Source organism: Marivita sp., assembly GCF_965656765.1.
GTDB lineage: Bacteria > Pseudomonadota > Alphaproteobacteria > Rhodobacterales > Rhodobacteraceae > Marivita.
Genome location: NZ_CBFHLV010000002.1, coordinates 1 through 55833, shown reverse-complemented (window position 1 = coordinate 55833; position 55833 = coordinate 1). Strand labels below are relative to the sequence as shown.

Annotated in this window: 58 protein-coding genes, 1 tRNA gene and 1 pseudogene (1 of these 60 only partly in view); 32 read left to right on the top strand and 28 right to left on the bottom strand. The window is 56.7% G+C overall.

Annotated features, from left to right (window positions below; translation table 11 throughout):
* From ACTG4M_RS01230 to ACTG4M_RS01210, 5 genes are all read left to right on the top strand, one after another.
* A protein-coding gene (locus tag ACTG4M_RS01230) for a YcjF family protein (RefSeq protein WP_439121810.1) crosses the window boundary here: on the top strand, window positions 1-435 show its final stretch. 573 nt of this gene lie to the left of the window's left edge; 435 of the gene's 1008 nt are visible here — the last part of the coding sequence; the start codon falls outside the window, past its left edge; its stop codon occupies window positions 433-435.
* A 57-nt stretch (window positions 436-492) separates the two neighbouring features.
* Window positions 493-1215 (top strand): VIT1/CCC1 transporter family protein, encoded by a 723-nt coding sequence (locus tag ACTG4M_RS01225; protein WP_439121809.1) that lies wholly within the window; start codon window positions 493-495, stop codon window positions 1213-1215.
* A gap of 178 nt (window positions 1216-1393) precedes the next feature.
* Complete coding sequence (gene ileS / locus ACTG4M_RS01220) at window positions 1394-4348, top strand: isoleucine--tRNA ligase (RefSeq protein ID WP_439121808.1); 2955 nt, start codon at window positions 1394-1396, stop codon at window positions 4346-4348.
* On the top strand, window positions 4318-4596 hold the full coding sequence (locus ACTG4M_RS01215; protein WP_439121807.1) for a DUF3253 domain-containing protein: 279 nt from the start codon (window positions 4318-4320) through the stop codon (window positions 4594-4596). Before ileS ends, ACTG4M_RS01215 begins: the two co-directional genes overlap by 31 nt.
* On the top strand, window positions 4593-5051 hold the full coding sequence (locus ACTG4M_RS01210) for a methylated-DNA--[protein]-cysteine S-methyltransferase (protein ID WP_439121806.1): 459 nt from the start codon (window positions 4593-4595) through the stop codon (window positions 5049-5051). The genes ACTG4M_RS01215 and ACTG4M_RS01210 overlap by 4 nt, the downstream gene beginning before the upstream one ends.
* A 957-nt stretch (window positions 5052-6008) precedes the next feature.
* On the opposite strand, the gene ACTG4M_RS01205 is transcribed toward ACTG4M_RS01210, so the two are convergent.
* Entirely contained in the window at window positions 6009-6842 is an 834-nt protein-coding gene (locus ACTG4M_RS01205; protein ID WP_439121805.1) for a prephenate dehydratase, read from the bottom strand.
* Window positions 6843-6966: 124 nt separating this feature from the next.
* Here ACTG4M_RS01205 and ACTG4M_RS01200 point away from each other — a divergent pair, with 124 nt between their 5' ends.
* The 5 genes from ACTG4M_RS01200 (at window position 6967) to ACTG4M_RS01180 (ending at window position 13524) form a co-directional block, all read left to right on the top strand.
* Window positions 6967-7482, top strand: coding sequence for a c-type cytochrome (locus ACTG4M_RS01200; protein ID WP_439121804.1), 516 nt, complete (start codon window positions 6967-6969; stop codon window positions 7480-7482).
* A 186-nt stretch (window positions 7483-7668) separates the two neighbouring features.
* Window positions 7669-9588 (top strand): extracellular solute-binding protein, encoded by a 1920-nt coding sequence (locus ACTG4M_RS01195; protein ID WP_439121803.1) that lies wholly within the window; start codon window positions 7669-7671, stop codon window positions 9586-9588.
* A 1-nt stretch (window position 9589) separates the two neighbouring features.
* Window positions 9590-10741: a microcin C ABC transporter permease YejB gene (locus ACTG4M_RS01190; RefSeq protein WP_439121802.1), complete on the top strand. Its 1152-nt coding sequence runs from the start codon at window positions 9590-9592 to the stop codon at window positions 10739-10741.
* Between the two features lie 60 nt (window positions 10742-10801).
* Window positions 10802-11935, top strand: a complete 1134-nt coding sequence (locus tag ACTG4M_RS01185) for an ABC transporter permease (protein ID WP_439121894.1) — start codon at window positions 10802-10804, stop codon at window positions 11933-11935.
* Window positions 11932-13524 (top strand): ABC transporter ATP-binding protein, encoded by a 1593-nt coding sequence (locus ACTG4M_RS01180; protein ID WP_439121801.1) that lies wholly within the window; start codon window positions 11932-11934, stop codon window positions 13522-13524. The genes ACTG4M_RS01185 and ACTG4M_RS01180 overlap by 4 nt, the downstream gene beginning before the upstream one ends.
* Here the strand turns inward: ACTG4M_RS01180 and hemN are convergent.
* The gene (hemN, locus tag ACTG4M_RS01175; RefSeq protein ID WP_439121800.1) at window positions 13521-14876 is read right to left on the bottom strand and encodes an oxygen-independent coproporphyrinogen III oxidase; all 1356 of its coding nucleotides are present in this window, start codon (window positions 14874-14876) and stop codon (window positions 13521-13523) included. The genes ACTG4M_RS01180 and hemN overlap by 4 nt on opposite strands.
* A gap of 59 nt (window positions 14877-14935) precedes the next feature.
* On the opposite strand from hemN, the gene fnrL reads away from it, so the two are divergent.
* Complete coding sequence (fnrL, locus tag ACTG4M_RS01170) at window positions 14936-15682, top strand: transcriptional regulator FnrL (protein WP_439121799.1); 747 nt, start codon at window positions 14936-14938, stop codon at window positions 15680-15682.
* Window positions 15683-15685: 3 nt separating this feature from the next.
* Here fnrL and ACTG4M_RS01165 read toward each other — a convergent pair whose 3' ends face one another.
* Window positions 15686-16777, bottom strand: coding sequence for a primosomal protein N' (replication factor Y) - superfamily II helicase (locus tag ACTG4M_RS01165; protein WP_439121798.1), 1092 nt, complete (start codon window positions 16775-16777; stop codon window positions 15686-15688).
* A 77-nt stretch (window positions 16778-16854) separates the two neighbouring features.
* Here ACTG4M_RS01165 and ACTG4M_RS01160 point away from each other — a divergent pair, with 77 nt between their 5' ends.
* A complete protein-coding gene (locus ACTG4M_RS01160; protein ID WP_439121797.1) occupies window positions 16855-17223 on the top strand; it encodes a CZB domain-containing protein in 369 nt (122 codons plus the stop codon).
* Window positions 17224-17358: 135 nt separating this feature from the next.
* On the opposite strand, the gene ACTG4M_RS01155 is transcribed toward ACTG4M_RS01160, so the two are convergent.
* The 7 genes from ACTG4M_RS01155 to ACTG4M_RS01125 all read right to left on the bottom strand — a co-directional run bounded on the left by ACTG4M_RS01155 (window position 17359) and on the right by ACTG4M_RS01125 (window position 23775).
* Window positions 17359-18483, bottom strand: a complete 1125-nt coding sequence (locus ACTG4M_RS01155; RefSeq protein WP_439121796.1) for an SPFH domain-containing protein — start codon at window positions 18481-18483, stop codon at window positions 17359-17361.
* A gap of 17 nt (window positions 18484-18500) precedes the next feature.
* Window positions 18501-19469, bottom strand: a complete 969-nt coding sequence (locus ACTG4M_RS01150; protein ID WP_439121795.1) for a DUF2927 domain-containing protein — start codon at window positions 19467-19469, stop codon at window positions 18501-18503.
* Between the two features lie 7 nt (window positions 19470-19476).
* Window positions 19477-20676 carry a toxic anion resistance protein gene (locus ACTG4M_RS01145; RefSeq protein WP_439121794.1) on the bottom strand — a complete coding sequence of 400 codons (1200 nt, stop codon included), beginning with the start codon at window positions 20674-20676 and terminating at the stop codon, window positions 19477-19479.
* Between the two features lie 29 nt (window positions 20677-20705).
* A complete protein-coding gene (locus tag ACTG4M_RS01140; RefSeq protein WP_439121793.1) occupies window positions 20706-21608 on the bottom strand; it encodes a 5-bromo-4-chloroindolyl phosphate hydrolysis family protein in 903 nt (300 codons plus the stop codon).
* A 174-nt stretch (window positions 21609-21782) separates the two neighbouring features.
* The gene (locus ACTG4M_RS01135; RefSeq protein ID WP_439121792.1) at window positions 21783-22637 is read right to left on the bottom strand and encodes a hypothetical protein; all 855 of its coding nucleotides are present in this window, start codon (window positions 22635-22637) and stop codon (window positions 21783-21785) included.
* Window positions 22637-22834, bottom strand: a complete 198-nt coding sequence (locus tag ACTG4M_RS01130) for a hypothetical protein (RefSeq protein ID WP_439121791.1) — start codon at window positions 22832-22834, stop codon at window positions 22637-22639. Before ACTG4M_RS01130 ends, ACTG4M_RS01135 begins: the two co-directional genes overlap by 1 nt.
* A 53-nt stretch (window positions 22835-22887) precedes the next feature.
* Window positions 22888-23775, bottom strand: coding sequence for a pseudouridine synthase (locus ACTG4M_RS01125; protein WP_439121790.1), 888 nt, complete (start codon window positions 23773-23775; stop codon window positions 22888-22890).
* Between ACTG4M_RS01125 and ACTG4M_RS01120 the strand changes: the two genes are divergently transcribed.
* Together ACTG4M_RS01120 and ACTG4M_RS01115 are read left to right on the top strand one after the other, a co-directional pair.
* Window positions 23776-24237 (top strand): nucleoside deaminase, encoded by a 462-nt coding sequence (locus ACTG4M_RS01120; protein WP_439121789.1) that lies wholly within the window; start codon window positions 23776-23778, stop codon window positions 24235-24237.
* Window positions 24234-24779, top strand: a complete 546-nt coding sequence (locus ACTG4M_RS01115) for a pseudouridine synthase (protein WP_439121788.1) — start codon at window positions 24234-24236, stop codon at window positions 24777-24779. The genes ACTG4M_RS01120 and ACTG4M_RS01115 overlap by 4 nt, the downstream gene beginning before the upstream one ends.
* A 27-nt stretch (window positions 24780-24806) precedes the next feature.
* Here the strand turns inward: ACTG4M_RS01115 and hemF are convergent, their stop codons facing one another.
* The 4 genes from hemF to clpS form a co-directional block, all read right to left on the bottom strand.
* The gene (gene hemF, locus ACTG4M_RS01110; protein ID WP_439121787.1) at window positions 24807-25700 is read right to left on the bottom strand and encodes an oxygen-dependent coproporphyrinogen oxidase; all 894 of its coding nucleotides are present in this window, start codon (window positions 25698-25700) and stop codon (window positions 24807-24809) included.
* Window positions 25701-25789: 89 nt separating this feature from the next.
* Window positions 25790-26593, bottom strand: coding sequence for an SDR family NAD(P)-dependent oxidoreductase (locus tag ACTG4M_RS01105; RefSeq protein WP_439121786.1), 804 nt, complete (start codon window positions 26591-26593; stop codon window positions 25790-25792).
* Between the two features lie 12 nt (window positions 26594-26605).
* On the bottom strand, window positions 26606-27619 hold the full coding sequence (locus ACTG4M_RS01100; protein ID WP_439121785.1) for a class I SAM-dependent methyltransferase: 1014 nt from the start codon (window positions 27617-27619) through the stop codon (window positions 26606-26608).
* A 22-nt stretch (window positions 27620-27641) separates the two neighbouring features.
* Window positions 27642-27980 carry an ATP-dependent Clp protease adapter ClpS gene (clpS, locus tag ACTG4M_RS01095; protein ID WP_439121893.1) on the bottom strand — a complete coding sequence of 113 codons (339 nt, stop codon included), beginning with the start codon at window positions 27978-27980 and terminating at the stop codon, window positions 27642-27644.
* A 105-nt stretch (window positions 27981-28085) separates the two neighbouring features.
* On the opposite strand from clpS, the gene ACTG4M_RS01090 reads away from it, so the two are divergent.
* Entirely contained in the window at window positions 28086-28784 is a 699-nt protein-coding gene (locus ACTG4M_RS01090; RefSeq protein ID WP_439121784.1) for an HAD family hydrolase, read from the top strand.
* Window positions 28785-28941: 157 nt separating this feature from the next.
* Entirely contained in the window at window positions 28942-30540 is a 1599-nt protein-coding gene (locus ACTG4M_RS01085; RefSeq protein ID WP_439121783.1) for a D-alanyl-D-alanine carboxypeptidase family protein, read from the top strand.
* A gap of 9 nt (window positions 30541-30549) precedes the next feature.
* Here ACTG4M_RS01085 and ccoS read toward each other — a convergent pair whose 3' ends face one another.
* The 5 genes from ccoS to ACTG4M_RS01060 form a co-directional block, all read right to left on the bottom strand.
* Window positions 30550-30708 carry a cbb3-type cytochrome oxidase assembly protein CcoS gene (ccoS, locus tag ACTG4M_RS01080; protein ID WP_439121782.1) on the bottom strand — a complete coding sequence of 53 codons (159 nt, stop codon included), beginning with the start codon at window positions 30706-30708 and terminating at the stop codon, window positions 30550-30552.
* A 13-nt stretch (window positions 30709-30721) separates the two neighbouring features.
* Entirely contained in the window at window positions 30722-32908 is a 2187-nt protein-coding gene (locus tag ACTG4M_RS01075; protein WP_439121781.1) for a heavy metal translocating P-type ATPase, read from the bottom strand.
* A gap of 3 nt (window positions 32909-32911) precedes the next feature.
* Window positions 32912-33373, bottom strand: coding sequence for a FixH family protein (locus tag ACTG4M_RS01070; protein ID WP_439121780.1), 462 nt, complete (start codon window positions 33371-33373; stop codon window positions 32912-32914).
* Complete coding sequence (gene ccoG / locus ACTG4M_RS01065; RefSeq protein WP_439121779.1) at window positions 33373-34809, bottom strand: cytochrome c oxidase accessory protein CcoG; 1437 nt, start codon at window positions 34807-34809, stop codon at window positions 33373-33375. Before ccoG ends, ACTG4M_RS01070 begins: the two co-directional genes overlap by 1 nt.
* A 96-nt stretch (window positions 34810-34905) precedes the next feature.
* Window positions 34906-35784: a LysR family transcriptional regulator gene (locus tag ACTG4M_RS01060; protein ID WP_439121778.1), complete on the bottom strand. Its 879-nt coding sequence runs from the start codon at window positions 35782-35784 to the stop codon at window positions 34906-34908.
* A 98-nt stretch (window positions 35785-35882) separates the two neighbouring features.
* On the opposite strand from ACTG4M_RS01060, the gene ACTG4M_RS01055 reads away from it, so the two are divergent.
* Complete coding sequence (locus ACTG4M_RS01055; protein WP_439121777.1) at window positions 35883-36023, top strand: hypothetical protein; 141 nt, start codon at window positions 35883-35885, stop codon at window positions 36021-36023.
* 195 nt (window positions 36024-36218) lie between these two features.
* Here ACTG4M_RS01055 and ccoP read toward each other — a convergent pair whose 3' ends face one another.
* Genes ccoP through ccoN form a run of 4 tightly spaced genes read right to left on the bottom strand, consistent with a single transcriptional unit; the run spans window position 36219 to window position 39633 of the window.
* Complete coding sequence (ccoP, locus tag ACTG4M_RS01050) at window positions 36219-37088, bottom strand: cytochrome-c oxidase, cbb3-type subunit III (RefSeq protein WP_439121776.1); 870 nt, start codon at window positions 37086-37088, stop codon at window positions 36219-36221.
* Complete coding sequence (locus ACTG4M_RS01045) at window positions 37085-37270, bottom strand: cbb3-type cytochrome c oxidase subunit 3 (protein ID WP_292264233.1); 186 nt, start codon at window positions 37268-37270, stop codon at window positions 37085-37087. The genes ccoP and ACTG4M_RS01045 overlap by 4 nt, the downstream gene beginning before the upstream one ends.
* A gap of 10 nt (window positions 37271-37280) precedes the next feature.
* Complete coding sequence (ccoO, locus tag ACTG4M_RS01040; protein WP_439121775.1) at window positions 37281-38009, bottom strand: cytochrome-c oxidase, cbb3-type subunit II; 729 nt, start codon at window positions 38007-38009, stop codon at window positions 37281-37283.
* Window positions 38010-38022: 13 nt separating this feature from the next.
* Window positions 38023-39633 carry a cytochrome-c oxidase, cbb3-type subunit I gene (ccoN, locus tag ACTG4M_RS01035; RefSeq protein WP_439121774.1) on the bottom strand — a complete coding sequence of 537 codons (1611 nt, stop codon included), beginning with the start codon at window positions 39631-39633 and terminating at the stop codon, window positions 38023-38025.
* Between the two features lie 200 nt (window positions 39634-39833).
* On the opposite strand from ccoN, the gene ACTG4M_RS01030 reads away from it, so the two are divergent.
* Complete coding sequence (locus ACTG4M_RS01030) at window positions 39834-40673, top strand: universal stress protein (RefSeq protein WP_439121773.1); 840 nt, start codon at window positions 39834-39836, stop codon at window positions 40671-40673.
* A gap of 16 nt (window positions 40674-40689) precedes the next feature.
* On the opposite strand, the gene ACTG4M_RS01025 is transcribed toward ACTG4M_RS01030, so the two are convergent.
* Both ACTG4M_RS01025 and ACTG4M_RS01020 read right to left on the bottom strand, forming a co-directional pair.
* The gene (locus ACTG4M_RS01025; protein ID WP_439121772.1) at window positions 40690-41340 is read right to left on the bottom strand and encodes a GntR family transcriptional regulator; all 651 of its coding nucleotides are present in this window, start codon (window positions 41338-41340) and stop codon (window positions 40690-40692) included.
* A gap of 30 nt (window positions 41341-41370) precedes the next feature.
* A complete protein-coding gene (locus tag ACTG4M_RS01020) occupies window positions 41371-42063 on the bottom strand; it encodes a M48 family metallopeptidase (RefSeq protein ID WP_439121771.1) in 693 nt (230 codons plus the stop codon).
* A 105-nt stretch (window positions 42064-42168) separates the two neighbouring features.
* On the opposite strand from ACTG4M_RS01020, the gene ACTG4M_RS01015 reads away from it, so the two are divergent.
* The 3 genes from ACTG4M_RS01015 (at window position 42169) to ACTG4M_RS01005 (ending at window position 44537) form a co-directional block, all read left to right on the top strand.
* Window positions 42169-42486, top strand: coding sequence for a TIGR02300 family protein (locus tag ACTG4M_RS01015; protein ID WP_439121770.1), 318 nt, complete (start codon window positions 42169-42171; stop codon window positions 42484-42486).
* A gap of 68 nt (window positions 42487-42554) precedes the next feature.
* Window positions 42555-42630 (top strand) — tRNA-Ala (locus ACTG4M_RS01010).
* Between the two features lie 365 nt (window positions 42631-42995).
* Window positions 42996-44537, top strand: coding sequence for a hypothetical protein (locus ACTG4M_RS01005; protein WP_439121769.1), 1542 nt, complete (start codon window positions 42996-42998; stop codon window positions 44535-44537).
* 7 nt (window positions 44538-44544) lie between these two features.
* On the opposite strand, the gene ACTG4M_RS01000 is transcribed toward ACTG4M_RS01005, so the two are convergent.
* Complete coding sequence (locus ACTG4M_RS01000) at window positions 44545-45480, bottom strand: hydrogen peroxide-inducible genes activator (RefSeq protein ID WP_439121768.1); 936 nt, start codon at window positions 45478-45480, stop codon at window positions 44545-44547.
* A 105-nt stretch (window positions 45481-45585) separates the two neighbouring features.
* On the opposite strand from ACTG4M_RS01000, the gene ACTG4M_RS00995 reads away from it, so the two are divergent.
* From ACTG4M_RS00995 to mnhG, 8 genes are read left to right on the top strand one after another with little or no spacing between them, the layout of a single operon-like run.
* Window positions 45586-46557, top strand: coding sequence for a universal stress protein (locus ACTG4M_RS00995; protein ID WP_439121767.1), 972 nt, complete (start codon window positions 45586-45588; stop codon window positions 46555-46557).
* Window positions 46557-48815: a putative monovalent cation/H+ antiporter subunit A gene (locus ACTG4M_RS00990; RefSeq protein ID WP_439121766.1), complete on the top strand. Its 2259-nt coding sequence runs from the start codon at window positions 46557-46559 to the stop codon at window positions 48813-48815. Before ACTG4M_RS00995 ends, ACTG4M_RS00990 begins: the two co-directional genes overlap by 1 nt.
* Window positions 48812-49231 carry a Na+/H+ antiporter subunit B gene (locus ACTG4M_RS00985; protein WP_439121765.1) on the top strand — a complete coding sequence of 140 codons (420 nt, stop codon included), beginning with the start codon at window positions 48812-48814 and terminating at the stop codon, window positions 49229-49231. The genes ACTG4M_RS00990 and ACTG4M_RS00985 overlap by 4 nt, the downstream gene beginning before the upstream one ends.
* Window positions 49231-49593, top strand: a complete 363-nt coding sequence (locus ACTG4M_RS00980; protein ID WP_439121764.1) for a Na+/H+ antiporter subunit C — start codon at window positions 49231-49233, stop codon at window positions 49591-49593. The genes ACTG4M_RS00985 and ACTG4M_RS00980 overlap by 1 nt, the downstream gene beginning before the upstream one ends.
* Complete coding sequence (locus ACTG4M_RS00975) at window positions 49590-51086, top strand: Na+/H+ antiporter subunit D (protein WP_439121763.1); 1497 nt, start codon at window positions 49590-49592, stop codon at window positions 51084-51086. The genes ACTG4M_RS00980 and ACTG4M_RS00975 overlap by 4 nt, the downstream gene beginning before the upstream one ends.
* Window positions 51083-51562 (top strand): Na+/H+ antiporter subunit E, encoded by a 480-nt coding sequence (locus ACTG4M_RS00970; protein ID WP_439121762.1) that lies wholly within the window; start codon window positions 51083-51085, stop codon window positions 51560-51562. Before ACTG4M_RS00975 ends, ACTG4M_RS00970 begins: the two co-directional genes overlap by 4 nt.
* Window positions 51562-51861, top strand: coding sequence for a monovalent cation/H+ antiporter complex subunit F (locus ACTG4M_RS00965; protein ID WP_439121761.1), 300 nt, complete (start codon window positions 51562-51564; stop codon window positions 51859-51861). Before ACTG4M_RS00970 ends, ACTG4M_RS00965 begins: the two co-directional genes overlap by 1 nt.
* On the top strand, window positions 51854-52213 hold the full coding sequence (mnhG, locus tag ACTG4M_RS00960; protein ID WP_439121760.1) for a monovalent cation/H(+) antiporter subunit G: 360 nt from the start codon (window positions 51854-51856) through the stop codon (window positions 52211-52213). The genes ACTG4M_RS00965 and mnhG overlap by 8 nt, the downstream gene beginning before the upstream one ends.
* A gap of 54 nt (window positions 52214-52267) precedes the next feature.
* Here the strand turns inward: mnhG and ACTG4M_RS00955 are convergent, their stop codons facing one another.
* Together ACTG4M_RS00955 and ACTG4M_RS00950 are read right to left on the bottom strand one after the other, a co-directional pair.
* On the bottom strand, window positions 52268-52555 hold the full coding sequence (locus ACTG4M_RS00955) for an HU family DNA-binding protein (RefSeq protein ID WP_439121759.1): 288 nt from the start codon (window positions 52553-52555) through the stop codon (window positions 52268-52270).
* A 185-nt stretch (window positions 52556-52740) separates the two neighbouring features.
* Window positions 52741-54225 carry an AMP nucleosidase gene (locus tag ACTG4M_RS00950; RefSeq protein WP_439121758.1) on the bottom strand — a complete coding sequence of 495 codons (1485 nt, stop codon included), beginning with the start codon at window positions 54223-54225 and terminating at the stop codon, window positions 52741-52743.
* Between the two features lie 101 nt (window positions 54226-54326).
* Between ACTG4M_RS00950 and ACTG4M_RS00945 the strand changes: the two genes are divergently transcribed.
* The 3 genes and pseudogenes from ACTG4M_RS00945 to ACTG4M_RS00935 all read left to right on the top strand — a co-directional run.
* Entirely contained in the window at window positions 54327-54746 is a 420-nt protein-coding gene (locus ACTG4M_RS00945) for a glyoxalase (protein ID WP_439121757.1), read from the top strand.
* Between the two features lie 62 nt (window positions 54747-54808).
* Window positions 54809-55564, top strand: coding sequence for a class II aldolase and adducin N-terminal domain-containing protein (locus ACTG4M_RS00940; RefSeq protein ID WP_439121756.1), 756 nt, complete (start codon window positions 54809-54811; stop codon window positions 55562-55564).
* Window positions 55565-55633: 69 nt separating this feature from the next.
* Window positions 55634-55833, top strand: a pseudogene (locus tag ACTG4M_RS00935) (SDR family NAD(P)-dependent oxidoreductase); the annotation flags it as partial.

The window sequence follows — 55833 nt, the reverse complement described above, 5'->3', positions numbered from 1 at the left end:
GCTCGGCGCGAGGTCGAAGCCGCCGCACGCCAGGTCGCTACTGTCACGGCCCTCGTCCCTCTGGCGCTTGCCGACGTGGTCGCCGCGTTAGGCTCCAACATTCGCATGATCCGCCGCATTGCCGAAATCTATGGCGGGCGTTCCGGAACTCTAGGAAGCTGGCGACTGACCCGCGCGGTGCTCTCGCACCTTGTCGCGACAGGTGCAGTCGCCGTGGGCGACGACATGCTCGAACCCATCCTTGGTGGAAGCATCCTTGGCAAACTCTCGCGGCGCTTTGGCGAAGGTCTGGTCAATGGCGCGCTTACAGCCCGCGTCGGTGTTGCCGCAATCGAGGTCTGCCGCCCCCTGCCCTTTGCCAGCGGCAAACGTCCCTCTGTCAGGTCAATCGTCAAAACCGCGCTCAGCGGATTGATCAGCACCAAAGGACGTTAAACCAGCACTTGATCCAGCGCATTGTCGGCTTTTTGGTTTCGCCGCATACTTCTGAGAATGGATCAGAGCCCCGGCGACCACGGCCACAGCCAAGCTGAAATCGAAGCCCGCATCGACGCGCCTGCCGGGCGTGGCTATCTGCGCGATATCGTCTACGGGGCCATTGACGGCTCCGTAACCACATTTGCGATCGTGGCAGGCGTGGCAGGGGCTGGTCTGTCACCCTGGGTCATCATCGCACTTGGCATCGCTAACGTGCTGGCCGACGGATTCTCGATAGCTGCTGGCAATTATTCGGGCACTAAGGCCGAACTCGACGATGCCCGGCGACTACGCGAGGTCGAAGAGCGGCACATTCGCAAATACCCAGAAGGCGAACGAAGTGAACTGCGCGAAATCCTTCGCCGCAAAGGGCTTTCCGGTGATGCGCTCGAAGGCGCGGTAGAACAAATCTCGCAGAACCATGAACAATGGGTGCAGCTCATGCTCGAAGGCGAATACGGATTGGCCTCGGTCGATCCACACCCGCTCAATGCGGCATGGGCCACGTTTCTGGCGTTCCTCGCGGCTGGGATGATCCCGCTCTTGCCGTTTCTGGTTGGAATAACCGACGCATTCCGCATTTCGACCATTCTGACGCTCGCCACGTTCTTTGGAATTGGCGCTTACAAATCCAAGTGGTCACTGTCCCCGTGGTGGCGCTCTGGACTTGAGACCCTGCTAATTGGCGGAATCGCCGCCTCTATCGCCTATTTTGTCGGAACCCTGTTCAATATCTGATCCGTCTGGACGTCTGCCCTCGTCACTCCTATAACGCCCGCCATGACGCAAATATTCGCGATCATTATTCGAATTATATGCCCGGCGCTCTGACACCACGAGCCGCCGGGACAAGGCGTATGGACACCCGCGCCGATCCTCTCACATATCCCTGATCCGAATACCGAGGACGCCCCAAATGTGCGCCGAAACACCTGACTACAAAGACACGTTGAACCTGCCGAAAACCGATTTCCCAATGCGCGCTGGCCTGCCCAAGCGCGAGCCAGAATGGCTTGAGAAGTGGGCCAAGATCGGCGTCTACGACCGCCTGCGCGAGAAAGCCAACGGTCGCCAGCCCTTCACCCTGCATGATGGCCCTCCCTATGCCAACGGGCATCTGCATATCGGCCACGCGCTGAACAAGATCCTCAAGGATATGGTGGTGCGTTCCCAGCAGATGATGGGCCGCGACGCGCGCTATATCCCCGGCTGGGATTGCCACGGCCTGCCCATTGAATGGAAGATCGAGGAAAAGTACCGTTCCAAAGGCAAGAACAAAGACGATGTCGATGTCGTCGAGTTCCGCCAGGAATGCCGCGAATTTGCTGAAGGCTGGATCGACATCCAGCGCGATGAATTCAAACGTCTGGGTATCACCGGGACGTGGGACAATCCGTACCTGACGATGAATTTCCGCGCCGAACGGATCATCGCCGAGGAATTCCAGAAGTTCCTGATGAATGGCACGCTCTATCAAGGGTCCAAGCCCGTGATGTGGTCACCGGTTGAAAAGACCGCGCTGGCCGAGGCCGAGATCGAATACCACGATCACAAGTCCCATACGATCTGGGTGCCGTTTAAAGTGGTCGAACCGCTTATCGACGATGGCGGGGATTTCCCGCATGCGGACCAAAGGCTTGTCACCGCCGATTTGGCCAGCGCCAAGGTGGTGATCTGGACGACGACCCCGTGGACGATCCCGTCCAACAAGGCGGTCGCCTACGGTAAAGACATCGCCTACGGTTTGTACGAAGTGACGGGCCGACCCGAAGAATGCTGGGCGCTCATCGGAGACCGCTACTTACTGGCTGATACTTTGGCCGAAGAGGTGTTGTCCAAAGCCCGACTTGAGCCTTCAATGTATCGTCGTCTTCGTGACGTGTCTGCCGATGAACTGGGTGCGCTGACCCTCGCCCACCCGCTGCGCGGCCTCGACGGTGCGGACGGGTTCTGGGATTACGACGTCCCAATGATCGACGGTGATCATGTCACCGACGACGCAGGTACTGGCTTTGTGCACACCGCCCCCAGCCATGGTCAGGAAGATTACGACGCTTTCGTTGCGCGCAACTGGATGGACCGGATGACACACAATGTGGGGGAAGAATCCGAATTTCTACCACATGTGCCATTTTTTGCGGGCCTTAAAGTGCTCGACCACAAAGGCAAAGAAGGCAAGGGCAACACCGCCGTGATCGACAAACTGGTCGAAGCTGGTGGTCTGCTGGCACGCGGTCGCATGACCCACAGCTATCCGCACTCGTGGCGCTCCAAGGCTCCGGTGATCTACCGCAACACGCCGCAGTGGTTTGCCGCCATCGACAAGGAAGTTGGCGACGGGCAAGACACCTATGGCAAGACAATCCGCGACCGCGCCCTGACCTCCATCGACCAGCTGGTCAAATGGACGCCACAGACCGGGCGCAACCGCTTGTATTCCATGATCGAAGCGCGGCCTGACTGGGTGCTGTCGCGCCAACGCGCTTGGGGCGTTCCGCTAACCTGTTTCGTCAAGAAAGGCGCGTTGCCGACGGATGACGACTTCCTGTTGCGCGACGAAACGGTCAACAAGCGGGTCTTGGAAGCGTTCGAAGCCGAAGGCGCGGATGCGTGGTACAAGCCCGGCGCGAAAGAGCGGTTCCTGGGCAACGACTACAACCCAGAAGAATGGGAACAGGTGTTCGATATTCTGGATGTGTGGTTCGACTCAGGTTCCACCCACGCCTTCGTCCTGCGCGACCGCGAGGACGGATCCGAGGATGGCTTGGCTGATCTCTACCTCGAAGGGACCGACCAGCACCGCGGCTGGTTCCATTCCTCAATGCTGCAGTCCTGCGGCACGCAGGGCCGTGCGCCGTACAGAGGCGTGCTGACCCACGGGTTCACGCTGGATGAGAAGGGCAACAAGATGTCCAAGTCCTTGGGCAACACGGTGGCCCCCGAGGACGTGACCAAACAGTACGGTGCCGATATCCTGCGCCTGTGGGTGGCTCAGGCGGATTACACCGCCGACCTGCGGATCGGGCCGGAAATCCTGAAAGGTGTGGCCGACAGCTACCGCCGTTTGCGCAACACGATGCGCTATATGCTGGGGGCGTTGTCCCATTTCGAGGAGTCGGACCGCGTTGAGCCTGCGGACATGCCCGAGTTGGAGCGCTATGTTCTGCACCGTCTGGCGGAACTGGATGAGGTCGTGCGCAACGGCTACGATTCCTACGATTTCCAAGGCGTGTTCCAGCAGTTGTTCAACTTCTGCACGGTGGAGCTTTCGGCCTTCTACTTCGACATCCGCAAGGACGCTTTGTATTGCGACGGCGACACCGAACGCCGCCGGGCGGCGCGGACGGTGATGGATATCCTGTTCCACCGCCTGACGACTTGGCTGGCTCCGGTGCTGGTGTTCACAATGGAAGACGTCTGGCTTGACCGGTTCCCGGGAGAGGAAAGCTCAATCCACCTTCAGGACATCCCCGAAACCCCAGCCGACTGGCGCAACGATGCGCTCGCTGCGAAATGGGCACAGGTGCGTCGCGCCCGTCGTGCTGTGACGGCTGCTTTGGAAGTTCAACGAACCGACAAGGTGATCGGCGCATCGCTTGAAGCGGCACCGGTTGTGCATATCGAAGACGCTGAAATGCTGGCCGCTTTGAAGTCGGTGAATTTCGACGACCTATGCATCACTTCAGCGATCAGCCTTTCCGGCGATCCGGCACCGGCCGAGGCGTTCCGTTTGCCTGAAGTCGACGGCGTGGGCGTGGTGTTCGAAAAGGCCGATGGCGAGAAATGTCAGCGGTGCTGGAAGATCCTGCCGGACGTCGGCACACACACCCATCCCGGTACATGCGGGCGCTGCAACAAGGCGTTGGGCTGAGCGACAGCAAACATACCCCCGGCGATGACGCGATCGCCGGGGTGCTGATGGCTCTTGCTCACGCACGAGGGCCAGACAAAACCTTCTGCCCGTCTGAGGCTGCGCGACGTCTTTCGGACGATTGGCGTCCTTTGATGCCTGACGTTCGGAGGGTTGCCTCAACGCTGCCCTTGCAGGCCACGCAAAAAGGCGCACCGGTCGATCCCACCACGGCCAAAGGCCCGATCCGTTTGGGATTAAAGCCATGAGCCGCTTTGAACAGAGTCTGGCATCACCCATTGGTCCATTGACCCTTTTGGCAGATCAAATCGGGATAACGGGTTTGGAATGGCGCGACGGAAGGAAGGACGGAACACCAATTTTGCTCCAAGCCGCCGGTCAGCTTACAGAGTATTTCGCAGGGAAACGGCAGGATTTCACGGTGCCAATCCGGCTAACCTGTTCCGACTTCCAACGCACGGTCTGCGCCGCAATGAGCGCTATTCCGTTTGGGGACACCCGCACCTATGGCGATCTGGCCACACAGCTTGGAGCGCCCGCGCAGGCGATTGGGCAAGCGTGCGGAGGCAATCCGGTGGCCATCTTGATCCCCTGCCACCGGGTTCTTGGCGCAACCGGTTTGGGTGGCTATTCCGGGGATGGTGGGATTGAAACCAAGGTTTGGTTGTTGCGGCACGAAGGGGCGGCGGGGTTATTGATTTAAAGGCAGTGCGTGCAAGCACGGCCCCTACGAAATGTTTCGCACGCGAAACAATACGTCCGAACCGGACCTAACTTTGCAAACTCGGTTAACGGCGCGTTAAAGTTTGCAAACCAATAAAGTCGCGTTAACGCGCAAAACCGAATGGCTGGTTTGAGCCCACTTTGACCGATGTTGCGGTGCGCACGAAGGTCCGGACTTACGGCAGGGTCGCCAAGCTTCGTTCAGTTTTTAGACAGGCATTGCAGCATTGCGTCAAGGCTAGGATAATTTTCAACAAATATCCGCCCCGATACAGCGCCTGTATCTGGACTGCTGCATGTCGCTGCCCCAACCAAGCCCAAGTTTTCGTCAGGGAGCAATTCGAGGAATACTCCAAAATTCTCCGGCGTAGCAGCAAAACCCATACGGCTTATTTCTCCGATCCCATAGCTTTCGAGCTCTGTCTTTAAGTCGCGAAATATGTCAGAATGCGTTGTGACTACGTCATCAGTCAGCATCGCTTCTGGGCCGCTCCACTCGAAAGTTAAAGACGCGGAATGGCCGTCTATAGTGCGGATCGAGCGGCCTTCGATCAGGTAGACGCCCTTATACAATTCCTGTTTCCGCTGCTTAGAGTAAAACCGCCGCAACTCGAAATGCTCTAACCAAGCACAAACCTCGTTGCCCTCTTGTCTGCGACATGTCTGCACTGATTGCCCTCTAGTTTCCAAGGTGTAGAAACCGGATCGGTCTTCTAGAGGGATACACTCCCGGAGGAGCGATCCCAAAACAAAGCAAATGACGGACAAACTGCAACCCTTGGTAGGCGGTAATTTCTAAGGTCGGATCGTACATGGAATCTGATGCTTGTGCCAATGCACATCGGTGGTCTTGGACAATCGAAGTCTACGAGAGCTTCTATTCGCGCAGATGCAGCGAAAGCTCACTTTGTCCGCATTGCTGACCTTCACAGAGCCACTAATCCCGTCTTGGATCGCGCGGATAGGTGCCAAGGATGTTGAGCATGTCTGTGAAGTAGTCGAGTTCTTCAAGCGCAAGTGCGACGGACGGATCGTCGGGGTGCCCTTCGATGTCGGCATAGAACTGCGTGGCGGTGAACGAGCCGTCGACCATGTAGCTTTCCAGTTTGGTCATGTTGACGCCATTGGTCGCAAAGCCGCCCATCGCTTTGTAGAGCGCCGCGGGAATGTTGCGGACCTGGAAGACGAAGGTGGTCATCATACCGTGATCGCCTCGACGGGTTTGGTCGCCGTCACGGCTCATCAGCAGAAAGCGTGTCGTGTTGCTGTCGGTGTCTTCGATATGGCGCGCCAGAACGTCGAGCCCATAGATCTCACCTGCCAATTCGCTGGCCAGAGCGGCGGCGTGTTTGTCACCGCGTTCAGAGATTTCGCGGGCCGCACGGGCATTGTCGGCGTTCACGCGCCCCCGGATGCCGTGTTGCGACAGGAAGGTCGCGCATTGTGGCAGAAGTACGAGATGGGAATGCGCTTCGGTCACTTCTTCCAGGCGGGTGCCCGGCACCGCGAGCAAGTTGATGTGAACCCGCACGAAGGCTTCGTCGATGATCTTGAGCCCGCTTTTGGGCAAGAGGCGGTGGATGTCGGCCACGCGACCGTAGATCGTGTTTTCTACAGGCAGCATCGCAAGGTCAGCTTTTCCGATTTGCACCGCCTCGATCACGTCTTCAAAGGTGCGGCAGGGCAGCGCGTCCATATCGGGACGGGCATCGCGGCACGCCTCATGGGAATAAGCGCCCAGTTCCCCCTGAAATGCGATGGCGTTGGTCATGCGGACTCCGGATTTCTGGCCCGACGGGCGTTTGGTCGCGGCTTCTACACCTTGCCTTGGTCAAGGGGAAGCAATAGATACCCGCGCGACACGCAAGAAACACTAGCGGACGGGTACGCACACAATGTTGGATACAATGACCTTTACTAAGATCGTCGGCAGCTTTTGTGGCGCGCTCTTGATCTTTCTTCTGGGCAAATGGGCCGCAGAGACACTTTACCATGTGGGTGGCAGCCATGGTGAAGAGGTTGCGGTTTACGTGATCGACACAGGTGAAGGCGACGAGACGGCTGAAGCCGCAGAGGAAGTTGATTTTGAAACGCTTCTGGCATCAGCGGATGTGGGCAAAGGCGAGCGCGTCTTTGGCAAGTGCCGCGCCTGTCACAAGCTTGAAGCTGGCGAAAACGCGGCTGGTCCGTACCTCTATAACGTCGTCGGCCGGGAAATTGGCGTCGCAGAAGGGTTCGGATACTCCGGCGCACTGTCCGAAGTCGCCGAAGTTTGGACACCCGAGAACCTAAACGGGTTCCTTGAAAATCCGCGCGGCTGGGCGCCTGGCACGTCGATGGGCTTTGCCGGTCTCAACAAGCCGGAAGACCGCGCCAACCTGATCGCCTATCTGGATACGATCGGCGACTGATCGGCCCAAACATCAAGTTTTGACAGCCGCTGCCCCCATGGGTGGCGGCTTTTTCTTTTTCACAATTGCGTTTTTGACCCGCTCTTTGGGGACCGTCGGTGCAATAGAACCTTGAATGTGGGCGAAATCGTTCTTTAGCTTACATACAGAGTATGATGCAAAGGCGGAGGCAAAGGGGTTTTAGGCATGATGCACCAACAGATCGCCACTAGGGCGTTGCACCGGACGACGTTTCGCAAGCTGACGATCAGCGGATTAATGGCTTTGACGATGGCTTTTGCGGCCAGTCAAACCCGCGCAGAGAGCCATGAAGAGGTGATCGAGTCGCATGGGTATTCGTACTTCGGCAATCTTGATTACCCCGCAGATTACGAGCATCTGAACTATGTGAACCCCGATGCGCCCAAAGGTGGCGAGATCGCGTTAGGTGCATCTGGTACGTTCGACAGTCTCAACCCCTATTCGCGCAAAGGGCGCGCTGGGGCGTTGACGTCAATTCAATATGACCAACTGATTGAAACCACCGCGGATGGCGTTGGCCAATACTATGGCGTGGTTGCGCACACGATCGAATATCCCGAAAGCCGCGACTGGGTGATTTTCCACATGCGTCCCGAAGCGACGTTTTGGGATGGCACACCTGTGACGGCCGAAGATGTGGTCTACAGCCATCGCCTGTTTATCGAGCAAGGATTGCCGTCCTATGCGCAGGCCGTGGGTCGCATGGTCACCGGCGCGGAGGCGTTGGATGATCACAGGGTCAAGTTCACCTTCAATCCGGAGCTGACCAAACGCAGCCGGATCGAAACCGTGGGCAACACACCGATTTTTTCAAAAGCGTGGTTTGAAGCCGACGAAAGCCGACGGCTGGATGAGCCGCGTTTGGAAGTGGCTGTTGGGTCCGGGCCGTACAAGCTTGAGAGCTACGACATCAACCGGCAGATCGTATACAAGCTGCGAGATGACTATTGGGGCAAGGATCTGCCATTCAACAAGGGACGGCACAATCACGGAAGCATCCGGATCGAATACTTCTCGGACCAGACTGCATCCTTTGAGGCATTCAAGGCGGGTGAATACACCATTCGAATCGAAAGCGATCCGAAACTTTGGGCGAGTTCCTATAATTTCCCCAAAATCGACAGCGGTGCGGTCGCGAAATACGAGTTGCCGGATGGATCCCCCCCGAACCCGACAGGGTTTGTTTTCAACCTCGCCAAGCCGCAATTCCAGGATCGGCGCGTACGGGAGGCGGTTGCTCTGGCATTTAACTTTGAATGGACCAACGAGTCGTTGCTGTTCGGGCTTTATTCGCCGCGCAGTTCTTTTGTCCAAGGCACACCGATTGAGGCCAAGGATATCCCAACCGGAGCAGAGCTTGAGTTTCTGCAATCGCTGGGTGACGTCGTCCCTGCAGAAGTGCTTTCGGAACCGGTGCGGATGTTCCACGAATCCAACGGCAGTCGCCTGAACGACCGTGGTAATATGCGTCGTGCATCTGGCTTGCTCGAAGATGCGGGTTGGGCGGTTGGTGATGATGGCATCAGGCGCAATGCCGAAGGCCAGACTTTGTCGATCACCATGCTCTATCCGACCAACATTCAGGATTCTGTAGATGCGATGCACGAAACCTATGCTCAGAATCTCGAGCAGCTTGGCATCGCGGTGAACCTCGAAAAGGTGGACCCATCGCAATACACAAATCGCCGTCGCGACCGCGACTATGACATGCTGTATTCGACCCGCTATGGCGCGTTCCTGTCTACGGGCGGTGGCCTGACACAGATGTATGGGTCGCAAGAAGCTGAGTTCAGCCTGTTCAACCCGGCCGGTCTTGCCAGCCCCTTGGTGGACGCGATCCTAGAGGCATCTTTCACGACCGAAACGCAGGAAGATACCGACACTGCGCTGATGGCACTCGACCGGGCACTTCGGCATGAGTTCTTTGTGATCCCGACCGGGTACATCGCGGATCACTGGGTCGCAGCCTATGACATGTACGAGTTCCCGGAAAACCTGCCGCCCTACGATTTGGGCTACCTGGACCTGTGGTGGGTGAACGAGGACAAGGCCGAGGCACTGAGAGCAAGCGGCGCGCTCAACTGATATGGGCGCCTATATCCTCAGACGACTGCTGCTGATCATTCCCACGTTGCTTGGGATCATGATCGTCAACTTCTCGCTTACCCAGTTTGTTCCGGGTGGGCCGATTGAGCAGTATATTGCCCAGTTCGAGGGCGAAGGTGATGTCTTTGAAGGCTTTGCCGGGTCCGGGGATGCAGGCGTCGCCGCTGCTGACGAGAGCGAGCAATACGCCGGGAGCCGTGGTTTGCCGCCCGAGTTTCTTGAGCAGCTTGAGGTCGATTTCGGATTTGCGCGGATCGTCTGTGAAGACGGGTTTACCGGCACACCGAGCATCGAAGAACCGGCTTGCGAGAAAGAAATGATCGGCGTCGTTGAGCGGTTCGGCATGATGATGTGGAACTATCTACGACTTGATTTCGGAGAGAGCTATTTCCGGTCAATAGGCGTGATGGAGTTGGTGTTGGAAAAGATGCCGGTGTCGATCTCACTTGGCCTGTGGTCAACAATCATCGCCTATATCGTATCGATCCCGTTGGGCATTCGTAAAGCAGTCAAGGATGGCACAGCTTTCGACACATACACATCGGCAGCGATTATCGTGGCCTATGCGATCCCGGGCTTCTTGTTTGCGATCCTTCTGCTCGTGCTGTTTGCGGGCGGATCATATTATCAGATCTTCCCGCTGCGGGGACTGACGTCAGACAATTGGGACCAGCTTTCGTTTTTTGCCAAGATTGCCGATTACTTCTGGCACATCTTCCTGCCGGTTCTGGCCTCGACCATTTCGGCGTTTGCAACGCTGACGTTACTGACCAAGAACAGCTTTCTGGACGAAATCAAAAAGCAGTACGTCATAACCGCGCGTGCTAAGGGGCTGGCCGAAAACAAGGTGCTGTATGGCCATGTGTTCCGCAATGCGATGCTGATCGTGATCGCTGGATTTCCAGCGGTGTTCATCGGCGTGTTCTTCTCGGGATCGCTGATCATCGAAACGATCTTTTCGCTGGATGGATTGGGACGTCTTGGGTTTGAGGCTGCTGTCGCACGCGACTATCCGGTGATTTTTGGTACGCTGTTCGTGTTCGGTTTGATCGGTCTTTTGGTGGGTATTCTGTCAGACCTCATGTACGTGCTGGTCGATCCACGTATCGACTTTGAAAAGCGGGAGGGCTGAACGATGGCCGCAAATCCCGAACCCAACGAACGCGAGATCGTGACTGAACCCAGCCCCGCTATGTCCGTTGCTCCGGTACGCAGCCGGTTCACATTGTCGCCGCTGAACCAGCGACGGTGGAACAACTTTAAGCGTAACCGACGTGCTTTCTGGTCGCTTATCATTTTCTGCGTGCTCTTCGGGATGTCGCTGATGGCCGAGTTCATCGCCAACGACAAACCCATCCTCGTGCAGTATCGCGGGGACTATTATACGCCGATCTTCAACTTCTATGCCGAGACCGATTTCGGCGGCGATTTCCGAACTGAGGCCGCCTATCGCGATCCCGAGGTGCAGTGCTTGATCCGCACTGGAGGTCTTGAGGAATGCTTTGACGACCCGGATGGATTGATGCAGCAGGTCGATGAGGGTTTTGTGCCCGATGGTGATTTCGAAAAGGGGTGGGCGCTTTGGCCGCCGATCCCGTACGACTACCAAACCCCGGTAGATCGTCCCGGTGCGGCCCCCCTGCCCCCGAACGAGCAAAACTGGCTTGGCACAGATGACACCAAGCGAGATGTCATGGCGCGGGTGATTTATGGGTTCCGCCTGTCCATTGTCTTCACGCTGATCGTCACGGCTTTGGCCAGTGTTGTGGGCATCGTTGCGGGTGCGTTGCAGGGGTATTTCGGTGGATGGCTCGACCTAATCTTTCAAAGGATCATCGAGATTTGGTCATCAACCCCGTCGCTGTACATCATCATTATTTTGTTCGCGATATTGGGGCGAAGTTTCTGGCTCCTTGTGTTCCTTACGGTGTTGTTCGGATGGACCGCGCTTGTGGGCGTGGTCAGGGCTGAATTCTTGCGCGCGCGGAACCTTGAATATGTGCGCGCGGCCAAGGCGCTTGGCGTATCGAATGCAACGATCATGTTCCGTCATATGCTGCCCAACGCGATGGTGGCTACGCTGACCATGCTGCCATTTATCGTGACCGGCACAATCAGTACTTTGGCTGGATTGGATTTTCTTGGCTTCGGTCTGCCGTCATCGTCACCATCGTTGGGCGAACTGACACTTCAAGCCAAACAAAACCTGCAGGCCCCATGGCTTGGGTTTACAGCGTTCTTTGTGTTTGCCCTGATGCTGTCGCTACTGGTGTTTATCTTTGAAGGCGTGCGCGACGCGTTTGACCCGAGAAAGACCTTTTCATGAAGCATATCCTTGAGGTCACAAACCTGAGCGTTGGGTTTCAGCAGGACGGCCAGACCGTCCCTGCGGTGCGTGGTGTGTCGTTTGCCATTGAACGGGGTGAAACCGTTGCACTGGTGGGCGAATCCGGATCAGGCAAGTCGGTCACAGCCTTGTCCACCGTGTCATTGTTAGGGGATTCTGCACGTGTTGCGGGATCGGTTCTGTACAACGGCGAAGAAATGGTGGGCGCGGATGATGCCCAGTTGCGGCGCATCCGCGGTAACGACATCAGCTTTATCTTCCAAGAGCCGATGACATCACTCAATCCGCTGCACACACTGGAAAAGCAGCTGGCGGAATCGCTGGCTCTGCACCAAGGGTTGGCCGGTGATTCAGCGCGCGCGCGGATCATCGAATTGTTGAACAAGGTCGGGATACGCGACCCTGAAAGCCGGTTGGGCGCTTATCCACACCAGCTGTCTGGGGGGCAAAGACAGCGTGTGATGATCGCGATGGCGCTTGCGAACGGGCCCGAGCTGCTGATCGCGGATGAGCCGACAACGGCACTGGATGTGACCATACAGGCGCAAATCCTGCAATTGCTGGCCGACCTCAAGGAAGCAGAGGATATGAGCCTGCTGTTCATCACCCATGACCTTGGGATCGTGCGCAAGATCGCCGATCGGGTCTGTGTGATGAAGGATGGCGAGATCGTCGAGACTGGACCTACGGGCGAGATTTTCAGCAACCCGCAACACCCCTATACGCAGATGCTGCTAAGCGCGGAATCGACCGGGTCGCCGAATCCCGTCAAAGACGGCGCAGAAGAGATTGCCCGGACCGATGGCCTGAAGATCTGGTTCCCGATCCAACAGGGATTTATGAAACGCACCGTCGGCTATGTGAAAGCCGTCAATGATGCCACCATTGCAGTGCGCGCGGGTGAAACCGTCGGCATCGTTGGCGAATCTGGATCCGGCAAGACGACACTGGCCTTGGCAATCATGCGTTTGATCCAGTCCGAAGGCGGGATCACCTATCGCGGACAAAACGTACGTGATTGGTCCACACGGGAATTGCGACGGCTGCGCAGCGAAATGCAAATCGTGTTTCAAGACCCGTTCGGCAGCCTGAGCCCGCGCATGACCTGTGAACAGATTATTGCCGAGGGTCTGGGCGTGCATGGGTCACCGGACGGCCGGACACAGCGAGAACTGGTGACCGAAGTAATGACCGAGGTGGGCTTGAACCCGGCCACGATGCACCGCTATCCGCACGAATTTTCTGGTGGTCAACGTCAGCGCATTGCGATTGCGCGCGCTATGGTGCTGCGCCCCAAGCTCGTTGTGCTGGATGAACCGACGTCAGCGCTCGACATGACGGTTCAGGTGCAGATCGTGAACCTCTTGCGTGACCTGCAGCAGAAATACGATCTGGCGTATCTGTTCATCAGTCACGACCTGAAAGTTGTGCGTGCAATGTCACATAAGGTGATCGTGATGCGCACCGGCGACGTAGTGGAATACGGGTCGGCAGAAGATGTCTTTACCAACCCGCAGACGGACTACACCAAGACCTTGATGGCAGCCGCGTTCGATCTGGCGAGTTAAATCGCCGAGCTATGCCCTGCTGACGACAGATCATACGCGTCAAAGCTACGCGCGATGATCCGGGTCAGCGGCCGCGCTTTGGACGGCACGAACAAGCCGGACTCGTCAACCTCTAGAAGATGTTCGAATTCGGAGTTCGTCCGGTCGAACAATCTGCGCAGTTCGGCGCGCGTGGTTTTGTAGTCACGAACCAATTCTTCGGTATCGACCCGGAAATCGCACATCAGCATTTCGATCATCCGCGCGCGGAGCTTGTCATCGTCGGTAAAGCTGTGGCCACGCACGGTCGAGAATTCATGTGCTCGGATTGCCTTGGTGTAGGCCGACGTGCCAGGTGCATTTTGGGCATAGCCCTGCGGAAATTTGGAAATCGACGAAGCGCCAAGTCCGACAAGCACATCTGACGTGTCATCCGTGTAACCTTGGAAATTGCGGCGAAGCGTGCCGTTGCGGGCGGCAACAGACAGGCCGTCTTCTTTTGTGGCGAAATGGTCGATGCCGATCTCGTCGTAATTATCCCAAACAAAGAGTTTGCGCGCCGTTTCGAACAGTTCCAACCGGTCATCAGGGCGCGGCAGGGCGTCTGAGGGAATCATCTGTTGGCGTTTGGCCATCCAAGGAACATGCGCATAGCCGTAAAGTGCGACGCGATCCGGCGAGAGCGACAAGAGCTTTTGAACCGAATCAACGATCTTGCTGCGTGTTTGGTCTGGCAGACCATACAGGATGTCGGCGTTCAGACTTTGAATCCCGCGTTCGCGGATCATATCCACAGCCCGTTTCGTGGTTTCAAAGCTTTGCTCACGACCGATCGTCTTTTGAATATCGGGATCGAAATCCTGCACACCAATGGACGCGCGATTCATGCCGCTTTTGAACAGGACATCCAGACGTGCAGCATCAATCTCGTTCGGATCAATTTCGACCGAGAATTCATAATTTTCGGCAAAATCAGCAGTTTCACGTACCGTTTCCGACAAGTCGCGCATGTGATCAGGCGACAAAAGCGTCGGCGTCCCGCCGCCCCAATGCAGTCGCGACAAGCGCACGCCACGCGGCAAGTGCCGTTTGAGAAGTGACAGCTCATCTTTGAGGGTCTCTACATAGGCTGTGACGGGTTCCCCGCTGGCCGTACCTTGTGTCCTACAGGCGCAGAACCAACACAAACGGCGACAAAACGGCACATGAAGATACAGCGAAATCTCAGAATTTTCGGGGATCGCTTCGATCCAATCCGAGAAATCCCCCGGTTTCACGTCATTCTTGAAATGCGGAGACGTAGGGTAACTCGTATATCGAGGTACCTTCGCGTCGAATAGTCCCAACCGGGAAAGTTGTGTTCTCGCTACCATGCGCTTAGCATTAAATTGGGAACGAAGACTTAGCATTGATACAGATCAAGACCGGAACCATGTTGAAAGAAGACAGCCTCTCCGTCACACAAGACTGCAATGACTGCCCGATCCGCCACAGAGCCGTGTGCGCGCGGTGCGAATCCGATGAATTGGACAGGCTTGAAGACATCAAGTATTACCGCCGCTTCGAAGCTGGTCAGACAGTGATCTGGTCGGGAGACCGGATGGATTTTGTCGGCTCGGTTGTGTCCGGTATCGCCACCCTTACGCAAACCATGGAAGACGGCCGCACGCAGATGGTCGGTCTTTTGCTACCCAGTGATTTTGTTGGACGCCCTGGTCGGCCGACAGCGGCCTATGACGTGGTTGCGACGACCGACATGGTCATGTGTTGTTTCCGCAAAACACCCTTCGAAGACCTGATGGAGCGTACGCCGCATATCGCGCAGCGTCTGTTGCAGATGACGTTGGACGAACTGGATGCTGCCCGCGAATGGATGCTGGTTCTGGGTCGCAAAACAGCTCGGGAAAAGATCGCATCGCTTTTGTCGATCATTGCCCGGCGCGATGCGACGTTGAACCTTGGCGGGCTCGATGGACCGGTCACGTTTGATCTGCCCCTCACTCGCGAAGCGATGGCAGATTATCTCGGGCTTACACTTGAGACCGTGTCGCGACAGGTGTCCGCTTTGAAAAAGGACGGGATTATCACGCTGGAAGGCAAGCGCCACATCACAGTGCCGGATATGAGCGTGCTTTTGGAAGAAGCAGGCGACGATACGGACGGTGGGATGCTGGTCTGACGATCACTGGTTCATCGCGACAACGTATCCTACACCTGCTGCAACGATCAGCCCGGCCATCACCGCGAAAGCGATTTTCCAACCTGACCAAGGGCGTTCACCCTGCACTGCCCCTGTGCGCCCATTGACGACAAAGCGATAGCTTTTGCCGCGGTATTTGTAAGCGGCAAGCCAGACAGGCAACAGGATGTGCTTGAACGTTACGTCCGATACACGCGTGTCAATGTTGTGAACCTGTTGTCGATCCCCGCCGATGTCGAACTTCACATCTCGCAGAATGACGCGGTCCATAAAATTCCTAGCTTCGGAATATCCATCCTGAAGCTCAACGCCATACGCCTCGGCGCGGAAACCAGCAAGAAATTCAGGATGATAGGGTTCCAGCGCGGATAAATCCCATGGCTCGAGCGCGTCGGTGTATTTCTTGGGCAGCGACCGTGACGCCAAGACCAAAACGTCGTCAAAATAGCGTGCGACCCTGCCTGACGCGGGGCTCCAACGCACTTTGGCGACACGCACGGTCTCGGATTTTCCATTACGCACAATGCGGCGGGTTTCATAGTAAACCGTCCCACGCTGGCCGCGATACGCTGACTGCGTATCCGCATCAAACGTCCAATACGGGACGTAAATTCCGGTCATCTTGCGGCCTTTGCGGGCATATTCCTGCAGTCCGTTTGGCGCGAACCAAAGGCCACCAAGCCAATCGTTCATCGCGTGCCGTGCCGATTTTTCATCCAATGCAAACGGCAAAAGCCCCTTGGGCTTGATATGCCGGTTGCTACCTGTGTCAGCGACCACCGGAGTCGCACAAAAAGGACACTCCTCTGCATGAACCCCCGGATCGAATTCGACCTGGGCGGCGCAGTTGGGACACTTCGTGACCCGTGTCTCTTCCATCTCTTGCGATGGCAATCGATCGGCAATCGCGGTCTTAAAGTCGATCTCGCGAATGCCGCCACCAGCCCAAGGCCCTGAGCCCGAAATCTCACTGGTGTTGCCGCAGTGGTCGCACAACAACAGTCCCTGATCCGGATCAAACCGGAAATCTGCGCCACATTGGTCACAGGGAAAGTGATGCTGGGTGTCGATCATGCTTTGTCGCCGATTTGTCTAAATCCGCACTGGGGAAGGCCGTTCATAGGGACAATGACATATGAAAAGGACTTGAAATGACCAGCACAGAACTGAACACCCAGCTCAATAATGCCATCGGGGCACACGGGGCGTGGAAACTCCGCCTTCGGATGGCGGCACAAACGCCGGGTGGCAACGACATGTCTGCGACGGCCGGGGATCACCGCAACTGCGAGTTTGGCCGCTGGCTCGAGAGCTTGCCTGCCGACACGAAATCCATGCCCGAAGCCCAGGACACCATCGCGTTGCATGCGGCCTTTCATCAAACGGCTGGCCGGACGGCGCAGCTTGTCCATCAAGGCAAGAAAGACGCCGCCATTACAATGCTGGATACAGAACTTGCCGACGCTTCCAATGCGTTGAAAAGTGCAGTCTCTAAGTGGAAATTTGCGGCGAACCAATAAAACGTTACCCCAAGACATCATAGAGCAGGACGGCCACCATGTGACGTGATCCTGCTCTGCTTGCCTTGCGCCCACGTGACTGAACGGGCAACACAGCGTCTGGACAGGACTACCAAGGGCGCAATGCACATGTGATTACGCGCCCGGGGGCGGCGGTGGCAGGACGGTGAACAGTTGCGCCAGCTCCATCACCTCTTCGGCCTTTTTCCAACCGTCTTGCCCTGCCGTCCAGACATAGCTTTCCCGCGTCAATGCACCTTCGGTTGCCATTCGGCCTAGCGCCGCTTTGGAAAAAGGCCCAGTGGTCTTACCGTTTTCGGCCACGTGCCAGACATGTTCAACTGGCGGCGGGGGTGGGGGCGATTTGCGCGCCGAAGCCGTGCCATGTTGTTGCGGGGACGCGCCCCACGGGCCTGTTTGGGATGCAGCTTGATGGCCGATCTGCATCCCCAAGCCGGCGCCAAGCCCAGCCTGAATGGCAGCGGCCCCGCCACCATCTTTGCCCAGCGCCTCGGCTGCCTGAAACTGCATGTATTCGTTGAGGTTTCCGATCACGCCCATCGACGAGCGCTTGTCCAGAACAGCTTCGACCGCAGGCGGAAGAGACACGTTTTCAATATACAGCTCGGGTAGTTCGAGGCCGTATTCCGCAAGTGTCGGTGCGATTTCTTTGCCAAGCAGTTTACCAAGCTCGCGCGTGTTCGCCGCCATGTCGAGCACGGGAATACCAGAGCGAGCAACGGTGCGAGAAAACTCTTGCACGATAATGTTACGGATTTGGTAGCTGATCTCGTCCATCGTGAATTCGCCATCAGTGCCGACGATTTCCACAAGGAACTTGGCAGGATCGGTGACACGCACGGAATAGGTCCCGAAGGCCCGTAGACGGACGGGACCAAATTCGGGATCACGACAGATGATTGGGTTTTTGGTGCCCCATTTCAGATCCTGAAACCGGGTGGTGTTAACGTAATAGACTTCGGATTTGAAAGGCGACTTAAAACCGTGATCCCAGTGTTGAAGACTGGTCATGATCGGCATGTTGTTGGTTTCGAGCATGTAAAGCCCCGGCGTAAACACATCCGCCAACTGGCCCTCGTGAACAAAAACCGCAGCCTGTCCTTCGCGGACGGTCAGCTTGGCCCCATACTTGATCTCATGGCCTTCGCGTTCAAACCGCCAAACCATCGTATCGCGCGTGTCATCCGTCCAATGGATGACGTCAATGAATTGGCCACTCAGGAAATCGAAAATGGGCATTGGGGGTCTCCGTTAAGTCAGCTTGGTCCGCCGCCCGTCACTTCAAGGGCTAGCGTCCGCACAATGGGTCGGGCCTGATCGGCAGTCATGCCGGGGGTGAGGCTGGGGTCATATAGAATTTTCAGTAGCAGTTCGTCATGCGTGGTCAGCAGCGCGAATTCTTCGTCGTCATTGAAGATGGACGGACGGGCGTTTTGGTCATCATTGGCAAGACCCAACCCTTGGGCCAGTTCTTCGTGATAACATGCACGACGAGTTAAATCGGGGTGTTCAGTGCGCACCAATGCGACGGCCTGCCGGTAGGCGCTGCCTGAATTGGTATCGGCAAAAGCGACGACAAGGCAGTGAATGGACCTAGGCAGGTTGAGGAAAATCGCCCGACTGGACGCCTCCATCCCTGGTACGATCCGGTCCAGCGTGGCGCGAAGTTGGGCTTTGTCGTCTTCGCCCATAACCAGCACATGGAAGTTGGCCTGCGAGGACACGAGCGAAATGGGATGGCCGGACACGCGCGACAACCGGCGTGTATATGCGCCAAGGGTCTGGCGATCCTGCGCCTGATCTTCGGCAGACAGGCTGTCACCAAACGTAACGTCGACGCGCACCGGCACGAGCCATTTCTTGATTTCACCCAGCGCGCCGCTGGATGGCTGAAGCCCAGCGCCACGCGTGTATTCTTCCGCCAAAGCAATGCGTTCAAAATTGCGCGCCAGCATCCGATCAGTGAAAGGCGTATCGACACCGCCACCATCAACCCGCAATAGACCTTGGGCCAACAGATCTTCCTGAACGCGCGCATAGTAACTACGCAAAGCCATTGCTTGTTCAGATGGCTGTTGTGCGACAGGCGTAGAAACAGCGGCTGGTCGATCTGGTCGTGCTTGTGGTTTGGTATCTGCAGGTATGTTGCTTGCCAAGAACGGATCGCATGCCGAAAGAGCCGCAAGTGCGGCGCAGGACCACAGGATATGAGACCAGCGCCGCATCCCGTGATTATTGATCTGGCATCGAGGTCGCAGTGGTGTCGCCAATCCCGTCTTTGCGGGCTTTGGCCGACGCCAGTGTATCGCGCAGTTCGGCTTCCATCTTTTTGAGTTCCGCCTCGGCTGCAGCGCGCTTGGCCTTGCCTTCGTCGGCGATTTGCAGGCTTTCCTGAATGGTGCCGATGAGATCTGCATTGGCCTGTTTGACAGCTTCTATATCGAACACGCCGCGTTCCATTTCTTCGCGGATCAGCTTGTTGCTGTCGCGCAGGTTCTTGGCGTTCGAGGTAAGCAATTCGTTGGTCAGATCATTGGCATCCCGCACCGCAGCCGCCGCTTCGGCAGAGCGCTGGATGGTGACCGCCTGCGCCAATTGGGTTTCCCAGAGTGGCACGGTGTTGACGAGAGTCGAGTTGATTTTTGTGACGAGCGACTTGTCGTTTTCCTGAACCAGCCGAATTGACGGCAGCGATTGCATCGTCACCTGACGGGTCAATTTGAGGTCGTGCACCCGGCGCTCCAGATCGTCACGCGCAGCCCGCAGATCGCGCAATTCCTGCGCTTTCATCACCTGATCATTTTCCGCCGCAGCCTGTACTTCGGCCTCTTTGGAAGGAATGTCGTTGTTGTCCAACTCTTCGAGTTTTTCCCCACCCGCAGCGATATAAAGCGCCAATTCATCATAGAATTGCAGGGTTTTATCATAGAGCAGATCAAGCGACTTGATGTCCTTGAGCAGCGTGTGTTCATGCTTGAGAAGATCGTCGGTGATCCTGTCGATCTGGCCCTGCACCTTTTCGAATTTCGCCGTGAATTTGGCGAAGGGCGCGGCGCGGCCCAGCAGTTTTTCCCACCACGACCGTTCGCGGCGTACATCGAGCTCGGATACCGAGAATCCCCGGATGGTGCTGACGATTCCACGAAGACTGTCGCCTGCCGGGCCCACGTCTTTATTGCGGACGTCCGCCAGCATGGATTGCGATATTTCCTGCAATTCCGCCTGCGCAGCCGAGCCGAACGACACGATGGACTGGGTGTCGGCCATGTCGATTTCGGCCATACGCGACCGGATTTCTTCGCTTGCGGCAGGGTCGGCCTGCGCCAAAGGCACGATGGCGTTCGCATCCTTGGGTTCAGGCAGCACAACTGCATTCACTTCTTCCACTAGGGCGAGCGCGTCCTGCGCTTTGGAGCGGATTGTTTCAGACATCGAGGTTTCCTCTACAACTCATTTCTACTCTATTTCATTTCGCGATCAATTCGGACACCCTCGCGCTGCAACCGATCGCGCAACACATCGATTTCGACGGTCAGGTCAGATCGGTCATCCAGCAGCATTTTGCGGGTGCGTGCGGAAAAGTTCTTTTCGAGGTCATCCAGCAAAGCAGCATAATCCTCGCGAGCCTTTGGATCATGGGTTCTCGCGAAGACATCCGCGAACTTGATCGTCGCGTCACGGGCACCCATCAGATAAACGCTTAGGTACTTGCGGGCCGATGTAAGGTCTCTGGGATCTTCCTCAACAGTGCGAAACAGGTCTTTTGCAGTTGCTTCAAACTGTTCGACCCGCGCAATCATGCCACGATCCCCCGACCTTTGGATGGCATCGCGCATTGTGGCCAAATGCGCTTCGGCCTCGTCCACGGCGCGGGCGACACGATCTTGCTGGAACGTATCGACACCTTCCATTCCCTTGTTGCGCATTGGATCGAGACCGAAAGCGCCGATGTGTAGCGCTGTGGCTGCCAGTCCGTAAATCACTGGTGCAATCAAACCAGGCTCATTGGCAAAGGCCGCGATGGCAACGCCAGCCCCAGCGATGACCGCAGCAACGGTTTTTCTGGGAAATGCCGGACGGCGCGCGACTTTGCGTGCGTTGTACGCCGCCTCAGCGGTCAGGCCACTGCGCAACAGCCAAGCGCCCAAAAGCAGCGTCGCGGCCCCGATAAGGCCTATGCCCAGGCCGATGGCGCCTTCGTTGATTGAAGTGAACGCCAAAACAACCGGTGGAACAAACAGAACATTTGACCTCGCACCGGCGGGATCCACCTTTGCGCCCTTGAACCCTTTAGACGTACTTTTGTCTGCATTTTGAGAGCTTGCCCCATCAGGGCTGTATTTTCCGCCGAACCGTTGGGACATCTTTAAAGCCCACCAAGCCAGCCGGTGGACACGCCAAACAGCACGACCAGAAGCAATGCATAGCTTACTTTTCTCAGGCCTGCACTGGACATGAGTCCCCCTTGTTCCAAAGTGTTGAAGGAAACTTAGGGGATGTGCCTAGGGCTTACTAGGGGGAAGTCGGCGCAGATCCGCTCAGGCGGCGTGATAGCGGTTCATGCGATTGAACAGCAGGTCGGTCTGGAGTTCGAAATTGTCACGGCCTTCACCAATACCACTATTCCGGGCGCGAGTTTCGAACGTGTCCACGAGGGTCTGTATCTTGACCAAAAACTTGCGGCGTTGAAAAGGAGTCACGCGGCCATTTGGTGTTTCAATCAGAGCTGTCACTTCGGATTGCATCTTGTCGATCAGTTTTGAGACCGAAGGTGCAATCCGTTGCAGTTTTGGGGAGGCGTCATCAATGGTGCCCAACAGGCCCAATACGGTGTTCACCGACGCGCGGGTGCGTTCGAACAAATCATCATCTTCCAAACGACCAAGCGCCAGCAGCAGTTCTTCACAGCGGTCATCAAACTCTTGATGCAGGTTCTGATTCACCATTCGGACGCGCATTGTAGGGTTGTCCATGCCCTTGTCGCGCATTGGATCAAGCCCAAAGGAAATCAAGCAAAGGATAAATGTCGACAAGCCGATCAAAAGCGGGATCGCTGGAAGCGCGATCTTTGTTGTCGCCAACAGACCCACCACCAAGGCAACAATCGCACTGCCAATCAGTTTGAAAGGGATCTTGGGACGTTCCGCAACTTCGGCCATATCATAGGCGATGTGCGTTCTTTGACCGACCGACAGGCACAGAAGGCCAATGCCAAACAGCATGATGATCAAAAGCGCTGAAGCAAAACCTGCAACGGTTCCGTCCAGCAACCACAGAATTAAAGGACACGTTGCAAGAACCATGAAGCCGACCGGGACATCATCGACCGGAGCGACCTTGCCAAGTGCGGCGCTATCGCGGTAGTCGACCATGCTTTTCAACCGGGACCTCATTACAGCAACCCCAGTGTGAAGATGGTCAGCCATAAAACGCCGAAAGCCACCCAAGAGGCCATCGCCCCGGTTGTGCGAATACGCTGTACCGCACCGCGCAAAGCCTTGGATGTGTCGTCGGCAACAGTCCCGAGATTCGACAAAACAAGCAGCACGGAGGTCACAAGCACGGCAGACGTGATGAATGTGATCAACATCCTGCAAAGGTCGACGCAAAAACGGGCGGAAAATGGGCGTTAAAAGGGAAAGATCAGGGAGTCTTTCCAGCCCGATTTGGACGCGGCTTGCGCCGAACTGTATTTCCCTTTGGTTTCTGAGGCTTGGCAGATTTTACCTCGGGGGCAGACTCAAGACCCAACTGATCACGAATAACCTTACGGCGCAGTTCTTCAACCGCACCTGATTTCAACTGCCCCAATTGGAAGGGTCCATAGGACACCCGGATCAACCGATTCACTGTCAATCCAAGGTCTGTCATCGCGCGACGAATCTCTCGATTCTTGCCTTCGCGCAAACCAACTGTCAGCCACGCATTCGCGCCTTGCTGACGATCCAGCGTGACCATCATTGGCTGAAACCTCTCACCGTCAATGACCAAACCCTTGCGCAATGGTTCGAGGTTTTCGTCCTTGGGCTGGCCTTTGACGCGCACGCGGTATTTGCGAAGCCAGCCTGTCGACGGCAATTCGAGCTTGCGTTTCACTCCGCCGTCATTGGTGAGCAGCAGCAGACCTTCGGAATTGAGGTCGAGCCGTCCAACGCTCATTACGCGTGGCAGGTCTTCCGGCAGTTTGTCGAAGATCGTAGGGCGGCCCTGCTCGTCCTTGGTGGTGGTCACCAGGCCGACCGGTTTGTGATAAAGCCAGATGCGTGCCTCATCCGGTGTGCCAACAACCTTGCCGTTCACAACCACCTTGTCTTCTGGTGTGACATTCAAAGCCGGGCTGTTGATCACCTTACCATTCACCGAAACGCGGCCCTGCTGAATCATCTGTTCGGCCTCGCGGCGGCTGGCAAGACCCGCGCGGGCGATGACTTTGGCGATGCGATCACCAGGAGGCGTGTTCTGTGTCATGCCAAGCGGCTTAGTCCAATTCAGCCCCTTGGGAAAGGTGATTGCGCGGTCTATGACGGGCATATGGTGTTCCGTTCAAATATGTCACTGGCCCTTGACGAGGCCCGCAACGCAGCAGCCCGCGGCGAAGTCCCCGTCGGCGCGGTTGTCGTAGCGCCTGATGGTACAATTGTGTCGTCTGCAGGGAACCGCACCCGCGAGTTGAATGACCCAACGGCGCATGCGGAAATGCTGGCAATTCGTGATGCCTGTGCGATCTTGGGGGTTGAACGGCTTGGCGAACATGACCTGTATGTGACGTTGGAGCCATGCCCGATGTGTGCCGGGGCCATCGCCAACGCACGTATTCGGCGGCTATATTATGCAGCGGGAGACGCGAAATCCGGCGGTGTCGCACATGGGGCACGGGTATTTTCGCATCCGCAATGTCATCACACACCCGAGATCTATGACGGCGTGAATGCAACTGAGGCCGAAACTCTTTTGACCGAATTCTTCGCCACCAAACGGATGAAACCAGAATGACCCGCATCATCCTGTTCAATAAACCCTTCGACGTGCTGTCGCAATTCACTGACAAAAGCACCGAAGGAACCGGGCGGCGGACCCTGTCGGAATTCGTCAAAGTGCCGGCTGTTTACCCAGCCGGGCGATTGGATCGGGACAGTGAAGGGCTGATGGTTTTGACCGACAACGGGAAATTACAGGCCAAAATCAGCAATCCGAAATTCCGGTCCCCCAAGACGTATCTTGCGCAGGTCGAAGGCATGCCAACAGAAGAACTACTCGACCAGCTACGCGCCGGAGTGACACTCAAAGATGGACCGACGCGCCCTGCGCAAGTGGATCAGATCGACCCACCGCATCTTTGGCCACGTGACCCACCTGTGCGTTATCGCAAGACGGTGCCGGACGGCTGGCTGCGCATCACCATCACCGAAGGCCGCAACCGACAGGTGCGCCGGATGACGGCACATGTCGGGTTGCCTTGCCTGCGGCTGGTCAGGTGGTCGGTTGGGGAATGGTCACTGGATGGAATTGCCCCCGGCACTTGGCGGGATGCCTAGGGCCGGGACTTGTACCTGATCCTGGGTTCAAATCCACTTGGCCAAAGGTGGAAGGCTCATCAAAACCGCATTGGCATCGTGGCCGGTTTCCAGGCCGAACTTGGTGCCTCGATCATAGACGAGGTTGTATTCGGCATAGAGTCCGCGATGCACCAATTGCGCCTCTTTGTCGGCTTCCGACCAATCCCGAACGCGTCGTTTTTCCACTAGCGGCACAAAGGCTGGCAGGAACGCGCGTCCGATATCTTGGGTCAGGGCAAAATCAGTTTCCCAATTGCCAGTGTTGTGGTCGTCCATAAAAATACCCCCGACGCCGCGTGCACGATTGCGGTGCGGGATGTAGAAGTATTCGTCAGCCCATTCCTTAAGACGCGGATAATGCGCTGCGCCGTGCGGGTCGAGGTGCTGTTTCTGGGTATTGTGGAAATGCTGCGTATCTTCGCCATATTCGATGCAAGGGTTCAGGTCAGAGCCACCGCCGAACCACCACGCGTGAGGTGTCCAAAACATGCGAGTGTTCATGTGCACGGCGGGGCAATGCGGGTTTTGCATATGCGCAACAAGGCTGATGCCCGAGGCCCAAAAACGCGGATCATCTTTCATACCGGGAATGCCCTTGCGCGCAGCCATCGCGTTTTGCGCGCGCTCACCCAAAGTCCCGTATACGGTCGAGACATTGACACCGATCTTTTCGAACACTCGACCACCGCGCATCACGCTCATCAGGCCGCCGCCAGCATCGGACCCATCGTCCGAGGTGCGTTTGGTTTCGGTCACCTCAAAGCGTCCGGGAGCTGCATCCCTCAATGGGCCAGTGTCGTGGCTGTCTTCCAGCCCCTCAAACGAGGCCACAATTTGGTCCCGCAGTTCACGAAACCATGCAGAGGCGCGCGCTTTTTCGGTGTCAAAATTATCCGTCATATCACTGTCCTATCTTTGTGACAGGACACTACAATGCGCGGCGGAAATCACAAGTCACCCCAACGGCTTGCTGGTACATAGAACGAGGATCAGTGCGCAGGTGCGTTAGCCGGATCAAGCAAGGTGCGGCCACCGTCGATTGTCATGATTTGACCAGTGATAAACCCTGCCCCTTCAGACGAAAGAAATTGCACGGCCTGCGCAAGCTCTGCCGGGCTGGCGATACGCGAGAGCGGTGTGTTTTCTTCGATCTCTTCGCGGTAACCATCATGATCTTTCAAAGCCTGTTTTAGGCTGGCCGACATGACTGATCCCAACGCCACAGAATTCACACGGATACGGTGTTCGGCCAAAGATACCGCCAAAGACCGTGTCAGCTGATCCAATGCCGCCATCGACACCGAAAAACCCAGCAGTTCTGGTTGCGTCCGGCGTGCCGCAATCGACGAAAGGTTCACAATCGCACCCGCCTGACCTTCGGTTTTGTCGGCGGACTGTTTAATCATGCGCTTGGCGACCATTTGCGACAGACGAAACGTATTGGTGACGTTTTGCAAGACAAGCGCTTCGAGCGTCGTATCATCCAGATCGAGCGGGTCGGAGGGCAGAACTTGACGGCTTCCGTTGACCAGAATGTCTATGCGGTCAAAAGCATCAATCGTTGCCGACAGCAGGTTTGCCAGAGTGAGCCGCTCTCGCAAGTCGCCGGCGAAGTATCGGATATTTCCATCTTCTTCGGGGATCTCGCCGCACTCATGGGCAAGGCGGGCTTCGTCCATGTCCGCGAACATGACATTGGCACCCTGATCGACAAAGTGCCGCGCAATCGCCAATCCAACGCCGTTGGCGGCACCCGTGACGATGGCCGTCTTGCCTTCGATCGAGAATGACATGGTGTTTCTCCTTCAGCGCCGTTTTGCGCGCGCCGGTTTTCCGGGCGCCCGTGGCTGGTCAGCTTGCAGGATCTTGAAACGGTTGTCGCCATCCAGTTCCTGTACCTGAACAAAACTTGACGCCAGCGTCGTTTCATAAGGCAGATGGCGGTTTGCCACCATCAACAGCGACCCCTTGGGTTTAAGCAAACGCGCAGCAGAACGAATAAAATCCTGACCCAAAGACGCATCCGGGGTGCGGCTGGTGTGAAAGGGCGGATTCATCACGACCCAATCCAGAGTACCTGGCGTGCCCCATTTGGTGGCATCAGCCCAGTGCACGGCGACACGGTCATCGTTCAAGTTCAGCTCAGCACACACCACAGCGCGATGGTCGGCTTCGACCATGTCGATATGGATGACGCCCGGAATGTCGAGCAGATGCCTTGTCAGGAATCCCCAACCGCCGCCAAGATCGGCAACGCGGCCTTTGATAGATTTGGGAAGTGCGTCGACAAGCGCAAATGAACCGGGATCCGGGCCGTCAGCGGAAAAGACGCCAGGTTGGGTGATCCAACCATCTGCAGCTGGTCCCGGATCAGGCAATGCGCAGTCCTGAAAGCTCGTGCCCGCGTCGAACCAGAAGACCTTTCCGTGTGCTTTCGAAAGCTGCCCCTCAATCGTGACGCGTGCTTTAACAAACTTGAGCATTGCGTCGATACCATCGGTCTTGGCACCGTCGACAATGATGCGACCACCGGGTGCAGTCATTTCGGCCTGCGCGATCAAACCCCGGGCGAGTTCGCGGCTGCGTGGCAAAGTGATATGTACCACATCAGCAGGCGATTTTGCGTCTGTGTTCACAGTCACGCCCATCGCTTTAAACAGGTCAAACGTTGGTTTGAAATTCTGCTGAATCGTCACATCGCGCGTTGGCAGTGCACCAATATCAGCATCGGGCTTCGGTTCGATCAGGAGGACACGTGCATCATAAGATAAATCAAGTGCACCTGTCTCGAGGGCGTGGGCTAGTCTGGCTAACGTCATGAAAGACCCCGGGCGCCCCCGGTTATTCCTTTTCCATGGTGCATTGCAACGGGTGCTGATGCCGGCGGGCGAAGTCCATCACTTGGCCAACCTTGGTTTCCGCGATCTCGTGACTGAACACACCTACGACTGCGACGCCCTTCTTATGGACGGTCAGCATGATTTCAAAGGCTTGGGCATGTGTCATGCCAAAGAACCGCTCGAGAACATGCACCACGAATTCCATCGGTGTGTAGTCGTCGTTCAGCAGCATCACCTTGTAAAGCGGCGGACGTTTCGTCTTGGCACGCGTTTCAACAACGACGCCTGTGTCGTTGTCCTCGTTTGACGGAGGTCCGGCCTTGGGGTCGGATGACGCCATGTGGTTCGACAGATGTCTCATGCTTGGGGACGTACCTCGGGTTCCATATCCTTGATGGCTCTATATAACCTGTCCTGACTGCGAGAAAAGAGGCGCGAGCCCGCTATGACGCGAAAGCTGCAAACAATCGGGTTCGATGCTGACGATACGCTTTGGCACAATGAGCGGTTTTTCAAACTCACCCAAGACCGTTTTGAAGAGCTTCTTTCTGAATACACTGACAAATCCTTGCTCCATGACCGGCTGATCGCAGCCGAGAAACGCAACATCGGCCATTATGGTTTCGGCGTGAAAGGCTTTGTCCTGTCGATGATCGAAACAGCCATTGATGTGACGGACGGTGCAGTTCCGGGACACGTTATCCGCAAAATTCTTGATGCGGGACAAGATATGCTCGCCCACCCAATCGAGCTTTTGCCGCATGCAGAGGCTACCGTTACCGCGTTGGCTGACAGCTATCGGCTAGTGCTGATCACCAAAGGCGACCTGCTGCATCAGGAACGCAAGCTTGCTCAATCGGGTCTAGGAGAACTGTTCGATGACGTTGCCATTGTGTCGGAGAAATCCGTTGCAACATATCAAACCATCTTCACTGCGCATCCCGGCGGCGCTGCGGCTGCGATGATGGTCGGCAACTCAATGCGGTCCGATATTGTTCCGGCGGTCGAGGCCGGTGCCTGGGGCGTTTTTGTGCCGCATGACCTTGAATGGGATCTCGAAAAGGCTGATCCACCCGATAATCCAAGATACCGGAGCATCCCCGACCTTGGCGATTTACCGCCACTCGTGGACGAGATCGGCTGACGCGTAGTGCCTTATTCTTGCCACATTAGCTGACCTAGTCATCACTTCGCGCCCGCCCCCAACATCTTGCGCCTGATCATGTCGGCATGAGGAAAAAAGATATAAAAATAAGGACTTTATCGACCTAACCTCGTGTGGTAACCTCTACGTAATAATAATGCTGACCGAAAAAATTCGGCAGCTTGAGGCAGAGAAGGCAGATATCGTGACGGGACGGCGTATAAAGCCGGGCCGAATTGGCCTGTATGTTATCACCGCAGTTTGGTTGGCAATCCTTGTACCCATCAGTGCTATGGCCGCGCCATATGCAGCTTTGGTCATGGATGCCCGAAACGGCGAGGTAATCCACTCGGAAAATGCGAACACACGTTTGCATCCGGCGTCTTTGACGAAAATGATGACGCTTTATGTGGTGTTCGAAGCCGTACAAAACGGTGAGATCAGCATGGACACCAAGGTGCGGATCTCCAAGAAAGCCGCTGCTGAGCCGCCGTCGAAGCTTGGCCTGCGCGCCGGGTCGACGATCCAGCTACGTTACCTTGTACGCGCTGCTGCTGTGAAATCGGCAAACGATGCTGCGACTGCCATAGGTGAGGCAATTTCCGGATCAGAGGCTGCGTTTGCGCGTCGGATGAACCGTACCGCCAAAGCGCTTGGAATGACGCGCACGACATTCAAGAACGCGCATGGCTTGACCGAAAGTGGTCACCTTTCGACTGCCCGTGACATGACGATCCTTGGGCGGCACGTGCTTTATGACTATCCGCAGTATTACAATCTATTTTCGCGCCGCAGCACCGACGCTGGCATTAAGACCGTCGCGCATACAAACCGCCGTTTTCTAGACAGCTACGCCGGGGCCGATGGGATCAAGACGGGCTATACCCGGGCTGCCGGTTTCAACCTCACCGCATCCGCAGAGCGCGGAAGAGAGCGGATCATCGTCACAGTTTTTGGCGGCAATTCAACCGCGACCCGAAACGCGCAGGTCGCTAAGCTTATGGACCTTGGCTTTAGAAAAGCACCAAGCCGCATGGCCCTACGTGTGCCGCGCAAGCCGCCCTACCTTGGCCCCGACACATCGGCCACGCCAGACGTTGTGATCGCCAAAAGCCAGACACCGTCAACCAACACACGTGCCAAATCTATTCGCGTTGTCGCGGCAGCCGTAAAAACCAGCCTGCGTCCAACAGCGCGGCCTGTCGCCGAGCCGGCACTGCCTGACGCATTGGTTGCTGAACTAAAGCAGGAAATCCAATCAGTCCTCGAAGAGGTGCAAACCGCCGAGATCGAGGAAGTAACCGCAACTGCGGCTAAGGTGGCCATCGCCGCCACAGAGCCTATGGCAAACGCCGCAGCATTGACCGCTGCGGAAAAGACTGCGCCCAGCGCATCGGTCAAGCCAGTCGTCCGCCCACGCACCTTGGTTCTGGCCTCCGCCTCTTCGCGTCAGGCTGTTTCTGTGCAGCCCGCACAGACGCGCGAAGCCGAAATTGTGACCCGCATTTCCACATCCGGTGGCCGACACTGGGGCATCAACGTAGGCCGGTTCCCAAGCCGCTTTGCTGCCGAGAAAGCCTTGCTCAAGACTGCTTTGGCAGAAATGGCAACTTTGGACGGGTCGCTTCGTAAGGTGGTGAATGGCTCACGTGGATATGATGCCAACTTCATGGGACTTAGCCGTGAAGCCGCTGACCTGGCATGCCGTCGGCTGCAGGCCCGGCAGGTCACCTGCTTTATGATCGGGCCAAGCTAAACCTGTCGTTCAGGCTTTGGGTTGGTCGTCGTAATCGTCAGACAGGATACGTTGTGCCGCGCCTTCCGGGTCTTCGTACTGCTTGGACTTGACCGTGAAGACAAACGCGACCAGCCCGACCCCACCAAGGATAAGCGAAACAGGTATCAGATAAGCCAGTACGTTCATCTTAGGCTCCGGGTTATCTCAGGCGCATTGCGTTAAGCGATACCGTAATCGAGGAACTCGACATCGCCAATGCGGCGATTAGAGGCGAGCAAAGACCCGCAACCGCCAGCGGCACAGCAATGATATTATACCACGTCGCGATGGTAAAATTCTGACGAATGCGCTTGATCGCCTTGCGCGATGTCGAAAGCGCGTCGGAAATTGGTTCAAGCGAGTTGCCCAGCAAGACCACATCAGACGCCACACGTGCCGCGTCAAGCGCAGTTGCCGGTGAGATAGACGCATGCGCCCCTGCCAAAGCGGCTGTATCGTTCAGCCCGTCACCGACCATCAGAACGTATTTCCCCTCATCGGTCAGCTGCGCGACTTTTGCGGCCTTGTCCTGCGGCAGAGCCTCGGCAATCCACTTGGCGATGCCAAGCCGGTTGGCGAAAGCCTCGACCGCCGGTGTGGTATCACCTGAGATCAGAATCACGTCGAAACCATCATGTTGCAGCTTGGTGACAAGCGCCTCGGCGCCATCGCGGATCTGATCGGCAAAGCGGAACGAGTCCGCCACACGGTCGCCGACACGCAGCCAGGCACAGGTCTCGTGGCTATCTCCACCGCCAACCCAGCTGCCACGACCCAAGCGAACGGTCTGGCCGCGCCAAGTGCCTTCGGTGCCGTGGCCCGGCACTTCGGTAATCTCTGTGACCCTATCGGGCGCTATACCTGCCTCACGGATCGCCCCTACAAGTGATTGTGACAAAGGGTGTGACGACCCTTCGGCAAGCGCCAAGGCGATGCCAAGATCGCGACGCGAATGATCGCCCAGATTGACCACTTCTGGGGTGCCCGCGGTCAGCGTACCGGTCTTGTCAAAGACAACCGTATCCACCTGCGCCATCCTTTCCAGCGCAGTTGCATCCTTGATCAACAGACCTTTGCGAAACAGACGTCCCGACGCCGCTGTGGTCACAGCGGGTACAGCTAGACCCAGCGCGCAAGGGCAGGTGATGATCAGAACCGCAGCCGCAATGTTGAGCGCGGTGCGCAGATCGAACGTGTAGATGAACCAGCCGGCAAATGCCAAAGCCGACAGGATATGCACACCCGGCGCGTAAAGCTTGGCCGCTTTATCTGCCAGCGAAGTATATCGCGACCGGCCGGATTCAGCGATAGCCACAAGATCGGCCATCCGGTGCAAAGATGTATCCCGTCCCACGGCGTTGGCGCGGATGGTCAGAGGGCCAGTCAGGTTGACTTCGCCCGCGCTGACAGGAGTGCCGGGGCCTGCGTAGATGGGTCTCGTTTCGCCAGTCAAAAGTGACCGATCCAGTTCAGATTGCCCGTCGATGATTTCGCCATCCACCGGCATCCGGCCACCGGGACGGACACGGATCAGGTCACCCACGACAAGCGCAGACATGGCGATCTGTTCTTCGCCATCCTCGGTGATCCGCGAAACACGTGGTACTTCGAGCGCGGCCAATTCCTCTGCAGCCGATCGGGCAGCTGCACGGGTTCGGTGATCAAGGTAGCGGCCTGCCAAGAGGAAAAAGGTCAGGGTGATCGCCGCGTCGAAATAGGCATGTTCGCCCGACAGTGAGGTTTCCCAAAGCGATGTGGCAACAGCCAAAGCGATGGCCAACGAGATCGGCACATCCATGTTAAGCCGCCCTGCCCTGAGCGCTGTCCATGCATGCTTGAAAAACGGCTGTGCCGAAAACGCGATGGTCGGCAAAGCGATGGCTGCAGAAATCCAGTGGAACATGTCACGGGTCGGGCCATCGGCACCGGACCAGACTGCAACAGACAGCAGCATAATGTTCATTGCCGCAAATCCGGCGACGGCCAAACGCATCAACAGATCACGGCCTGCCTTGTCGGTCTCGGTCGCGCGCAAAGCAGTGCTGTCCAGTTCGTGCGCCTCAAAGCCAGATTGTTCGAGCACGCGCACAAGATCGGCTGCCGTCACGTCCGGTGCAGCCTCGATCTGTGCCCGTTTGAGAGTGAGATTGACCCGCGCACCTTTAACACCGTTAGTTGCGCCCAAAGTGCGTTCAACCCCGGAAATACACGCCGAACAGTGGATCGACGGCAACGACAAGACGATATTGACGTCCTTAGGTATAGCGGTCTCAGCCAAGGCGGCGGCGGCGGGGGCGGCAGAACAGGCCGGACAAGCCGAGGCCGGTGGGCGCATCGCGACGGTCATAGATCAGCTTTCGACGTGAAGAACCACGCGTTGCTCGAACGGCTTACCGTCAAGCGACGTGGCTTTCATGCGGATGTTCCAGTTGCCGGGGCTCAGGGTTTCGCGGGCCACATAAGCACGTCCGTCAAAAGCAAAGTCGGGGCTGCGATCGTCCTGCACATGGGTGGCGCGGCCAAGGATCGCGTCAAGCGTGCCAGCCTGCACCGGGCGCCCTTGGCTGTCTTTGATACTCAAGATCAAAAGCCCACCACGCGCCTCGGCGTACACTTCCCAACCAAGCGTTTCCTGAACTTCGCGCCGCTCGTCAAAGCTTTGCGATGCAACGTATGAATTCTTGGTTTCCAAGCCTGGAAACGTTTTTACTGCTGAATAGGCAAGGACCAAGTTGACCGAGATAATAACGGCGAAACAACCGCCGAAAATCGCCATGGCATGCCAGCCAGTGAGTTTGCGTTCTTTGACCATCAGTTGCTTCTCCCATTGAAGATACTGTCAGTGTATGCGCGATCTCCGTTGGTCAGGTCTTCGACCCAAAAGCGGATATCGCTGCGTTCGTCTTGCGCCGGGTCTGACCCCGGAGCTGCCACCACGTAGACACGCTGTAAGAAGGTCTCATTGGCAGGTACCGACACAGTTTCGTAGGGCGTGCCTTCAAGCTGCACCCGCAGGGCCGGGTGACCAGTGACCGACACGCGAAACGGACGGTCCTCACCGTGTTTGTTGAGCAGGCGCACATCGTATGTGTTGCGGATCGAGCCATCCGACATTGTCACAAAGGTCGGGTTCCGCACCGGCGCGACGGTCATGTCGATCTCAGGGCGGATGAAAAGCGCAAAGACAAGTCCGATCCCGACCAAGGCCCAGAGGCCTGTGTACATCATCGTGCGCACCCGGAAGATATGGAACCAAGCTGTGCGCGGCTTTTCTCCAGCACGTTCGCGGGGTTCGTCCGACAACGCGAGGTAGTCGATCAGGCCACGGGGTTTGCCCACCTTTTCCATGATGTCATCGCAGGCGTCGATACACAGGCCACAGGTGATACACTCCATCTGCTGACCATCGCGAATGTCGATACCCATCGGGCAGACGTTCACACAGGCCATGCAATCGATGCAATCGCCCAGCTGCTCGGCTCCGTCCCCTTTGCGGTGCTTGCCACGCGGCTCTCCGCGCCATTCGCGGTAGCCGATGGTCAGGGTGTCTTCGTCCATCATCGCCGCCTGAATGCGCGGCCATGGGCAGGCATAAATGCAGATCTGCTCACGTGCGAAGCCGCCAAAAAAGAAAGTTGTCGCGGTCAGGATCAGCATTGTGGTGTAGGCCACCGGATGCGCTTGTCCTGTTACAAGGTTAACCAGAAGAGTGGGCGCGTCAGCAAAGTAGAACACCCACGCTCCGCCGGTGGCGAGCCCGATAATGAACCACGACACCCACTTGGTCGCCCGAAGTCGAGCTTTTCGGAAGTCCATTTTTTCCTGTCGGTGCAAGCGCAGCCGCGCGTTGCGGTCGCCCTCGATCCAGCGTTCGACCAGAATGAACAGGTCGGTCCACACCGTCTGCGGGCAGGCATAACCACACCACACCCGCCCCAACGCCGAAGTGAACAGGAACAATCCAAGCCCCGCCATAATAAGCAGACCCGCTACGAAGTAGAATTCGTGTGGCCAAATCTCGATCCAGAAGAAAAAGAAGCGGCGGTTGGCAAGGTCAATCAGGACAGCCTGATCCGGCAATTGCGGCCCCCGGTCCCATCTGATCCACGGCGTGACATAGTAAATGCCCAGCGTGACGATCATGATGATCCATTTGAAGCTGCGGAAACTGCCATTCACGCGCTTGGGGAAAATTGGCTCCCGTGCGGCGTAAAGGTTCGGCGGTGTTTGGTTTTCTGCTTGAGACACGAAACAATTGGCTCCCAAAGACGGATTGGCTTGATCGTCTTTTCTCAGGCAGTGCCGTGCCAGACTTTGACCTGCATCAAATACTGTATCTTTAATTCAGGTTTTCGCCGCTTCCCTCCGAATCCAACGCAAAAACGCCTTGAGAGGGGCACGTTGCACCCCTGGTTTTGTGACCAGATGGTATCCCGCATCCAGCCTGTCCTCGAATACGGCGATCAGACGACCTGCCGCCAAGTCTTCGGCAACCGCGATTCGTGTGGTCACTGCAATCCCGTTGCCATTGCGTGCACCATCGATCATTAGGTTTCCTGGCACCTGAGTGCGAGATAAAACCCGCACGTTTTCAAGCCCCTGCGCGGACAGCCAAGATGTGGTTTCCGTCGTCCCAAGCTCTTCGAGCCACGGATATACAATCAGTTCACGGGGCTCTTTCGGCAGGGTGCCTTGGAACAACGATGGCGCGCCAACGACAACGACGGGCGACGGTGTGAGCGGTTCGCTATCCAACCCGTTCCAGCCGCCTGTGCCATAACGGATGGCGACATCAATCGCACCAGGAGATGGATCGGTCAGCACCGGACTGGGTGTCATGATCATGTCGATCCCGGGGTGTTCCGTCTGAAAACTGGCAAGCCGCGGCATTAGCCATGCACTCGCAAATGTAGGGGTGCAGCCCACGTTCAGCGGGCGTTGCGCATCGGAGTTGGTCAAAGCCTCAACCCCAGTTGCGATACGCCCGAACCCGTCTTCCAACGCGCGGGCCAGGTCGCGTCCTTCGTTGGTCAATTCGAGTGCACGGCTTGAACGGTCAAACAAAGGCGTGCCCAAACGGGTCTCAAGACTGCGTAACTGTTGGGAAATGGCGGCATGACTGACATTCAACGCGATCCCGGCATCAATTACCGATCCTGTTTGCACAAAGGCACAAAATGCCCGGAGGGCTGAGAGGGAAGGAAGCTTCGTCCAGTCAATCATGTAATTTCAACTTACATAATGAATTTATCCCTGAGTCGCATCTCAACGCGCAAACCGCAAGTATGGAAATAGATCACAACCCACCAAAGGAGACTGTCATGTTCACCACACTTGCACAAACGTTCTTTCGCGCCAGCGGTGTTTCCCCGACCCTGTATCAACAAGAGATCCCGCAGTCGTGGTATCGCGAAGACCTGCGCGGAACGGGTGCACCAAAGCGCTGGGAGGATTGGAAATGATCGATCCGGTTGTCTATATGCCCCCGCATATCTGGTGGGGGCAGACACAACAAAACCGCGCTCGGCGGTGGCCATGGCGCGGTCAAAGATGGCGAATTGGAAAATAAGAGCGCCGATGCTTCGAAACGCGCGAACAGAAAGAAGCATCGGCGGCGTCCCATCCGGCCCTTGGGTCGGATGGGAATGTCTTGCCGATCACTCGGCCGGGGCTTCGCCCCCACCAAGACCGTGCACATAGCTCGCAACAGCGCGAATTTCGGCTTCGCTCAGGCGCTCTGTCCATGGAGGCATCACGCCAAAGCGCGAATAGGTGACGGTTTCCTTGATCGTATCGTAGTCCCCACCATAGAGCCAGATCGCATCTGTCAGGTTCGGCGCGCCCTGCCAACGGTCACCGGTACCATCATCCATGTGACAGGCAGCGCAGTTGTCTAGGAACACTGTCTCACCCGCGGCCACCATTGAGGCATCTTGGGGCTCTTCTGACAGAGACATTACGTAGTTGACCACTTGGCTGATTTCCTGCTCTTCGAGCATTTCGCCAAAGGCAGGCATCTGTGACCAGCGGGCATCCGGGTCTTCTTCGTTGCGGATACCGTGCGCGATGGTTGCGTGAATGGCTTCGATGTCACCACCCCACAGCCAGTCATCGTCCAGCAGGTTGGGATACCCTTTGGCACCAGCCGCACCAGAGCCGTGGCACTGGGCGCACCACGTCCGGAACACCGCCGCGCCTGCGTTCTGTGCGTATTGATTGAGGTCGGCGTCCTGCGCGATCTCGGTCAATTCGACAGAGGCCAGCTGTGTATTAATGCCTTCGTTCGCCTGCTCAAAGCTTGCGATGTCTTCAGCCACCTGCGCCCGTGTCGAAAAGCCAAGCAAACCAGGCGTCGCTTCTTTAATGCCGGGCCATGCCGGATAGGCGATGGTGTAAAGCACCCCCCAAACGATACAGGCGTAGAATGTCCACAGCCACCAGCGCGGGAGCGGTTTGTTGTATTCCTTGATCCCATCCCACTCGTGACCGGTGGTTTCATAATCAAGATCGTCGTCTTTTTTACTCATGTCCTCGCCTCCTTGGATGCGGCGGGTTTGTCTTCATTGCGAAACGGAATGTTGGCCGTATCGCGATGTGTCTTGTTGCTGCCGGGACGGATGGCCCAAAGGATCACCCCGACAAAGAACAGGAATAGGACGAGCAGCATCCAGCTGTCTGCGAATTCCCTGAGAAACGAATAGGTTTCCATTGTTCCCTCCTTACCGGCTGGCGTCTGGTGTGAAGGTCGAGAAGTCGACCATTGTGCCAAGCACCTGCAGATAGGCGATCAGCGCATCTGCTTCGGAAACGCCCGGCTGTCCGTCAAAGTTGCGAACATTTACGTCTTCGCCGTACCGTTCCAGAAGACCGTCAAAGTCACTGTCTGGATCGGCCTGAGCACGGAAGTCTTCGCGCGCAGCTTCGATCATCTCGCTCGAATAGGGCACACCCACGAAAGCATTGGTCCCCATCACGTCGCCGATATGTTCACCTTCCAGCAGGGTCGCTTCGAGGAAACCGTATTTCGGCATCACAGATTCCGGCACGACAGACTGCGGGTCACGCAGGTGATCGACATGCCAGTCATCAGAATAGCGACCACCAACGCGGGCAAGGTCAGGCCCGGTCCGCTTGGAGCCCCACTGGAACGGGTGGTCGTACATCGACTCTGCCGCAAGCGAATAGTGGCCATAGCGTTCGACCTCGTCACGCATCGGGCGGATCATCTGGCTGTGGCAGACATAGCAGCCTTCGCGCACATAGACGTTCCGGCCCGCCAGTTCGAGAGGGGTATAGGGACGCATCCCATCCACCTCTTCAATGGTGTTTTCGAGATAGAAGAGAGGCACAATCTGCACCAATCCCCCGATGGTCACGACAAGGAAGCTAAGGACCAGCAACAGTGTCGCGTTGGTTTCGATGAGCTTGTGTTTGTCAAGAATACCCATTGTCCAAGCCTCCTTATTCGGCTGCGACGGCTGCGCCGCTGGCCACGGCGTCTTTTGCCGGGCTGCGCGTTGCAGTCATCCACAGGTTGTAGCACATGATGAGGGCACCGGTGAGGTACATGACACCACCAAGTCCACGCACAACGTACATCGGGAACTTCGCGGCAACGGTGTCTGCAAAGCTGTTCACGAGGAACCCGTTTGCATCAACTTCGCGCCACATCAGGCCTTCCATGATCCCTGTGACCCACATCGAGGCCGCGTAGAGAATGATGCCGATGGTAGCGAGCCAGAAGTGCCAGCTGACCATGCTCAGGCTATAGAGCCGCTGACGGTTCCAGAGCTTGGGCACGAGGAAGTACAGAGCACCAAAGGTGATCATACCGTTCCAACCAAGCGCGCCAGAGTGCACGTGACCAATGGTCCAGTCAGTGTAGTGCGATAGCGAGTTCACCGCACGGATCGACATCATCGGACCTTCGAAGGTCGACATGCCGTAGAAGCCAAGCGAGATCACCATCATCCGGATGACCGGGTCGGTGCGCAGCTTGTCCCATGCACCCGAGAGCGTCATCAAACCGTTGATCATGCCGCCCCAGCTGGGCATCCAGAGTACGATCGAGAACACCATACCAAGGGTCGAGGCCCAATCAGGCAGAGCGGTGTAGTGCAGGTGGTGTGGACCAGCCCAGATATACAGGAAGATCAGCGCCCAGAAGTGAATGATCGACAGTTTATAGCTGAAGACCGGGCGTTCAGCCTGCTTGGGCACGAAGTAATACATCATGCCGAGGAAGCCAGCAGTTAAGAAGAAGCCCACAGCGTTGTGGCCATACCACCACTGAACCATCGCATCCTGCACGCCTGCGAAAACCTGCACAGATTTCGAACCGAAGATCGAGACAGGGATGCTCAGGTTGTTGAACACATGAAGCATCGCAACAGTGACAATAAAGGACAGGAAGAACCAGTTTGCCACATAAATATGCGGCTCTTTCCGCTTGATGATCGTACCGAGGAAAACCGCCAGATACGCCAGCCAGACGATGGTCAGCCACAGATCGACATACCATTCCGGCTCGGCGTATTCCTTGGACTGGGTCGCGCCCAGCAAGTAGCCCGTCGCGGCCAGCACGATAAACAGGTTGTAGCCCCAGAATACGAACCAGCCCAGGTTTCCGCCCCAGAGTCGCGCGGCGCTTGTACGTTGCACCACATAGAAGGATGTCGCGATCAAGGCGTTACCGCCAAACGCGAAAATCACCGCAGATGTGTGCAGGGGACGAAGCCGGCCAAAGTTGGCATAGCCTTGCGCCCATTCAAAATTAAGCCCCGGAAACGCGAGCTGAAACGCGATAAAGGTTCCCACGAGGAACCCTGTCACACCCCAGAACGCTGTTGCGACCACGCCGTAGCGGATCACACCGTCCATGTAGCTTGTTTCAAGAACGGCCGCAGGCACCGGTTCATCGGTGTTCCGCAACGTCCAGAGGAAAAGCCCAGCAGACACCGCCATGATAATGATGGCGTGAACCTGGTAGGCTAAATCGCGCGCATAGCTCGCTGCGATCATCGCAAAGAGCGTGATCAAACCAAGCGCGATCAGCTTGATATAGTTCAACATTTTTTGTCCCTTCGTCATACCTGCACGATTCGGCTGCCATGCAGGCGGTTTTCAGACTGGGCCCTTAATGCGAAACTTGGCCAAACCTATCCTTGATCTGCATCAATAGAATTGCCGGACTTGCTTGATGGGTGTCAAAGCGCACCACGCAACTTGGGTGGAAAGTGCTTCACGAGGGAAATCAACCAAGGGAGCCAACCATGTCTTTCAAAACGATTCTGGCCGTGGTCACTGATCAGGCCCAATTAACAGAGACCGTTTCGCAGGCCACTGCTATGGCAAGCGCGCTAGATGCCCATCTGGATATGGTGTGTATCGGTGTTGATCGCACGCAGACAGGTTACTACTACGCAGGGATGAACGCGGCTGTGCTGCAAGAAACATTGCAACATGCCCGTGAAGAAGCCTCAGAGATGGCGGCAGCCGCCAAGAAAGAGCTTGATGGGTCCGGCTTGCGCTGGGGCGTCACCGAGGCGGTCTGCCAACTTGCTGATGTTGCGCGCTTTGTCGCATCACATGCGCGTTTCGCAGATTTGGCGGTTTTGCCCCGGCCATACGGCGACGATCGGGGAATCGAACTTGAACCTGTCGTCGAGGGTGCACTTTTCGAAGGCCAATCACCTGTGATCGTTCTGCCCGATAACGGTCCAAAGCTAAAATTGCCGGAAACAATCGCCATAGGGTGGAATGAAAGCGCCGAAGCCTTGCGCGCTGTGCGCAGCGCACTGCCACTCCTAACCACTGCACGTTCGGCCCATATTGTTGTGATCGATCCACCCAAACATGGCCCCACGCGGTCAGACCCAGGTGGTCAGCTTTCGCAATTTCTCGCCCGCCACGGTGTGAAAGTCGAAATTGACGTCTTGTCCAAAACAATGCCGCGCGTATCGGATGTGATGCGACGTCATGTGACCGACATCAATGCCGATCTGGTCGTCATGGGGGCCTACGGACATTCGCGCTTCCGCGAAGCGATCCTGGGCGGCGCGACCCGCAATATGCTCGAAACCTGCGAAGTCCCTGTGTTCATGGCCCATTAATGCGGCTGCTTACGAACTACCCAGTCAACATACGCAGACCCTGGGTCACATCAGACCGCACAGCCAACCGAAGGCCGGGTTCATCCCCGGCCTTTAGGGCTGCGATGATCAAACGATGGTATTGCGGTGCCTCAGTCCGGCGCAGTCGACCGTAGAGCGCGCGCATCGTCGGCCCAAGCTGCAACCAAACCGTTTCCGCCATTGCGAGCATCGCCGGTGCCTGCGCGCGCAAATAAAGTGTGCGGTGAAAATCAAGGTTGGTGCGGATATATCCCACCGCATCACGGTTCGAGATTGCGTCGGCGATTGTCCCGTTTATGGCCTGCAAGCGGTCAATCAACGCTAAATGCGCACGCGGCAAAGCACGGCTGGCAAGCTCGACTTCGATCAAGGCGCGCAACGCGGCCAGTTCTTCGATCCGGTCGTTCGACAGCTCTGGCGTCGACACGCGCCCCGAGGCCGACATCGAGAGTGCCCCTTCAGCCACCAGCCGTTGAAACGCTTCTCGTGCGGGGGTCATGGATACGTCGAATTCTCTGCCGACCCCGCGAAGCGTCAGTTGTTCACCGGGGGACATCTGGCCGAACATGATCCGGTTGCGCAGACCGCGATAAACTCGGTCATGTGCCGAAAGGGTCGGTTCGGTGGGGCGGGTCAGCACGCTCATACCAAATTGTGATCACAGCAACCGATTGGGTCAAGCATCAAAGCGGAACCGGTGAAGTTTCGGCCCCTCGTGCCGCAACCAATCACGCGCGTCTTTGTGCGGACCGTACAGCTGATTAACCACATTCCAGAACGCCGCTGAGTGATTCATTTCCTGCAAATGCGCCACTTCATGCGCGGCCACATATTCCAGAACCGCCTTTGGCGCGAGGATCAGACGCCAAGAATACATCAAAGCGCCAGCAGACGAGCATGATCCCCATCGGGATCGCGTGTCGCGCAAGGTCAGCTTTGTATAGCGACGACCCAAACGCGCCGCATAGTGATCTGACGCACGGGTCAATTCCGCCCGTGCCTGTTCCTTGAGCCAAGCCTGCAAATGCACGCGCCCTTTTTCTATCGGCATAGGCACGGAAATCTGTTGCTCGACGACCCTCAACCGCTTGGCATCGCCCGCAACAATGTCGAACGACCGCCCCCCAACCGTTAGGGTTTGCCCGGGTCCAACCTGCTCGGGACTTGCCTGTTTAGACAAGTGCCCAACGACCCAGCCCTGCTTTTCTGCCGCAAAGGCCAATGCGTCACGTTCAGAGACGCCACGCGGTATCGTCAGGGTCACGGCACCATCAACACGCGAGATCCGCAACGTCATCCGCCGCGCACGCGCGTTTTTCCGCAATTTCAGCGGAATTTCGGGGTTGCCGGGAAAGGTTCTAACGCCCATATGCCGCTCAATGAGTTCCGTGCCGTAAAGCCTTTGACACTGGTTCGGTGTTATGGCAGTTGGCGCAGATTGTCGATATGACCACGCAATTGAAGGGGATCACCCATGCCCAAAGAAGAATGGGGCACAAAGCGCCTTTGCCCGACCACAGGCAAGCGCTTCTACGACCTCAATGCCGATCCGATCATCAGCCCATACACGGGTGAGGTGGTTGAAGTGGAAACTGGTAAGACCCGCATGATTGCGGCAGATGCCGAAGACCGCCAGAGCAAAGCCAAGACCGAGACGACGGACGAGGTGGATGTTCTGGAGGATGACGACGTTGATGTCGAACTCGAAGACGACGACGTTCTCGAGGATGATGACGACGACAACGTATCGCTGGACGAGATCGCAGACGTCGCAAGCGACGACGACGATTAATTTCTGCCGAAGGGGCGGAATCATGCTTGATCCCGCCCCCGGCATTGCGTAATTGAACGCGCACAAACGGGGCCTTAGCTCAGCTGGGAGAGCGCTTGCATGGCATGCAAGAGGTCAGGGGTTCGATCCCCCTAGGCTCCACCAAACTCCTTATTTATGGTCCTGCCTCAGGCTGATCGGCTCCCAACTATCAGGACCGGCTTGCGTTAGGCTGTCTAACCCTCAAATTCTGAACGATGCGCCGCAGCACGCGAGGCTCGCGATTTCAAGCGTCACAGCAAGGGTTCGTAGGGTATCTACAAGCCAAACAGTGTCTGGGCGTACTGACTGCGACTACGAAAATTTAACCTTTAGGGGGTAGCCACACCCATGATCACACTTAACCGCAGCATCATGGGCAGAAGCAAGAAATCGTGATTGGATATCTCACCTTATCGCAAACCCGATGTTTCGCGACAGCTGTAGCTGTGCGATGAATATCCGGACAATAATAGCGATATCAATCAGGTATGTTCGAGGCACAGCATCAATGGAACTATCGGCTAGGTCCGTTTGAAGACCGGTTTCGCTATCAATATGTAATCTCAAAAACAGTTGAAATGCTTGACGGGTTTGTTCGGTACGAAGTCGGCAATTTCCACGTTTATTGTGGCGCGGCTCTTCCCGTTCACCGCATTTTCGATTCCAAAGATCAGTATATCGGCCTCTTGCTTGGGGTTGCTGTCGGCACACGCGGCCTCCAGTCTGCGGGCAAGCTACACCTTCCATTCGCCAGCACATCCCCGGGCTTCTGGGATCAGTTCGAGCGTTTTCTGAATGACGCGGCTGGCCGATTTGCTTTTGTGCTCAACGTCGGCGATGCAAACCGGTTGTACACGGATCCTGTTGGGATGATCGGCGCGGTCTACAATGCCGGGGATCGCTATGTCGCTTCGTCGCCGTTGTTGGCAATAAAACGGCCTGTCCAGACCAATCCAAAATTCGATTTTGAAACGATTCAGGAGCGTGGGGGAAAGCTGTCCCTTTTTCACACAATTGATGCCTCTGTTCGGCGCCTGAACCCCAATTTCCTCCTTGACCTCGACACGTTTGAGACGCGTCGCTTTTGGCCCCGAGACGAGTGTTTTAGCTTCCAAGCCCCCAACCCTTTGGCGGTGTATTCCCAGATCATTGCAAAGGCACGTGCAAATATCCGGGCCCTCGCTGAGGCGTACCCTTGTTCCTTGCCGGTGACCGGCGGCATGGACAGCCGCCTGCTGCTGGGTTTCGCCGGCGAACATCTGGGCAAGGTCGATCAGGTTTACACGCATATCAACAACTATGCGACGCGGCGCGATGCCAGGATCGCAGCCGAGCTTTGCCGTGTCTGTGGCGCTGCGCATGACGTTCACGACAAGCGCGACTATGCGCGCAACCGAAAAGACATGCGCCGCACGCTCCGTGCATATCAAGTGGCCTATGGCGCGCCAGTTCATCCGCCGCGTGAATATCTAAACGGCGTAATTGAAGGTGTACCAGAGGGAAACGTCATTCTGCGCGGGCACCAGACCGACTTGTTGCGAGCCGTTTTCGTGTTCCGCCCGCAAGAGGAGTGGCGCGATCCGGATTGGCAAATCGAAAGGCTTTTGATCGTGCCAAGGGCTGACTTCGACACAAAGATTGCAGACCGGTTCCGCGATGATTTTTTTGCTTGGCAAAACACCCTGCCCGAGGCAGCAATGGCCAAAGCGGCAGACTTCATGTTCCTCGAAGTGTACTACAATTCTACGGTTGGCGCCTCGTTCCCCGCGCTTTGGCGCAATTTTTACCTGTCGCCTTATAACAGCAGGACGCTGATCGGCTTGTCTTTGCAGTTTTCGGAAAAACAAAGGCGCGCGGCTGTTCCCGTGTTCGAAATGATCGAATTGATGAACAGTGACCTGTCGCAAATACCGTTTGATTTCGAAACGCCAGCGGCACTCGACGACCCCGAAGGCTGGAACAAGGGTGCTCCGGCCACACGTGACCGGGTGGACCGAACGATTGCCTCGCTTGTCCAGCACGCGCCATAGATAGGCGTCACCGGCCCGACACATCCCCAAGCACGGTGATCTCCGGTGCGCTCTCGGTCAGTGATGCGCAGACGAGGTTGGACAAAAGTCGAAACTCCACTTCGCGCGATGTGCCTTTTCGCCAGACCATTCCGATGGTCCGCGATGGTGCGGTTCCTCGAAACGGGCGAGCCACGACAAGATCCTGATGGGTGACTTCGGATTTCACATAGAGCGCAGGCATCAAAGACAGCCCCATCCCAGTGGCCACCATCTGCCGGAGCGTATCAAGGCTGGTGCCTTCGTAGTCATGCGAAAGTTCAACACCGTAATCATCGGAAATCCGGCGCACCAATTCGTATAACCTATGGCCCGGTTCCAATGACAAAATCGTCTCACCACGCAACATCACCGGGTCGATTTCAGACTCGCTCGCCAGCCGATGGTCGGCAGGCATAACCACCTGAATCGGCTCGCGAAACAAGGACTGTGTTTCCAGCTCAACCCGGTTCACCGGCAGCGGAAAAAACAGCAGGTCCAATGCTCCGTCTTCAAGACTACGCAAGAGCAGATCGGGCAAACCTTCGCGGATATACAAACCCAGCTTGGGATAGGTCTTGTGCAGGTCCGGGATCACCAGAGGCAGGAAATATGATCCCACCGTTTGAACCACGCCAATCCGGATAACCGAACTCATCAGGTCTTGCAGTGATTTGGCGATGGTGTGAATCTCGGCCACCTCTCGCAGTATACGCCGCCCGCGTTCCGCAATATCTTTGCCGGTCGGAGTCATCATGACCTTGGAGCGGCTCCGCTCGACAAGGCTGGTGCCCAACCGCATCTCAAGCTCTTTGATCTGTGCGCTAAGCGTTGGTTGCGTGACATTGCAGGCCTCGGCCGCGCGTCTAAAATGCAGCTGGTCGGCAACCGCCACCAGATACCGTAATTGCTGCAAGCTGGGCACGCCAAAACTCCTGATAGATAATTTCTATCAATGTTGCGCGAATTTTCGATTTGGTCAATGACACCCTCAATCCTATCTCGTCAGTTGGGTGAAGGAGCGCGCAGCGTGCAACGATTCAAGAACATACTCTTCGTATGCGACGAGCAGAGTGCCTATGAACTGGCGCTGGACCGTGTCGTTTGGCTGGCGACGGCCAACGATGCCGCTGTCACGCTGGTGTCGACCATCGACAGCGGCGGCGCAAACGATGTGTCCAAGCTTTTTTCGATGATCCCTGGCCTTGGCAACCAAGAGATCGGTGAAACAATCATCGCTGTGCACCGGGCGAAACTTGATGAGCGCGCAACCACCCTGCGTGACAAGGGTATTGCCGTCGATACCAAGCTATTGATTGGCACACCCTTTATTGAAATCATCCGGCAGGTGATCAAAGGCCGGCATGATCTTGTCATAAAGGGCGCGCATCGTGCGGCTGGGCGACGGTTCTTTCCTGGTGCAGATATGCACTTGTTGCGCAAATGCCCCTGCCCCATCTGGGTTTTGAATGCAGCTACTGAACCCAAATCGCAGCGCATTTTGGTTGCGGTCGATCCGGATTCTGAAAACACCGGGCGTGACAGCTTGAACCAAACGCTTATGGAGCTTGCCACATCGTTGGCGCGCGCCGATGGCGCCAAGCTGGACGTGATGAATGTCTGGCGGCTTCAGGAAGAGGCAACCCTGCGCCACGGGCTTTCCAGCATTCTGGACAATGACATCGACCGCCTGGTTTCGACAGCACAGAACGACAGCAAGGCGCGCCTAAAAGCCCTGGTGTCCGGCTTTTCCGAATTCGACGATCTGATGCGAGTGCTGCACATCAAAGGCGTTGCCGGTGATGTAATTCCCGAACATGTCGCCGCCGAAGGCATAGACACGATTGTCATGGGCACACTCACACGCACCGGTGTCGCTGGTCTATTTATCGGAAATACAGCCGAGACGATTCTCAATCACGTCAGCTGTTCGGTCCTGACCGCCAAGGCACCGGGATTTGCAACACCAATCGGCACAGGCGCGGCAGGAGGACTCAACTGATGGCAGGCGGATTTCCAACCGACACACGCGGCAATGGGCTGACTGGGATTGTCCCAGTTTTGTTCGCTGCAGCGCTGTTTGTGTATTTCGCCGCGATGATCCCGACCATCGCAGCACAAGACATCGTCCGCATGTCGATCCCGTGGATACCGTCTGTCGGCATCGAACTGGCGTTCCTTGTTGACGGTCTAAGCCTGACCTTTGCCTTGCTGATCTCCGGTATTGGTACGCTGGTTTTGCTCTATTCGAACACGTACTTGGCAGGTCACCCACACTACGCACGGTTTGCGCTGTTTCTGACTGCGTTCATGGTGTCGATGCTGGGCCTTGTTCTGGCAGACGACCTGATCCTGCTGTTCGTGTTCTGGGAGCTTACGACGCTCACCTCTTACATGCTGATCGGATTCTCGCACGAGACAGAGAAAAGCCGCCGCAACGCGTTGCAGGCGCTGTTTGTTACCGGCGCTGGTGGTTTGGCATTCCTTGCCGGGTTGATCCTGCTTGCAGCTGTTTCCGGCACGACCAGTATTTACGGCCTTCTGACGATGGGCGATGAATTGCGTGCCCACGCGATGTACCTGCCAATCCTGATCCTGTTGCTTGCGGGTACCTTCACCAAATCTGCTCAGGTGCCGTTCCACTTCTGGCTGCCCAACGCGATGGCTGCCCCCACCCCAGTCAGCGCCTTCCTGCACTCGGCCACGATGGTTAAGGCAGGCGTCTATGTCATGGCCCGCATGCATCCGGCGATGTCGGGCACTGATGTCTGGCTGTGGACCCTAACAATCTTCGGCGCGGTGACCGCCGTATTCGCGAGCCTTCAGGCTGTGCGGCAGACCGACCTCAAACAGGCTTTGGCCTACACCACGCTCATGGCGCTTGGGACGCTGACGCTATTCCTTGGGCAGGAGTCCGGTTATGCGATGACCGCATTCGCAACCTTTCTGATCGTGCACTCGCTCTACAAGGCGTCGCTGTTTCTCGTCGTCGGCTGCATTGACCTGTCCACCGGCACACGCGAGACCGACCAACTTGGCGGTTTGGGGCGGCTAATGCCGATCACTGCCGTCGCCGCCGCCCTTGCTGCTTTGTCGATGGCAGGCTTTCCGCCGTTCCTTGGCTTTATAGGCAAGGAACTGAAATACGCAGGGGCCATCGCCGTGGCGTCAGAGCCGGTGTTCGTCGCCGGTGCCGCGCTGCTGTCCAATGCGCTGATGCTGGCGGTCGCAGGCGTCGTAGCCTTCCGACCCTTCTGGCAGGGCAGTGTTCCGTCACACCAATCTCCGCGCGAGGCCCCTTGGCAGATGTGGGCGGGTCCAATCATTCTTGCCAGCCTTGGCGCGCTGTTCGGCATCTATCCGGATCTCCTTCAAGTCGCTTTGATCAATCCGACAGTCATATCCCTGACTGGCGAAGCCGGCGAGGCGAAAGAGCTAAAGCTTTGGGCTGGCGTCAATATCCCACTGTTCCTTAGCATCGCGACATTTGTGCTGGGCTTGGCCATCTACGCTGTCCATGTCAAACTCCGTGCGTTGCTGGAACGTGGCTTTTCGGCCATTCCAAACCTCGATCATGGCTGGGACCGCTTCCTTGACGGGCTCAAGGGATTTGCAAAGTGGCAAACCCAACTTGTGCAAAATGGCAAACTCTCTAGCTACCTCTTCTTTACCTTCTTGACGATTGCGGCGGGTATCCTGCTAACGCTGACCTATACTGGCATGCCGATGATTGCCGTCGATCTGTCGGACGTGGAATGGAAGCACACCTCGATTGCGTTGCTGACCATTTCAGGGGCCATTCTTGCGCTGGTTACCAATTCACGCATCGCCGGGATTGCCGCGCTGGGTGTGGTTGGCATTGGCATCGCGATGATCTTCATCGTGTTCAGCGCCCCGGACGTCGCAATTACGCAGCTCTTGGTCGAAACGCTGATTGTGGTTCTGGTGGCTGTGGTGATGCTGCGCCTGCCCTCAATGCCCAAGGCCGAGTTCCGGCTGGGCCATGCTGTGCTGTCCATTGCTGTGGGCCTTGCCGTTTCGTTGACCTTGGTCGCCGTTGTGTCCAGCCCACTTGATCTGCGCCTGACGGACTATTTTGAGGCGACAAGCTGGCCCGAGGCGTATGGGCGTAACATCGTCAATGTTATCCTCGTGGATTTTCGCGCGCTCGACACATTTGGCGAAATTGCCGTGGTCGTCATCGCTGCTCTCTCGGCCTACGCATTGTTGCGCACGACACGCAAAGGAGATCAAAAATGAATTCCGTCATCCTGCGCGTCGGCACGCGTTACCTTGCCGGACTGCTGCTCGTGTTCTCGTTCTACATGATGCTACGCGGCCATAATGAGCCGGGTGGCGGCTTTATCGGCGGGCTGACCGGTGCGACCGGGTTTGTCCTCTATGCCATCGCCTGCGGCACTCAAGACGCCCGTGCGGCACTTCGCATCCTGCCACAAACCCTTGCGATTTGGGGGCTCGGCATAGCGCTGACTGCAGGACTGTTCGCTGCGCTGTTTGGTGATGCTCTGTTTACCGGACAGTGGCTCTTCATCGGCGCGACAGAAACAGACAAGGGACTGCCGCTCTCGACCGTCCTGGTGTTCGACATTGGTGTCTACCTCGTCGTGTTCGGATCAATCCTCACCCTTGTCTTTGCCATGGAGGAGGAAATCTGATGGAGTTCCTTTTTGCCATAACCATCGGTGTGCTGGTGGCATCAGCGGTCTACCTGATGCTCTCCAACCACCTCCTGCGCTTCATCTTTGGGCTGGTTCTGATTTCGAACGCCGCAAACCTGACGATCTTTGTCGCTGGTCGCCTGACCGATGGCGCACCACCGCTGATCCCCGAAGGCGCGGATGCTCCGCTTGGCGATATTGCCAACGCGTTGCCCCAAGCGCTTGTACTGACAGCCATCGTGATCGGGTTTGGCCTGTTCGCCTTTGCAATTGTACTGGTGTTCCGCGCGTGGACCACCCTGAATTCCCTGACGCCGGACGACATGCGCCTGGCCGAACCTGAAGAGGCGCATAAGTGAGCTGGCTTCTCGCACTTCCGATCGTCATCCCGTTCCTGACGGCCGTCCTCGCATTCCTGACGCGACAAAGTCCACTGGGGCGCTGGATTTCCGTAGCCGGATCAACCGTCCTGCTTGCAGCCTCTATCGTCCTAATGAATGCCGTCTTGCGCGACGGGGTGATCGCTGGACAAATGGGCCAGTGGCCCGCGCCATTTGGCATCACTTTGGTAGCTGACCTGCTGTCTGCTGTGATGGTCGTGATCACAGCAATCGTCGCCGTTGCCGTGTCGATCTACGCAATCGCGGATGTCGACGAAGGGATGGAGCGGCTTGGCTATCACGCTCTCTTTAACATGCTGATTGCGGGTGTGGTTGGCGCATTCATCACGGGCGACCTTTTCAACCTTTACGTCTGGTTCGAAGTGATGCTGATCGCGTCCTTCGGCCTGCTGGTGCTGGGTGGGCGCCCCGAACAGATTGATGGCGGCGTGAAATACGTGGCATTGAACCTTGTTTCGACCATCATGTTCCTGACCGGCATCGGCCTTCTTTATGGTATGACTGGCACGCTCAACATGGCGGATTTGGCCAGCGCCGTGGATAGTGCAGATCAACACCTGCTGACAGTTGTTGCCGTGCTCTTCATGATAGCCTTCGGCGTCAAAGCGGCAGTCTTTCCGTTGTTCTTTTGGCTGCCTGCCTCGTACCACACACCAGCTTTTGCCGTGTCGGCGGTCTTTGCCGGGCTGCTGACCAAGGTGGGCGTCTATGCCTTGCTGCGGATGTTCACACTGATCTTTGACCACGATACCGCCTTCACGCACACGATCCTTTTATGGGTGGCCGGGTTTACGATGGTGGTTGGTGTTCTGGGGGCTGCGGCCCAAAGCGATATGCGCAAGATCCTGTCGTTCCACATCGTGAGCCAGATTGGCTACATGATCCTTGGCTTGGCGCTTTTGACCCCACTCGCCATCGTCGGCGCGGTGTTCTACCTCGTGCACCATATCGTGGTTAAGGCGAACCTGTTCCTGATTGCAGGCGTCTCACAACGTATCGCAGGCGGGACAGAACTGTCGCGCATCGGCGGCCTGTACAAATCTGCACCGCTCTTGGCCGTATTGTTTGTTGTCCCAGCCTTCTCGCTCGCAGGCTTTCCGCCGCTGTCAGGCTTCTGGGCCAAGTTCCTCTTGGTCAAAGCGGCATTGGACATTCAGGCCTGGATCATCACCGGTATCGCTTTGGCCGTGGGCCTATTGACCATCTACTCTATGACCAAGATCTGGGCGCAGGCTTTTTGGGAGCCGCACCCCGACGGGATCGAGCCAAAACTGTCGATGCTATCGAACCGAGACAGGGCTGCAATGCTGATCCCGATAGCCGGTTTGGCCGCACTGACCGTGATCATTGGCGTGATGCCTGAGCCGTTCGTGCAATTCGCCCAGGCATCTGCCGCGCAGCTTCTTGATCCAACGGCCTATATCGAAGCGGTACTGGGGGCGCAGCCATGAACACTTTTGGACTGAACATCATCCTCGCCATCGCGTGGGTCGCCTTTACTGGCAGCGTGTCACTGACCGGTCTGATCAGCGGCTTTGCAATTGGATATGCAGCGCTTTGGCTAATCCAACCGCTGATCGGGACCAGCACGTATTTTCGACGTGTGACCGCGTGGATCAAGTTGATCATCATGTTCCACTACGAACTGATCGTCTCGAGCTTTGCCGTGGCGATGGATGTGTTGACCCCGAAACACAGGGCGCGCCCCGCAATCATCGAAGTGCCACTCGACGTGACATCGGACACGGGAATCTTGTTGGTCACAAACCTGATCTCTCTGACGCCGGGGACGCTTAGTCTGGACGTAAGCGAGGACCGCAAGACGCTGCTCGTTCATGCAATGTTTGCCGACGATCACGATGCCCTGCGCAAAAGCCTGAAAGACGGAATGGAACGCTGGGTAATTGATGCCGTGGAGGGCGCGTGATGGACGGATTTCTCGAAATCAGCCTTGAGATCGGCTTTTTGTGTGTCGTTTTTTCGGTTGTATTGGCCTTCATCCGACTGGTCAAAGGGCCAAGTCTTCAAGACCGGGTCGTCGCGCTTGACTTCATGACCGTCGCCATCGTTGCGTTTTGCGGGCTTGCTGCGATCCGCTACGGGACAAGTGCGTTCCTTGACGTGGCATTGGTGCTGGCTTTGGTTGGCTTCCTCGCCACTGTGGCGCTTGCCCGATTTGCAGAACGCAATACCGAACGGTCCAGAGCAAGGACATCCGATGATTGAGATCATAACCGGAAGCCTGATCATTCTCGGCGGCGCCTTTGCCGTTATTGGTGCAATCGGCCTTGTGCGATTGCCGGATGTCCTGTTGCGGATGCACGCTTCCACCAAAATTGGCACCTTAGCCTGCGGGGTCATCATGGTGTGCTGCGCGCTGTTCTTTGGAACGTCCGACATCATCATCCGCGCTGTTGCTGTGGTCCTGTTCCTGTTGCTCACCGCCCCGATTGGCGCGCATATGATCGGTCGCTCAGTGGTGTCGACTGGCGTGCCGCTTTGGAAAAACGAAGGCATCCAGCAGTCAAAGCTTGATGGCACCTTGCTGGATGAGCACGAAAAACCCAAACACCGTTAAAACAAAAAAGGCCGCTCAAACGAGCGGCCTTTTAAGTAAGTCCAGAAGTCCGGATCAGCCGTTCACGCTGTCCTTCAGAGCCTTCGCAATGGTCATCTTGACCACCTTGTCGGCCTCTTTCTTGAACTGCTCGCCGGTGGCCGGGTTACGCACCATGCGCTCCGGGCGTTCGCGGCAGTAAATCTTGCCAACACCGGGAAGGGTCACGGCACCGCCGCCAGAAACTTCCTTGGTGATGATGCCGGTGACTGCGTCCAGTGCAGCGCTTGCGGTTTTCTTGTCGCTGCCCATTTCTTCGGCCAGAGCGGCCACAAGCTGGGTCTTGGTCATTGGTTTCGCCATTTCGTGGTCTCCTTAACTGCCCGATCTTGGGCCTCGTGTGCAAAAACTAACCGTATATTGAGGAGAAACACAACGCTTGGTAGGCGTTTCCCTCACGTTTTTCGGCATTTTCAGCGGATTTCCACAGCTTTCTTTGGCTTGCAACCCTGTGAAACCGCCAATTGACGGCGCAAACACAGAATCGCCTACAAAAACGCGGTTTCCTCAAAGCTTCGCAATTTCCGACTGTGGATGCGTTCAAGCGGCATTTCCCGCAGATGCTCCATCGCGTGAATGCCAATCATAAGGTGTCGCGCGACCTGTGTTTTGTAGAAATCCGACGCCATACCCGGCAGTTTCAATTCACCATGCAAGGGCTTGTCGCTTACACAAAGCAGCGTTCCATAGGGGACTCGGAACCGGAATCCGTTAGCAGCGATTGTGGCGCTTTCCATATCAAGCGCAATCGCGCGGCTTTGACTGAGCCGTTGAACCGGGCCCTGCTGATCGCGCAGTTCCCAATTCCGGTTATCCACGCTGGCCACAGTGCCGGTCCGCATGATCCGCTTGAGGTCATAACCCTCTAACTGCGTTTCCGCGGCAACCGCGCGTTCAAGTGCGATCTGAATTTCTGCCAATGCCGGGATCGGCACCCAGACGGGCAGGTCATCATCCAGCACACGATCTTCGCGCAGATAAGCATGGGCCAGCACGAAATCCCCAAGGCTCTGAGAATTGCGCAGTCCCGCACAATGCCCAACCATCAGCCACGCATGTGGGCGCAGAACCGCGATATGATCCGTTGCCGTTTTCGCATTCGACGGCCCCACCCCGATATTCACCAACGTGATCCCGGCCCCACCTTCCCGCTTGAGGTGATAGGTCGGCATCTGGGGCATCTTGTCGACCACAGGCAGTGGCGCATCTGCTTCGGAAATCTCGGCGTTTCCGGTGCTCACAAAGCTGGTATAACCGCTCTCCGGATCAGCCAACTGCGCGCGGGCATAGGCTTCGAACTCTGCCACGTAGAACTGGTAGTTGGTGAACAGTACATGGTTTTGAAAATGATGAGGGTCCGTTGCAGTATAGTGCGACAGGCGCGCCAGCGAATAGTCAACACGCTGGGCAGTGAACGGAGCCAATGGTTCGGTCCCGTCCGGCGCCGGTTTGGCGACGCCATTGACGATATCGTCGTTCGTCGTGGCCAGATCAGGCACGTCAAACACATCCCTCAGAATGAACTCTGCGGCCCCTTCTTGGGGCACTGAAATCGCAGCATCGTTCGCCACGGCGAAATGAACGGGCATCGGCGTATCCGAGACACCAATCTCAACCGGAACAACGTGGTTCTCCATCAACAGGGACAATTGCTGTTCAAGGTAATGGCGAAATAGGTCAGGCCGCGTGATCGTCGCCGCATGGGTGCCCGGCTGCGACACGTGACCAAAGCTTAACCGGCTGTCGACCTTTGCAAAGCTGGTCGTGGTGATCCGCACCTCTGGATAGAACGCCCGGTAACGCACCCCCGGATGCCCCTTTTCCATCGCCATTTGAAAACTGTCACACAGAAACCGGGTCGACAATTCATAGAGCGTGCACAAACGATCAACGGCCGCCTTCGGATCGTCGAACCGCTCGGGCGCGGGCACCTCCGGAGTTATAATATCCAAATTGATCGAACGGTCCTGCATGCACTGCCTTTCTTAGGTCTTGTCCTGCCATAATGCGCAGGTTGACAGGTCCATGACACGGGATCAAGCTACCGACGATCGCACGGAGCATTTGCAGCCGGATGGATTACGAGACCGTCGCACCGGAAACCTTTGGAGCAAGCCTGCGCGGCATCGGGCTCAATCTGCTGACCTGCGATGTGCGCCGCATGGTGAGGCAACTGACCAGCGTTTTCGAGATGACAGCGCATCGCGTCACCGATGACTTTGCGATCATGCATTATTGCGGTCAGGTGTTTCAGCTTCATTCCGATGGCACATACAGCAAAAATCCTTTGTTAGGGCTGGTGCCGGAAAACCCGCCACGCGGAGCCGGTATTGAAATCAGGCTCTATGATACGGATCCCGATCAGGCGGCCGCGTTGGCCGATGCAGCGGGCTTTAGCGTCCTGCAACCGCCCACCGACAAACCCCACGGTTTGCGCGAATGCTATCTGCTCTGCGCAGACGGCTATGCTTGGGTGCCATCGCGCCCGCTATAAACCTGCGACTTGACTTTGCGTCCCGGACAGCTTGCTTTGTGATCAAGCAATAGGAGGCTCTCATGTCCGTCACCCAACTGGCCCGCAACATGGATCACTGGCAGGAACGCGTTGATTTGGCCGCGGCATTCCGCTGGACTGCACGAATTAATATGCATGAAGGCGTCGCCAATCACTTCAGCCTGTCGATCAACGACGATGGGACGCGGTTCCTGATGAACCCGAACCAGATGCACTTTGCCCGGATCAAAGCCAGCGATCTGATCATCGTCGATGCCAATGACCCAGAAACTCTGAGCGGCCCGAACGCACCAGACCCGACGGCTTGGGGTCTTCACGGCGGGTTGCACCGGCATTGCCCGCATGCCCGATGCGCAATGCATGTGCATTCGATCCACGCCACCGTTCTGGCCTGCCTCCAAGACCCACAACTGCCACCGATCGACCAGAACTGCGCAACGTTCTTCAACCGTTATGTGGTCGACACGCATTATGGTGGTCTTGCATTTGAAGAAGAAGGTGAACGTTGTGCCCAGCTGTTCACCGATCCCAAACAAAAGGTAATGATCATGGGCAACCACGGTGTCATGGTGATTGGCGACAGCGTAGCGGACACGTTCAACCGACTGTACTACTTTGAACGCGCAGCCGAGACCTATATCCGCGCCCTGCAAACCGGCCAGCCACTTAAAGTATTATCTAACGAAATCGCCGAGAAAACTGCGCAAGAGCTTGAGGGATACCCTGAACAAGACGCCAGACATTTGTCTGAGTTGAAAAAAATATTGGACGACGAGGGATCCGATTACGCTGCTTGAGCGTTAACAAAACAGTCAGCACACAAGTGCGCTGCTTGTTTTTGGATTTTCTTGTACCACGTTCGAATTATGGAAAAGACTTTACTCTCTCTTGGCCACGGCTACAGCGCGGCCTTTCTTGCCAAGCGACTTTTGCCGCAGGGCTGGCGGATTGCGGGCACGACGCGTGACCCAGACAGGTTTGGGGAATTCCACGCGCAGGGGATTACCCCTTTGCTTTGGGATCGTGAGGCAATTTTGCCATGGCTCGAAAACGCCAGTCATGTGCT

Coding starts and splice junctions, on each gene's coding strand:
- ACTG4M_RS01225 (WP_439121809.1), top strand. CDS start 493: ATGGATCAGAGCCCCGGCGACCACGGCCACAGCCAAGCTGAAATCGAA.
- ileS (WP_439121808.1), top strand. CDS start 1,394: ATGTGCGCCGAAACACCTGACTACAAAGACACGTTGAACCTGCCGAAA.
- ACTG4M_RS01215 (WP_439121807.1), top strand. CDS start 4,318: ATGCGGGCGCTGCAACAAGGCGTTGGGCTGAGCGACAGCAAACATACC.
- ACTG4M_RS01210 (WP_439121806.1), top strand. CDS start 4,593: ATGAGCCGCTTTGAACAGAGTCTGGCATCACCCATTGGTCCATTGACC.
- ACTG4M_RS01205 (WP_439121805.1), bottom strand. CDS start 6,842: ATGACCAACGCCATCGCATTTCAGGGGGAACTGGGCGCTTATTCCCAT.
- ACTG4M_RS01200 (WP_439121804.1), top strand. CDS start 6,967: ATGTTGGATACAATGACCTTTACTAAGATCGTCGGCAGCTTTTGTGGC.
- ACTG4M_RS01195 (WP_439121803.1), top strand. CDS start 7,669: ATGATGCACCAACAGATCGCCACTAGGGCGTTGCACCGGACGACGTTT.
- ACTG4M_RS01190 (WP_439121802.1), top strand. CDS start 9,590: ATGGGCGCCTATATCCTCAGACGACTGCTGCTGATCATTCCCACGTTG.
- ACTG4M_RS01185 (WP_439121894.1), top strand. CDS start 10,802: ATGTCCGTTGCTCCGGTACGCAGCCGGTTCACATTGTCGCCGCTGAAC.
- ACTG4M_RS01180 (WP_439121801.1), top strand. CDS start 11,932: ATGAAGCATATCCTTGAGGTCACAAACCTGAGCGTTGGGTTTCAGCAG.
- hemN (WP_439121800.1), bottom strand. CDS start 14,876: ATGGTAGCGAGAACACAACTTTCCCGGTTGGGACTATTCGACGCGAAG.
- fnrL (WP_439121799.1), top strand. CDS start 14,936: ATGTTGAAAGAAGACAGCCTCTCCGTCACACAAGACTGCAATGACTGC.
- ACTG4M_RS01165 (WP_439121798.1), bottom strand. CDS start 16,777: ATGATCGACACCCAGCATCACTTTCCCTGTGACCAATGTGGCGCAGAT.
- ACTG4M_RS01160 (WP_439121797.1), top strand. CDS start 16,855: ATGACCAGCACAGAACTGAACACCCAGCTCAATAATGCCATCGGGGCA.
- ACTG4M_RS01155 (WP_439121796.1), bottom strand. CDS start 18,483: ATGCCCATTTTCGATTTCCTGAGTGGCCAATTCATTGACGTCATCCAT.
- ACTG4M_RS01150 (WP_439121795.1), bottom strand. CDS start 19,469: ATGCGGCGCTGGTCTCATATCCTGTGGTCCTGCGCCGCACTTGCGGCT.
- ACTG4M_RS01145 (WP_439121794.1), bottom strand. CDS start 20,676: ATGTCTGAAACAATCCGCTCCAAAGCGCAGGACGCGCTCGCCCTAGTG.
- ACTG4M_RS01140 (WP_439121793.1), bottom strand. CDS start 21,608: ATGTCCCAACGGTTCGGCGGAAAATACAGCCCTGATGGGGCAAGCTCT.
- ACTG4M_RS01135 (WP_439121792.1), bottom strand. CDS start 22,637: ATGAGGTCCCGGTTGAAAAGCATGGTCGACTACCGCGATAGCGCCGCA.
- ACTG4M_RS01130 (WP_439121791.1), bottom strand. CDS start 22,834: ATGTTGATCACATTCATCACGTCTGCCGTGCTTGTGACCTCCGTGCTG.
- ACTG4M_RS01125 (WP_439121790.1), bottom strand. CDS start 23,775: ATGCCCGTCATAGACCGCGCAATCACCTTTCCCAAGGGGCTGAATTGG.
- ACTG4M_RS01120 (WP_439121789.1), top strand. CDS start 23,776: ATGGTGTTCCGTTCAAATATGTCACTGGCCCTTGACGAGGCCCGCAAC.
- ACTG4M_RS01115 (WP_439121788.1), top strand. CDS start 24,234: ATGACCCGCATCATCCTGTTCAATAAACCCTTCGACGTGCTGTCGCAA.
- hemF (WP_439121787.1), bottom strand. CDS start 25,700: ATGACGGATAATTTTGACACCGAAAAAGCGCGCGCCTCTGCATGGTTT.
- ACTG4M_RS01105 (WP_439121786.1), bottom strand. CDS start 26,593: ATGTCATTCTCGATCGAAGGCAAGACGGCCATCGTCACGGGTGCCGCC.
- ACTG4M_RS01100 (WP_439121785.1), bottom strand. CDS start 27,619: ATGACGTTAGCCAGACTAGCCCACGCCCTCGAGACAGGTGCACTTGAT.
- clpS (WP_439121893.1), bottom strand. CDS start 27,980: ATGGCGTCATCCGACCCCAAGGCCGGACCTCCGTCAAACGAGGACAAC.
- ACTG4M_RS01090 (WP_439121784.1), top strand. CDS start 28,086: ATGACGCGAAAGCTGCAAACAATCGGGTTCGATGCTGACGATACGCTT.
- ACTG4M_RS01085 (WP_439121783.1), top strand. CDS start 28,942: ATGCTGACCGAAAAAATTCGGCAGCTTGAGGCAGAGAAGGCAGATATC.
- ccoS (WP_439121782.1), bottom strand. CDS start 30,708: ATGAACGTACTGGCTTATCTGATACCTGTTTCGCTTATCCTTGGTGGG.
- ACTG4M_RS01075 (WP_439121781.1), bottom strand. CDS start 32,908: ATGACCGTCGCGATGCGCCCACCGGCCTCGGCTTGTCCGGCCTGTTCT.
- ACTG4M_RS01070 (WP_439121780.1), bottom strand. CDS start 33,373: ATGGTCAAAGAACGCAAACTCACTGGCTGGCATGCCATGGCGATTTTC.
- ACTG4M_RS01060 (WP_439121778.1), bottom strand. CDS start 35,784: ATGATTGACTGGACGAAGCTTCCTTCCCTCTCAGCCCTCCGGGCATTT.
- ACTG4M_RS01055 (WP_439121777.1), top strand. CDS start 35,883: ATGTTCACCACACTTGCACAAACGTTCTTTCGCGCCAGCGGTGTTTCC.
- ccoP (WP_439121776.1), bottom strand. CDS start 37,088: ATGAGTAAAAAAGACGACGATCTTGATTATGAAACCACCGGTCACGAG.
- ACTG4M_RS01045 (WP_292264233.1), bottom strand. CDS start 37,270: ATGGAAACCTATTCGTTTCTCAGGGAATTCGCAGACAGCTGGATGCTG.
- ccoO (WP_439121775.1), bottom strand. CDS start 38,009: ATGGGTATTCTTGACAAACACAAGCTCATCGAAACCAACGCGACACTG.
- ccoN (WP_439121774.1), bottom strand. CDS start 39,633: ATGTTGAACTATATCAAGCTGATCGCGCTTGGTTTGATCACGCTCTTT.
- ACTG4M_RS01030 (WP_439121773.1), top strand. CDS start 39,834: ATGTCTTTCAAAACGATTCTGGCCGTGGTCACTGATCAGGCCCAATTA.
- ACTG4M_RS01025 (WP_439121772.1), bottom strand. CDS start 41,340: ATGAGCGTGCTGACCCGCCCCACCGAACCGACCCTTTCGGCACATGAC.
- ACTG4M_RS01020 (WP_439121771.1), bottom strand. CDS start 42,063: ATGGGCGTTAGAACCTTTCCCGGCAACCCCGAAATTCCGCTGAAATTG.
- ACTG4M_RS01015 (WP_439121770.1), top strand. CDS start 42,169: ATGCCCAAAGAAGAATGGGGCACAAAGCGCCTTTGCCCGACCACAGGC.
- ACTG4M_RS01005 (WP_439121769.1), top strand. CDS start 42,996: ATGTTCGAGGCACAGCATCAATGGAACTATCGGCTAGGTCCGTTTGAA.
- ACTG4M_RS00990 (WP_439121766.1), top strand. CDS start 46,557: ATGGCAGGCGGATTTCCAACCGACACACGCGGCAATGGGCTGACTGGG.
- ACTG4M_RS00985 (WP_439121765.1), top strand. CDS start 48,812: ATGAATTCCGTCATCCTGCGCGTCGGCACGCGTTACCTTGCCGGACTG.
- ACTG4M_RS00980 (WP_439121764.1), top strand. CDS start 49,231: ATGGAGTTCCTTTTTGCCATAACCATCGGTGTGCTGGTGGCATCAGCG.
- ACTG4M_RS00970 (WP_439121762.1), top strand. CDS start 51,083: ATGAACACTTTTGGACTGAACATCATCCTCGCCATCGCGTGGGTCGCC.
- ACTG4M_RS00965 (WP_439121761.1), top strand. CDS start 51,562: ATGGACGGATTTCTCGAAATCAGCCTTGAGATCGGCTTTTTGTGTGTC.
- mnhG (WP_439121760.1), top strand. CDS start 51,854: ATGATTGAGATCATAACCGGAAGCCTGATCATTCTCGGCGGCGCCTTT.
- ACTG4M_RS00955 (WP_439121759.1), bottom strand. CDS start 52,555: ATGGCGAAACCAATGACCAAGACCCAGCTTGTGGCCGCTCTGGCCGAA.
- ACTG4M_RS00950 (WP_439121758.1), bottom strand. CDS start 54,225: ATGCAGGACCGTTCGATCAATTTGGATATTATAACTCCGGAGGTGCCC.
- ACTG4M_RS00945 (WP_439121757.1), top strand. CDS start 54,327: ATGGATTACGAGACCGTCGCACCGGAAACCTTTGGAGCAAGCCTGCGC.
- ACTG4M_RS00940 (WP_439121756.1), top strand. CDS start 54,809: ATGTCCGTCACCCAACTGGCCCGCAACATGGATCACTGGCAGGAACGC.